Below are 57,671 nucleotides of genomic sequence, written 5' to 3'. Positions count from 1 at the left end.
GCGCTCAGGGTTCGCGGGGCGCTCAGGGTTCGCGGGGCGCTCAGGGTTCGCGGGGCGCGGTGGGGGCTCGGGGGGCTCCGGGCGTTCCGGGCGCTCACGGTTCACCGGACGCTCCTCACCGACCAGGAGGCTCGGTAGAGCCCTCGCGCCGCTCCGTCGCCACCCGGGCACCCGGCGCCAGGCACTGGTCGCGGCGGGTCTCGTCGCCCTGGTGCTCGCGCTGCTCGTCGCCTCGATCATGGTGGGCGAGTACGTGCTGCCCGCGGGCGACGTGGTCCGGACGCTGCTGGGGACGGGCGACCCCGCCGACAGGTTCGTCGTGCTGGGCCTGCGGGCACCGCGGGCCGTGACCGCGCTCGTCGTGGGCTTCGCGCTAGGTGCCGCAGGGGCCATCACGCAGTCGGTCGCCCGCAACCCGCTCGCGAGCCCCGACATCCTGGGGGTCACGGCCGGCGCGACGGCCGCGGCGGTCGCGGCGATCGTCGTGGCGGGCACGGGGGCCGGGGTCGTCGGCGGGTTCCTGGTCTCGGCCGGTCTGCCGATCGTCGCGGTCACGGGAGGGCTCCTCGCGACCGCGCTCGTGTGCGTGCTCGCGTGGCGGGGCGGGATCGAGGGATACCGCCTGGTGCTCGTCGGCCTGGGCGTCAACGCCGGCGCGTCCGCGATCACGTCGTGGCTGCTGGTCCGCGCCGAGCTGCCCGACCTCAATGCGGCCCTCATCTGGATGACGGGCAGCCTCAACCGGGCGAGCTTCGCGATCGTCGGCCCCGTCGCGGCCGTGGTGGTGGTGACGGTCGCGGTCAGCGCCCTGTCGTCCCGGTGGCTCGCGGTCCTACGGTTCGACGCGCGTGTGATCGTGGGACTGGGAGTGCGTCGGTCGTCGGCGCAGCTGCTGCAGATCGGGCTCGCCGTGGTCCTCGCGGCCGCGGCGACCGCGGCCGCAGGGCCCATCCCGTTCGTCGCGTTCGTCGCGCCGCAGATCGCGTGGCGGGCGCTCGCGGCCCAGGGGCCGTCGCCGCTCGGTGCGGGGCTCGTGGGGGCGTGCGTGGTCCTGGCCGCGGACCTGGGTGCGCGCTCGCTGCCCGTGGACCTGCCGGTCGGGGTCGTGACGTCGGCGGTCGGTGCACCGTTCCTGCTGTGGCTGCTGCTGCGCGAGAGCCGGGAGGTGCGCTGATGTCAGGGGTTCCCGAGCCCGTGCCGGGACAGCAGGGTCGGGCCGTCGGCGAGCTCGACGGTCGAGAACGCGACGGGTGCCCCGGGGGAGCAGAGCGCGACCGCGGCGAGGTGGGTCTCGCCCGCCGAGGGTGACGGCCGAGCCCCCGACGGCTCCGACGGAAGCTCCAGGTCCCGCAGCGCGAGCCGATCAGGAGCCGGGACCGCGCCCCTGCTGTGCACGACGGCCGCGATGCTGTCCGCGGGGGCCAGGAGCAGGTCGTCGCGCGGGGCGAGGAGCCCCGTGCCGACCGCCTTGAGCACGGCCTCGCGCCGCGCCCACGACCGGGTGAACGACTCGGCGTCCCAGCCCCCGGCCGGACGCTCGCCCGGGGGCACGGCATCGAGGAGGTCGGTGAGGTGGTCCCGTGCCGGGGCCGTGGACTCGACGTCCACACCGACGTCCACACCCGCTGCGAGGTCCAGTTCGCCGTCGTCCGTGGCGTCTGCCTCGAGCCCCGGGGAACAGGTCACCGCCCCCACGACCGCGACCAGCACCCAGCGGCCCGCGTGGGCGATCGAGAACGACGGCGCCCCCTCGACGAACGGCCTGCCAGGGGACGCGGCGTCCCGCGGGCCGACCCGGATCGCGACCTCGGTCGGCGAGACGCCCAGGCGTTCGCCCAGGGCGGCCCGGATCAGGGCGCGGCCCGTGACGAACCGTTCACGGTCCTCCGCGCGCCGGAAGGCGGTTGCCCTCCGGGCCTCGTCGGGGGAGAGCCACGCCGACGCCCGGACCCCGGCTGCACCGGGAGCGGCGCACCAGACGGTGACGCTCGCGGTCAGGAGAGGAGTCGGCACGTCGACACTCTAGGACCCCGGCAGGCATCGGCGGGGCGGGGTTCCCGTGCGCTTCAGTCGAGCACTGCGGTCGCCTCGACCTCGACGAGGACATGAGGTTCGAACAGGGACTCGACACCGATGAGCGAGGAGGGGGGCATGGGCTGCGGGATCTGGAGGCGGGCGGCGACGGTCTCGATGCCGGCCAGGAACGCACCCATCTTGTCGGGCGTCCACCGCGCGACGTAGAACGTGAGTCGGACGACGTCCTGGAACGTCGCTCCCGCTGCCTCGAGCCCGCTCGCCGTGCTCACGAGTGCCTGTGCGACCTGCCCGGCGAGATCGTCCGGGTCGACCGGGCGCCCGTCGAGGCCCGCGGCGACCTGGCCGGCGACGTGCACCTGGCGGGTGCCCGTTCCGATCGCGACGTGATGGTAGGGCGTGGGCCCGACCATGCTGGCGGGAGAGAAGAGATGGACGGTCATGGTGGGTCCCTTGGTCGAGGTCCGGTTGGGTACCCCAGTGATACCTGGTTTCCGAAGGACACTTCAACGAGACTAGGTGTCGTGACGGAAACCTCTCGCCCTGCCGCCCACCCTCTGGAGATCACTGCGTCGCACAGGGAACTGCTCGACCAGGTGCTGGACAAGTGGTCGGTCCACATCCTCGACGAGCTCTGTGAGCGACCCGCTCGTTTCAACGAGCTGCGCCGCGCGATACCTGCCGTGACGCAGAAGTCCCTCACGGCCACCCTGCGCCGCCTCGAACGCAACGGGATCGTCGAGCGGTCCGTGGTCCGCTCCCGGCCGGTGGCCGTCGAGTACCGCATCTCGCCCTTGGGCAAGACGCTCCGGGCGCCGATCGACGCGCTCCTGGAGTGGATCGCGACGCACGGGGCAGACGTCGACCGTGCTCGTGGCCGATTCGACGACGAGGCCGAGCACGACCTGGGCCGCCTCGGCAGGTAGGTTCACCCCACCCGGCTCACCCGGTTCTCGGACAGCTGGAGCTGGAGCAGCGCACCGTGGTAGCCCAGCATGCCCACGTTCGGGGCGCTCGCGCCGGTCCACAGCACCTCGCCCGTGGCGAGGTCGTACCCGACCGACCGGGCCGATCCGTCGTCGTCGTGCGCGAGGACGACCGCCTGGGAGCCGTCGGTCGCGGCCCCGAACGGGTAGACCGAGTCCTCGCCGGGCACGGTCCACAGCGTGCGGCCCGTGGTCGGGTCGAGCGCGGTCAAGCCGTTCGCGCCGTCGTCGACGACCATGACAGCGCTCGTGTGCACGAACAGCCTGCTCGCGTACGTCGAGGCGTCCCACAGCTCCGTGCCGTCGGGGCGGAACGCCGCCAGGCCGCTCAGGGTGTCGACGAGGACGGTGTCCTCGCCCGTCCCGTCGGTCGCGGACGGGCGGAGGAGAGGACCGGTGACCTCCCACAGCGAGGTCCCTGTGCGGTCGAGCACGGTCGTGTGCTGGGTCGTCTGGTCGAACCTGCTCACGGTCGTGGCGGTGAGCGGCTCGACCAGGTCGTCCTGCGAGGTCACGTCGTCAAGACGGGTCCCGTCGGCGTCGAACGCCGCGCTGATCCCGCATCCGTCGACCGTGACGACGTAGCCCGTCGTCATCGAGCTCACCCTGTCGAGCGCGAACGTGGCCATGTCGCCGAGGTCCTGGCACTCCCAGGCCTCGTCCGGCGCGACGAACGGCACCTCGTTCTCCCAGAGCACGTCGCCCGAGACCGCGTCCTCCAGGGTCACGACGACCGCTCGGCCACCGGGAACGTCGACGAAGGTCGGTTCCCCGCCCTCGTCGTAGAGCTCGCGCGGGCCGACCGGGGGCCCGACGGGCCCGTCGCGACGCACGTGGACGACCGTGGCTCCCGGCCCGACGGCGTAGCTCGCGCCCTCGACGACCGGCCCGAGGTTCCGGCTTCCCGTGACCTGTCCCTCCGTGTCCAGGACCGAGACGACCCTGGCGTCCGCGGTCCCCGACAGGCACAGCAGAGGTCCGGTCTCCTCGGCGAGGGTCTGCCAGATGCTGGGCCGACCGCAGTACGCGTCCGGCCCCACCGTCGCCTGCCACACCTCTTTCCCGGTCAGGACGTCGACGGCCGTGAGGCCCTCTTCGTCGACCTGGCTGAGGAGCAGACCCCCGAACGGCATCCAGAAGTGGTTGCTCAGGTCGAACGACCACAGCTCCTGCGGCGGTCCGGTGAACGGCAGCACACCCCCCACGCTCGCGACGAGACGCGCGGCGGTGCGGCGCTCCTCGATCTCGCCGCCGATCGCGAGCCCGCCGATCACGAGGGCCAGGACGCCTGCCACGGCGGCCCAGGGCTTCCAGCGGATCGTCCTGCTGCCCGACGACGTGTCCCCGGCCCCGGAGGGCGCCTCGCCGAAGCGTCCCTGGGTGCCGTCAGCGCCGTCACCAGCAGCGCTGCCGACGGAACCTGCGGCTCGCGCACCGTCGCCGACGTGCCCGGCAGGAGCGGAGCCGTCCGCCGCCGCAGCCCCTACCGAGGCTTCCGGGGACGCGAGCCCGTCGTCCAGGTCCTCGACGACCTCGAACGGCACGGCACGGGAGGCGGCGGACTGGCGGCGGCGCGGCATGGAGGGGAGCCTAGCGGCCGCCCACCCGTCAGCGCAGGAACAGCCTCGATGCCTGGGCCTCCGCGTCGGCGTACGTCTGCGCGGCCGAACCCAGGGCCGCGGTGATCGAGTCCAGCGCTGCCTCGACGTGCACCTGCGCCCCCTGCCACTCGGTCATGACCCCGGCGAAAGCGGTCGCCGCGCCACCCTGCCAGCTCGCCTGGAGGTCCTGGAGGTGGCGCATCATCGCTCCGACCTCGGCGCGGATGGCCGTGACCGAGCCTCCGACCGCGGCGCTCGCCTGCGCGACCCGTGCACTGTCGACCTCGTACCTGCTCATGACGTCCTGCCTCTCCAGCGTCCGCTGGGCACCGGTCGGCGCCCCGACCCGGCGCGGCGTGCGCGACCGGGTGAGCAGGACGCTAGAGGGGAGCGGCGTCGTCGGGCAGGGAGAGACCCGGCGACTGTGGACGGGGCCTCAGGAGGCCGGGCTGTGCACGGCTCGTCACCTGGACCGCGCCCGCGACGAGGAACGACTCAGGAGGGAGACGGCGCGATGAGCGCCGGGGGCGCCGAGGCCTGCAGCTTGGCCTGCTCCTTGCGCAGACGCTGGAGCTCGGCGTCCAGGTTCTGCCGTGCCGGTTCCTCCCACGCGGCCCCCATGGGGCTCGAGAAGAGGGTGCGTCGGTCGAGCAGCTTGGTGATGATCGCGATGCGCGCCCGCAGGTAGTCCGGGAGCGGGATGTGCGCGTACTCGTCGCGCACGTCCTTGAGGTACTCCTTGTACCGCTGCGGCTCGCCCGCGAGCATCGCGAGGTCCGCGTCGCACAGCACCGCGCAGTCGAAGTCCGCGGGGTCCGGGGCGTGGCGCACGAGCGCGTTCACGAGGAACGCGACCCGCCGGCAGGCCTTCTCCGGCACGCCCAACGACGAGAGCTGGTCGAACGCGAGCGCGGCGCTCGCCGTCTCGTCCTCACCGCCCTTGTTCGCGTACGCGGCCTTGCGGGCCGCGTCGAAGATCGCGCCGTGGTACCAGGCCGCGAGGCGGACCACGTCGGCGTCGTGCGTCTCCTGCGCGAGCTCGTCGACCCGGCCGAGGACGTCGGCGAGGTGCCTCAGGTTGTGGAAGTGACGGTCCGGCTGGCTCCAGCGCTCGAGGAGACCGTCGCCCACGGCGCGGATCTCGTCGTCGGACGCCGTCGCTCCGGCGCCTCGGCAGCTACGGGTCCAGGAGGTGAGCAACCACTGCGGTGCGTCAGAGGTGGTGACGCCCATGAGATCAGCCTTCTTCGATGCGGGAACGGGGTGCGCCGTCGGTCCACAGGTTCATCTCGAGCCTACGTCCGATCGGGCGACGACCCGTCATCGTAGCCCTGTGTCGGGAGTTCCACATGAACCGTGAGGCCACCGCCCTGCGTGGGGGCCACCGAGATGTGTCCCTGGTGCGCCCCGACGATCGCCGCGACGATCGCCATGCCCAGTCCCGAGCCCCCCGAGGCGCGGTTGCGCGACGAGTCCGCGCGGTAGAACCGTTCGAACACGTGGGCCGCCTGCTCGGGCGTGATGCCCGGTCCGTGGTCACGGACCTCGAGCACCGCGAGGGGGTCGTCGCCCGCGTCCTGCGGCTCCTGGGTCCCGAGCGCGATCTCGACCGGGGTGCCCGCGGGAGTGTGCTGCGAGACGTTGCCGATGAGGTTGGCGAGCACCTGCCGCAGCCGGTCCTCGTCCCCGATCACGGTGAGCTCCTCGGGGGCGTCTCCCGAGCCGCCCAGGCTCACGACGCGCACCGGCCGGGTGGGGTCGAGCGCGTGCAGGTCTCCCGCGGAGTCGCGGGCCAGGGCCGCGAGGTTCACGGGCTCGTGGCGGATGGGGCGCCCCTCGTCGAGGCGGGCGAGCGCGAGCAGGTCGTTGACGAGCGTGCCCATGCGCGTCGCGGAGTCCTCGATGCGACGCATGGTGTCGTCCATCTGCTCGGGCGTGGTCAGCGCCCCCATGCGGTACAGCTCGCCGTAGCCCTTGACGGTCGCGAGCGGGGTCCGGAGCTCGTGGCTCGCGTCCGACACGAAGCGGCGCATGCGGGCCTCGGAGGCCTCGGACGCCGCGAACGCGCGCTCGATGTGGTTGAGCATGGTGTTGAGCGACGCCGCGAGCGAGCCGACCTCGGTGCTCGGTGGGGCAGGCCGGATGCGCCGGGTCAGGTCGCCGCCCGCGATGTCGGCCGCGGTCTCCTCGATCTCGCGGAGCGGGCGCAGGGCGCGCTGCACCGCGAGGTACGCGACGGCGCCGCCGATCAGGGCGATCCCCAGGGCGCTGACCGCGAGCGTCCGGCCGAGCACCTTGACGGTCTCGTGGATCCCGGTGAGGGGGAGCGCCACGTAGGCGGTCCCGACGGTCTCGCCCGTGAGCTTGCTGATGACCGGGTAGGGCACGACGCGCCACTCGGCCGGCGTGGTCCCGCCCGCCGACGTGACCGTGAACGGCTTGCCCGTGCGGGTCGCCATCTCCTGGGCCATGAACGTCGGGATCTGCGGTGCGCCCGAGCGCTCGACGGCCTTGTCCCAGTATTTGGGGGTCTCGGCGCCGTTGTCCCAGCGGATCAGGACGTAGTACTCGCTGGGCAGGGTGGACCTCGAGGCGTTGCCCCGGAACGTCTCGTCGGCGACCGCGGAGGCCGTGAGGTCGAGCTGCTGGTCGACCTGTCCCACGAGGTACCGCGCCACCACGGTCGTCGTCGCGAGGGCCGCGATGCCCAGGCCCGCGGCGAGCAGCAGCGCGATGATCGCGACGAGACGTGCCCGCAGCGGCACCCGGGCGAACCAGCCCCAGTTCTCGGTGGGGACGGTCCGGCCGTAGGGGCGGGGCTCGTCGGGCGCGGGGACGGGGGGTGAGTCGGGTGCCGCGGGGCCGCGACCACCGGCACCGCTGGAACCACCGGAGCCTGCATCGGTGCCCGACGACGGAGCCTGCGTCCCAGGACGCGCCGCACCGGGGGTGCGGGGCGCCGAGGACGGGCGCGACGTCGTCGGGCCGGACGGCGGAGGCGGCGGGACCGGGGGCAGGGCGCCCCCGGAAGCCCCGACCGGGCGACCGGAAGAAGGCGTGCTCATGACCTGCGGGCGCTCCCCGACTCCGGGGGCGTGCGCAGCAGGTACCCGACCCCGCGCTTGGTGTGGATGAGCGGCTGGACCGGCTCCTCGGTGCCGTCGGGACCGGTCACCGTGAGGTTGTCGATCTTGCGGCGCAGGTAGGAGATGTAGGACTCGACGATGTTCGCGTCGCCGCCCCAGTCGTACTGCCAGACGTGGTCGAGGATCTGCGACTTCGAGAGCACGCGGCCGGCGTTGAGCATGAGGTAGCGCAGCAGCTTGAACTCGGTGGGGGACAGGTCCACGACCTGGCCCGCGCGGCGCACCTCGTGCGAGTCCTCGTCGAGCTCGAGGTCGGCGAAGCGCAGCACCGCGGTGTCCTCGGGCTCGGCGTGCGTGCGGCGCAGCACCGCACGGATGCGGGCCACGACCTCCTCGAGGCTGAACGGCTTGGTCACGTAGTCGTCGCCCCCGACCGTGAGGCCCGTGACCTTGTCCTGCGTGTCGTCGCGGGCCGTGAGGAAGAGCACGGGCGTGTGCTGGCCCGTGGCCCGCATGCGCCGCGTCACGGTGAAGCCGTCCATGTCGGGGAGCATGACGTCCAGGACCACGAGGTCCGGCTCGACGTCGCGCACGAGCTTGAGCGCGCTCGTGCCGTCCGCCGCGGCGAACACCTCGAACCCGGCGAAACGCAGGGACGTGGACAGCAGCTCGCGGATGTTGGGCTCGTCGTCGACGACGACCAGCCGCGCCTCGGGTTCGCTCATGGTTCCAGTGTGCGACCGAACCCTGGGAGTCGCCTGGGCGCGAGCGGTGGGCAAGGGGGCTGTGGGTGGGGTGCCGGACCATGGTGCGGCGGGCCGTCCAGGCACTGACAGCAGCCCGTCGAGACGGAAGGATGCAGGCATGCGGATCAGCGACGACCAGAGGAGGGCGCGGCTCGTCGCGCACCAGCTCGACCTCGGGGCTGCCGGTCCCGCGCCGGAGAGCACGGTCGAGGGGGTCGTCGACCGGCTCGTCGCCCTCCACGCGACCGACGCGCCCAGCGTCTACCTCTCGGTCCTCGCGCGCGTGCCCGAGCTGCGCATCGAGGACGTGCAGGCCGCGATGTACGACCGTCGCACCCTCGTGCGGGTCCTGGCCATGCGCCGGACCCTGTTCGTCGTCGCGCGCGACATGGTGCCGGTCGTCCACGCGGGGGCGAGCGCCGCCGTCGGGCGCAGGCTCAGGGCCCGCCTCCTGAAGGAGCTCGCAACCCTCCCCATGGACCCGCCCGTCGAGGACGCCGAGGCCTTCCTCGCCGCCGCCGAGGAGCAGGTGCACGACGCGCTGGCCCAGCACGGACCCCTCACCGGGGCGCAGCTCTCGGCGCGGGCCCCCGTGCTGCGGACGGCGTTCCTGCCCACCACGACCAAGTCCTGGGACGTGCGGCGCTCGCTGACCTCGCCCCTGCTGTCGCTGCTGTCGGCCGAGGGGCGGATCGTGCGCGGCGAGCCGACCGGCGGCTGGTCGTCCAACCGCTTCCTGTGGCGGCCCGTCGAGGACTGGCTGCCCGGCGGCATCCCGGAGGTCGACGAGGCCGAGGCGCGCGTGCGGCTCGCGCGGGCCTGGCTCGAGGCGTTCGGGCCCGCGATCCTGGCGGACCTCCAGTGGTGGACCGGGTGGAACCTGGGGCAGACGCGGGCAGCGGTCGCAGCCCTCGACGTCCGCGAGGTCGAGCTCGAGGGGCTCGGCGCCGGGGTCGTGCTGCGCTCGACCGAGCTGCCGACCGGGCCGGGCCTCGGTGCTGCGGCCGGGCACGTCGCGCTGCTGCCCTCGCTCGACCCCACCGCGATGGGCTGGAAGCACCGCGACTGGTACCTCGGTCCGCACCGCGAGCAGCTCTTCGACTCGGCGGGCAACATCGGCGCGACGGTCTGGTGGGAAGGGCGCATCGTGGGGGCATGGGCCGTGCGGGCCGACGGCGAGGTCGTGTCCCGTCTGCTCGAGGACGTCGGGACCGACGGCGCCGCGGCCGTCGAGGCCGAGGCGCAGCGGATCGGGTCGCTCCTGGGCGGGGGAGGCGTGACGGCGTCGTTCCCCACGCCCCTGTACCGCGAGCTGCGGGGCTGAGGCCGGGCGCGGCCTGACGCGTCGTGCGGACGGCGTGCGCCCTGCGTGCGTGCCGGCCCTGCTGATGACGCGAAGGGCGGGGCCGCGCGTGCTGCGCGGCCCCGCCCCTCGGTGGACTCAGAGGTAGCGCAGCGGGTCGAACTCCTCGAGCGGGATGATCCGGACGCGCGGCAGGATCGTCGTGAACGCCCCCACGTTGTCCTCGAGGTCGTAGAAGCTCAGGCCGCGCGAGGCCAGCTCGGAGAAGCGCGAGTTCACGAACTCGCGGAAGCACAGCAGCCCGACGCGGCGGTCGCTGTCCTCGAGCAGCTCCTCGACCTGCGGGATGAAGTCGCCGTCGTGGCTCGCCAGGAGCACGTCACCCGGGCGGTCCTTGAGCGCCTCGAGGGTGCGCTGGATACCGATGTCCACGACCTTCTCGGAGCTGGACCCGGCCAGCGGGATGGGCCGGTAGCCCATCGCGAGCAGCGCCTGGACGAACGCCATGGGCATCTGACCCGACGAGGCGTTCAGGAAGAACAGCGGCGTGACGTCCTGGGCCCACAGGTGGGCCGCGAAGTCGACGATGCGGTCCCAGCGTGGTCGCTCCTCGGGGTTGGGCCGGTGCCCCAGGACGCTCATGCCGAGCGTCGCGTCGATGTTCTCCCCGTCGACGATCAGGTAGGTGCGGCGCGGGGCCTCTCCCTGGATGTTGACGAGGCCGTTCGACGTGCTGGAGTCCGACATGGGGTCCAGCCTATCCGGCGGGGAGAGTCCCCGTTCCCGACACGGAACGGGTCGAGGCGTGGGCACGGTTTGCACCGGACCCCCCGGGGGCGAGTACCTTTCAGCGGTGAACCAGCAGCTTCTCGACCCGGTCCGGATCACGGTCGTCCAGAACTCCCCGGACGTCACCCTGGACGCCTTCGCCGACCGGCTCGGGCCCGACGTGCGCCTCGTCCGCCCCTTCGACGGGGACGCCCTGCCGGAGGCGACCGACCTGGGCGACGGGTTCGTCGTCCTGGGCGGGCAGATGTCCGCCTACGCCGACGACGTCGCCCCCTGGCTCCCCGCGCTGCGCGACCTGCTGGCCGCCGCGGTGTTCTCGGACGTCCCGACGCTCGGGATCTGCCTCGGCGCCCAGCTGCTCGCGGTCGCGGGCGGTGGCAAGGTGCAGGTCGCGGCCCCTCCCGGTCGCGAGGCGGGCCTGACCCGCGTGTTCTGGAAGGCGGGCGCCGAGGGCGACCCCGTCCTGGGGCCGATCGCACGCGCCGCGGCAGGTACGGGCAAGCGGGCCCGCTCGTTCACGGTCAGCATGCACGCCGACGCGATCATCGACCTCCCCGAGGGCGCGTCGTGGCTCGGCATGTCGGACATGTACCCGTACCAGGCGTTCCGCCACGGCTCGGCCCTGGGGGTCCAGTTCCACCCCGAGGCGACGCTCGCCACGATCCGGGGTTGGGCCGACCAGCACGACGACGTCGACACGACCAACATCCTTGCCGACGCCGCGCCGTTCGAGGGTGAGGTCCTCGAGACGGGCCGCCTCCTCGCGGAGTCGTTCCTGGCGGTCGTGCACGACGACGTCGCTCGCCGGGGCGTGCGGGCGTAGGTCGCGCAGGGCGCGTCGCGCCGCGACACGACGCGTGTCCGCCCGGGCTGACCGGTCGGTCGGTGGCAGGGTGTCGGGATGATCCGTCACACCGTCGCCTTCCGCCTGCGCCACCCCGAGGGGTCCGCCGCAGAGACCGCCTTCCTGACCGACGCCCGCGTCCTCGCGACGATCCCGGGGGTCGAGCGGTTCGAGCAGCTGCGCCAGACCAGCGCCAAGAACGACTTCACGTTCGGCTTCTCCATGGAGTTCGCGGACGCTGCGGCGTACGCGGCCTACGACCAGCACCCGGACCACCGGGCGTTCGTGGCCGATCGCTGGGTCCCCGAGGTCGAGGACTTCCTGGAGATCGACTACGAGCCGCTGCCTGCGGGCTGACGCGCGACCGCAGGCCCCTTCCGGCAGCCCCTGCTGACGGCGCGTGGCGCCCGGGCCGGACCCTCCGACCACCCTTCCGACGACGACGCGACGGCCGGTGACCACGAGGTCACCGGCCGTCGCCGCATCCTTGCGTGGGGCGCTCGCACCCCGGCCGCAGAGCTGTCTTGTCAGGGGACTACCACTCGCTGGGGGCGTCCTGGGTGCCGGCCTCGATCGACGTGACGGTCGTGGGCGAGATCTGCGGGGCGGGGGACGCGCCGCCGCTCTTGAGCGCTGCGAGCCGGGCCTCGATCTCGATGTTGGCGCCCGAGGTCTCGAGCTCCTCGAACTGCGCGTCGAGCGAGGACGCGGCGACCTCGGCCTGGCCGAGCGCCTTGGCCTCCTCGCGGCGGACCTTCTCCTCGAAGCGTGAGACCTCGCTCGTGGGGTCGAGGACGTTGATCGAGCTGATCGCGCCCTGGACGGTCTGCTGTGCCTCCGCGGACTTCTGACGGGCGACGAGCGAGTCGCGCTTGGACCTGAGCTCGCCCAGCTTGTCCTTCATCTGCGCGAGCCCGGTCTTGAGCTTCTCGACCGTCTCGCGCTGCGAGGTGATCAGGGGCTCGGCCTGACGGACCTCGCCTTCTGCGGAGATCTGCTTCTGGAGGGCGACCTTGGCAAGGTTGTCGAACTTGTCGGCGTTGGCCGGGTCGCCTGCGGACCGGTACTGGTCGGCGCGTGCGGAGGCTGCGGCGGCCTTGTCGCCCCACTCGCGGACCGCGGCGACGTCCTCGTTGTAGTCCTGCTCGGCGAGCCGGAGGTTCCCGATGGTCTGCGCGACGGCCTGCTCGGCGTCGGCGATGCTGTTCGTGTAGTCGCGGACGAGCTGGTCCAGCATCTTCTGCGGGTCCTCGGCGCCGTCGAGGAGCGCGTTGATGTTCGCCTTGGCCAGCTGGGTGATGCGTCCGAAGATGCTCTGCTTCTCTGCCATCGGTCGTGCCTTCCTGCTCGTGGATGCGTGTACGCGGTGCCGTCGTGGCGACGTGGCGCCCGGCCGTGCGACCTGCGGGGCCGGGCGAGGGGCCGACCCCTAGAACCGTCCTCCTCTGCTGGAGCGGCCGCCCGAGGAACGGCCACCGGACGAACCGCGGGAGGACCGGCCGGACGAACCGCCGCCGCCGAACCCCCCACCGCCGTAGCCGCCGCCGAACCCCCCGCTCGAGCGACGGCCTCCGCCGCCCCCTCCGCGCAGGATCTGGTCGAGCAGGATGCCGCCGAGGACCATGCCGCCAACGTTGTTCCCGCCTCCCGAGCCGCCGCCACCGAACATGCCGGGACCGTTCTGCTGCTGCTCCCACGCGGCCGCGTCGCGCTGGGCCAGCTGGGCCGCAGACTGTGCGAGGGAGTCGGCCTGCTGGGCCGTGGCGAGGGCGCGGACGGGGTCGGACGGCTGCAGGGCCTGCGCCTCGCCGAGGTAGCGGATGGCCTCGGAGAGCCGGGTCCGGGCCTCGGGGCCGACGGCGCCGCGCCGGGTCTCGATGAACGAGTTCGTCGCGCGGATCTGGGAGTCGACGCGGCCCAGGGTGTCGCGCAGGAGCGCAGCGGCGCGTGCGGCCTGCTCGGCGCTCTCGCGGAACGGTGCGAGGGCGGCGTCGATCGCGGCCTCGGCGTCGGTGAGCCGGCGCAGGGCGGCGAGCGGGTCTCCGCCGGTGCGTGCGCCCTGGGCGTCGGCCACGGCGGCCTGGGCCTCGGTGGAGCGCGCGGTCACGGCGGGGTCGCCCGGGGCGAGGCGCGCGGCATCGGCGATGTCCGCGGTGATCGAGGCGACGGCCACGTCGAGGCGCTTGCCGGCCTGGGCCAGGTCCTCGCCCGCCGAGTCGACCGCGTCGAGAAGCATGACGGCCTGGCCGACCGCGTTCTCGGCGGCGCGGGCGTGCGCGACGGCGGACGCGCGGTCCTTGCCCTCGAGCGCGGCGCGTCCTGCGGCGACGGCCTCGCGGGCGCCCGCGACGAGCTGCGTGGCCTGGTCGGGGTTGGCCGCGACCGACGCGAGCGCGGCCTCGGGGTAGGTCGCGAAGAGGCCCGCGAGCGTGCTGCGGGCCGGGGCGATGCGGGCCTCGACCTCACCGGCGCGCCGCTCCACGGTGTCGAGGACCTCGGGGGCGCGGGACTGGAGGTCGCGCAGCTCGTCGAACTGGGCGGACTCGGCGTCGAGCGCGGCCGCGACGTCGGCGCACAGCGTGATGATCTGGGCCATGATCGAGCGCGAGACCGGCTCGGTCTCGGGGGTCTGGTCGTCGAGCTGCTGACGCAGCGCGAACGCCTGGGAGACCTTCTGCTTGCCCGTCTCGAGCGCGACCTGGAACTCCTTGGTGGCCTCGAGCCCGAACTGTGCCTGGGCGAAGCCGAGCTCCTGCTCGGAGGTCTTGATGGCGTCGTCGATCGCGACGAGGGCCGAGCTGGCCCGACGGTTGAGCTCGTCGGTGGGGAGCTGGGAGAGCTCGTCGGCCTCGTCCGTGCCACCCTGCCGGGCGGCCGTGCCACGTCGCTTGCGCAGGATCGAGCGGACCACGAAGAAGCCCGCGATCGCGAGCAGGCCCACGACGAGCACGATCAGCCAGCCGGATCCGCCCGACGACGACGAACCGGTCGCCTCGGTGCGCAGCGTGTCCGCGGCGACGATCGCGGACTGCGCCCACTCCTCCTGGCTGAGCTCGTCCTCGACCGCGGCCTGGACCTTGTCGAGCGAGGCGTCCGAGAGCCCGATGTTGTTGTCGGCCGAGAGGTCGTAGCGACGGTCCTCGGTCGCGACGGCGAGCAGGACGTCGTCGCGGCCCAGCCCCGACAGGTTGGCCGTCGCGGTGGCCCAGGTCTGCGCGTCCTGGCCGTCGAACGTGTCGACGTACACGACGTAGAGCTGGTACGGGGTGTCGGCCTCGAGGCGGTCCATCGCGGCCTCGACCTCGTCGGTCTGGTTCCCCAGGACACCGTCCGGGTCGGTGATGCGGCCCGGGAGGTCCAGGGGCTGTGCAGCAGGGAGCCGGGTGTCGGCGGTGACCGATGAGGTGCCGGTGCTCGGCGCCTCGACCAGGACAGACGTGGTGGCCGCGCCGTCGCTCGGCCACGCGGTGTCGACCGCGCCGGCGGGCGCAGCGAAGGTCGCCAGGCCCAGAGCGCCGAGGACGGTGAGCGCGAGCCCGGTGCGCACCGTGGACCGGAGCATGCGGGCGGGGCGAGGGGGTGCGGCTGTATCGGACGACGAGGTCACCTCGTGATCCTTTCCCAGGGGGCGCCCCGCCGCAATCGCGATTCCGGACACCGATGGGCATTTCACCCGGACTGAGTCGTGCGCTGGATCAGGGCGATCTGGATCTTCCGGGCGTCGGGGGCGTGCCGTGTGAAGGGCGCCTGCCCGGGGGCGCTGCCCCTCCGAGGAAGGCGGAATATTCGTACGGCGTACAGTGTTCTTCGAGCGTCACGCTCCCGACGAGAGGCCTTCATGACTCCCCGCACGACGACGTCCTCGCCCGCAGCCCCAGCCGCGGCGTTGCCCGACGGTACGCCCCCGTCTCCGGACACTGCCGCGCCTGCCGTCTCGCCCCTGCCGTCGCTCGCCGACCAGGCCGAGCGCCTGATCGCGCTCGGTGTCCATGAGCTCGCCGGGCTGTCCGCTCGCGAGGTGCGCGACGCCGTCGGGCGCCTCGCCCTGAGCGCGCCCCAGGGCGGGCTGCTCGCCGTCCATCCGCGCCTCGCCCCGCCGTCCGTCCTCGCACCCCTGCTCCGGCTCGGGGACAAGGAGGGGTTCGTCGTGGTCGACATGGACGACGTGGACCGGTTCGAGCCTCTCGAAGGGCTCGCGCTGCCCGAGGAGGCGCTCTACGTCGTGACGGACGTCGACCGTGGCGACGACATGGCGAACTGGTCCCCTGACGAGGCGCTGCCGGAGATCGCTCGACGGGGCCGCACGCCCCTCGTGCTCAGCGAAGGGATCCACTGGGCCTTGCAGACGCCCGACGTCGTGGCGCGCAACCACTGCTTCATGACGATCGGGTCGCGGCTGCGCAAGGACGAGGGACGCCTCGACTCGCGGACGCCCGCGGTGTGGATCTCGAACGGCACCGGGCGCGACGGCAAGGCGCGCCGCGGCGCGCCCAAGGTCGGCTGGTGCTGGGCGGGCAACCGGCACACGTGGCTGGGTTTCGCGTCGGGGGACCGGCGGGTGGTCTAGGGGCTCGCTGCCCGACGGCGGCTCCCACCCTCTACTGCACGACGTCCAGGTCCTCCGCGTCGACGATGCGGTACGCGTACCCCTGCTCCGCCAGGAAGCGCTGCCGGTGCGCCGCGAAGTCCTGGTCCACGGTGTCGCGCGAGACCACGGCGTAGAAGTGTGCGGTGCGCCCGTCCTGCTTGGGCCGCATGATGCGTCCCAGGCGCTGCGCCTCCTCCTGGCGCGAGCCGAACGACCCCGACACCTGGATCGCGACCGACGCCTCGGGCAGGTCGATCGAGAAGTTCGCGACCTTCGACACGACGAGCCGGTTGATCTCCCCGGAGCGGAACGCCTCGAACAGGCGCTGACGCTCGCGCACGGTCGTTGCACCCGTGATGACGGGCGCGTCGAGGTGCTCGCCGAGCTCCTCGAGCTGGTCGAGGTACTGGCCGATCACGAGGACCTGGTCGTCTGGGTGCGCGGCCGCGATCTGCTCGACGACCCGGTTCTTGCCCGGTGCCGTCGCGGCGAGCCGGTACTTGTCCTCGGGCTCGGCGGTCGCGTACGCCATGCGGTCGCGGTCGGGGAGCGTGAGCCGCACCTCGACGCAGTCCGCGGGCGCGATGTACCCCTGGGCCTCGATGTCCTTCCAGGGTGCGTCGTACCGCTTGGGCCCGATCAGGCTGAAGACCTCGTCCTCGCGGCCGTCCTCGCGCACGAGCGTCGCGGTCAGGCCCAGGCGGCGGCGCGCCTGGAGGTCCGCGGTCATGCGGAAGATCGGGGCCGGCAGCAGGTGGACCTCGTCGTAGACCACGAGGCCCCAGTCGCGCGCGTCGAGCAGCTCGAGGTGCGTGTAGACGCCCTTCCGCTTGGTCGTGAGCACCTGGTAGGTCGCGATCGTGACGGGCTTGATCTCCTTGCGGGCGCCCGAGTACTCGCCGATCTCGTCCTCGGTCAGCGTGGTGCGCCGCACCAGCTCGTCGCGCCACTGGCGCGCGCTCACGGTGTTCGTGACGAGGATCAGCGTCGTCGTGCCGGACTTCGCCATGGCTCCGGCCCCGACGATCGTCTTGCCCGCACCGCACGGGAGCACGACGACGCCGCTGCCGCCGTGCCAGAACCCGTCGACGGCCTGCTGCTGGTAGGGCCGCATGGCCCAGGGCTTGTCCTCGTGCGCCGGGTCGGTGGGCGACAGGTCGATCGGGTGCTTCTCGCCGTCGACGTAGCCCGCGAGGTCCTCGGCGGGCCAGCCGAGCTTGAGCAGCACCTGCTTGAGGTGCCCGCGCTCCGAGGGGTGCACGACCACGGAGTCGTCACCCAGGCGGTCACCCACGAGGCCCGCCGTCCGCTTGGACTTGAGGACCTCGGCGAGCACCGCCTTGTCGGTCGCCTGGAGCACCAGGCCGTGCGTGGGGTGCGCGACGAGCTGGAGGCGCCCGTAGCGTGACATGGTCTCCGCGACGTCGACGAGCAGCGCGTGCGGCACGGGGTAGCGGCTGTACTGGAGCAGGACGTTGACGACCTGTTCGGCGTCGTGACCCGCAGCCCGCGCGTTCCACAGGCCCAGGGGCGTGAGCCGGTAGGTGTGGACGTGCTCGGGGGCTCGTTCGAGCTCGGCGAACGGGGCGATGGCCCGGCGGGCGTCGCCGGAGAGCGGGTGATCGACCTCGAGCAGCAGCGACTTGTCGCTCTGCACGATCAGGGGGCCGTCGGCCATGTGCGTCCTTCCGGGTGGTGCGTCGTGTCGTGGCGCGGTGGTGCGGGCTAGTCGTTCGGCGCCCCCGAGGAGGCGCCCGTGGGTGCGTCGTCCTGCGCGGGCGCAGGGGCGTCGGTGAAGACGCCGGCGATGCGGTGGACCGCGACGGTCAGCTCGGCGTCCCGGGCAGGGTCGAGAGCGCGCAAGCGCCCTCCTTCGAGGACCAGGGGCTTCACGCGGCGGCGGGTCGGCTGGCCCGTGGGGTCGATCGTCTCGAGCACCACGTGGTCGCCCGCGTCGATCGCGTCGCGCAGGAGTCCCAACGCGGCAGGGGGTTCGGTTGTTCCGCGCGGCTCGGGCGGGGCGTCCGCGCGGCTCGCCGACGCCGGGGGCGCGGCGAGCGCCGCGTCGTCGGCGGCGCGCAGCCGCGGGACGAGGTCGGCGTACCGTTCGCGCCGGGCTGCGGTGTCGAGCGCGGCGCCCTCCCGTGCCGGTACCCCGTGTCCGACGGCGGAGCGCCCCCGGGTGGCCGTGTCCAGCGGGCGTCGCCCGCCCACGCGAGAGCGGACCGTCGACCGGACGCGCTCGGTGCGCACGACCCGGCCGTCGGGCCCCTCGACCATGGACGCGAGGCCGCGGTCGCGCAGCGCCGCCTGGAGCGTCGCGGCCGGGACGAGCGCGGCCAGGACCGTGGGTGCGACGCGGAAGAGCGACAGGTGGCGCAGCGCCGGGTCCTCGACGAGACCCGTGAGGAGCGCGGGGTCCTCGGCGCGGACGTAGCTCGACGCGGTCCCGACGCGCAGCCGCCCGTGCCGCCGGGCCGTGTCGCGCACGAGGTAGTCGAGCGGCTGCGGGAGCGGCGTGCGCGAGTGTGAGGCGAGCTCGGTGAGCAGGTCCTCCGCGCTGCGGCCCGCGTCGAACGCCCGGGTCAGCGACTCGGGCGTGAACCGGACCGTGATCGCGGCGCCGCGGGACTCGACGTCCGCGGCGTCCTCGAGGAGCCGTTCGAGCGCGGCGCTCGGGCGTCCCGGCACGATCCCGGTGAGGTCGCCCTGGACGAGCAGCTCGTCGACCTCGGGCGGCAGGACCGACTCGAGGGCGTGCGCGAGCGCGGTCTCGGGTGAGCCCGTGTCGGCACCCCCGCTCGTTGCCCTGGGTGACCCGCCCGTCGCCCCCGGTGAGCCGACGCGCGGGCCGTGCGCGGCGCCGTCGGGCACGGGGAGCAGGAGTGCCCGACCCGTCGGGGCGAGCGCGCCGACCCCCGTGACGCCCAGGAGTGCGGCCTCGTGCACGAGGCCCTCGACGGCCTGGGCCGGGGGAGTGGCGCGCGGCGATCCCCAGCGCAGGACCTCGAGCAGGTCGGTCGGGGTCAGGGCCTGCCCGGGGCGGTCGGCGAGGGCCGAGAGGAGGTCGAACCGCAGGCGCGGGACCCACGGGCGGCTCAGGTCGGGTTCGAGGGCCGCGCGGAGCGTGCCGCGCTCGTCGCGGCTGCCGATGGTCCACGGGGTGCGTCCCGACGCGGCCCAGGCCGCGGCGAGCGCGGCCCAGCGGCTCGCGAGCGGCAGCTCGAGCCAGTCCTCGCCCGCGAGCGTCACCGTGAACGAGGGCGGGTCCTCGCCGTCGTCGACGACGAGGCCGGTCGCGAGCGCGAGCTCGGCCACGAACGCGGCGGTCGGCTCGTCGACCTCGAGGGTCGTCGCGAGGCGACGCAGGTCGCGCACGCCCAGCCCGCCCGCGCGCAGGACGTTCGGGGGCGAGGCCTGCCACAGGGCCAGGAGGTGCGCGACGAGCCGGACCACGTCCTGGGCCGCGCGGGCGGCCTCGGCCGTGATGGTGTCCTCGGTGAAGTGCGGGGCGTCGGGCTGGGGTGGGTGCGCGGCCGTGCTCGCGTGCGTGCGGCCGCCGCGCAGCGCGAGCGCGACCTCGCGCGGCAGGACGACGTGACGCTCGTCCGAGGCGAGGAGCAGGCGGTGGCGCAGGAGCCAGGTCGTGGCCTCGCGGCCCACGGGGTCGGCGCGGGGCGCGACCCCCACGGGCGGCCCCCAGGTCAGGGCGTCGAGGATGCTCCGCGCCCCTGGGGGAGCGTCGGCGAGGAGAGCGCCGAGGGCTACGGCCGCCTGGTCGGACGACGGGCCCGACGGCGCGTGGGCGAGCGGGGAGGACGGGTCCGCGGGGCCGAGCCCCGCCGGGTAGGGGCCGAGGACCTCGGACAGGCCCGGGGCGACGGCCAGGTCGGTCGCGGCCGACGGGTCCGTCGAGTCGGAGGTACCCCGGTCCCACAGCAGGGCCCCCTCGAGCAGGTGTGCGACCGCCGCGCGGACGAGCGGGGCGTCAGCGGGCTCGGTCGCCAGGGCTGCCAGGAGCCGGTCGATCGTGACGGGCGGGTGGGGGGCAGCGGGAGCGGAGGCCTGGTCCCCGAGGACCAGGACGGAGTCGAGCACCTGCAGCTCGAGGGCGTCGAGGCGGGCGACGGCCCGATCCAGGCTGGTACGGCTGGTGGAGCGGGCTGCGAGCGAACGCAGGGTCGACGGCGAAGGAGTGGCCAGGTCAGGGCGCTGCATCAGCAGCGCGACGAGGTGCTCGTCGCTGCGGGAGCGAAGAGCCTCGGGGAAGGTCCGGCGCGGAGCCGGAGGCGTTGAGGCCATTCGTCCGATGCTACGCGGGTCGGGGGTGCGCCTCACCCTGGTCCTCGAGGCGCGGATGGTCGTGGCGGTGCTGTGCCGCGGCGGTCACGCACCGACCTGGGGCCGTGCGGAGCGTCGCGTGTCGACCGGTGTCCGCGGGGCGTGCGGATCGAGCGCCCGCGCCCCGACCTCCGCGACGTCGAGGGAGTCGACCGCGTCGAGCCCGCCCGTGACGAACGCGGTCAGGGCGTCGAGGGCGAGGTCGGACGAGAGGACCTTGGTGTGGCCGAACCCGGACGTGAGGACCAGGCGAGACCTGTCGCCGTGGGCAGCGTGCAGCCGTCGCGCGTCCAGGTCCGGCATCCGTCGGTCGCCACGGTCGTGCACCACGAGGAGCTCGGTCGTCGCCGGCAACAGGTGGGTCACGGCGTCGTAGCGGGCTGAGGCGGAGGCCCGGTCCTCGCCGAGCCGGGCGAGGAAGCGGGCCCCGACGTGGGTCAGCGTGCGGGCGTCCAGGCCCAGGTCGCGCCCGAACTGCGTGAGATACGGATCGGGGCTGCCCACGCCCGAGACGACCGCGACGCGTCGCGTCGGGACGGTCGAACGGGCCGCGGTGAGTGCAGCCAGGGCGCCCAACGAGTGCCCGACGAGCGCGTGGAACGGGCCGTGGACGCGCTGCAGGGCCTCGGTCGCCGCGACCCAGTCGCGGATGTCGGCCGGGCCGCCCGGAGACGTGCCGTGCGCCGGGGCGTCGAACGACACGACGTGGAAGCCCTCGGCGACGAGCTCGCGAACCAGGGGAGAGAGCTGGGACGCGCGCCCGCGCCACCCGTGGACCAGCAGCACCGTGCGCCGGCCGGACCCCCACTCGTAGCTCGTGAGCGCCCGGCCGCGGACGATGAGCGTTGCTCGCCGCGCGGTGTGGTGCGTGGACGTGTCGGCATCGCGCACGGGGATGCGGGGAGCGGTGACGAAGAAGGTTCGCAGCGCGAAGCGGCCGGCGAGCCCCGGGGAGACGGTGGCGACGGCGCGCAGGCCGCGGCCGACCGCGCTGTTCAGGACGGGCATGTCTCCTCCAGATGAATGCGTACGATCGTTCGTTCTGTAGATTACGCGAACGATCGTTCGTACACTAGGGGGATGGCAGAACTCGCAGCCCTGGACGGTCGACGAGCCCGTGGTGACGCGTCACGGCGGGACGTGCTCGCACGCGCGACGGACCTCGCGTCGGTCGAGGGGCTCGACGGACTGACGATCGGTCGCCTGGCCGAGGCGTCGGGCCGCAGCAAGAGCAGCATCGCCACGCTCTTCCACGGCAAGGAGGGGTTGCAGCTCGCGACCGTCGTCGCGGCACGGGAGATCTTCGTCGCGACCATCGTCGAGCCGGCGCGCACGGAGCCGAGGGGCCTGCGCCGCCTGGTCGTGCTGCTGCGGAACGCTCTCGTGTACTCGAGGGACAGAGTCTTCACGGGCGGCTGCTTCTTCGCCGCGACCGCGGCCGACGTCGACTCCAAGCCGGGTCCCGTGAACGCCGCTGTGCGGTCGGCGCTCGCGGACTGGTACGGCTACGTCGAGGCGCAGACGAGGGCGGCGGTGGCAGCGGGCGAGCTCGCGATCGACCAGTCCGAGGCCGAGGTCCTCGCGTTCGAGCTGCTGGCCCTCGACGAGGCCGCCAACTCGCGGTCCTTGCTGCTGGGCGACGACCGCCCCTACGTGCTCGCGGCGGCCGCGATGCGCGCCCGGCTGCTCGCCGCCGGGGCGGACCCCGAGCTGCTCGGCGCGCTGGATCTCGCGGGCTGAGCCTCGCGACGAGCTGGCTGATCATGGGGCGGCCCGGCGGAGCTCGCGCTCGTCGACGCCGATCGACCCTGCGGGCCGAGCCAGGCCGGGAGCCCAGCCGAGCCTGGCGCGGGGGCCTTGTCGAAGAGGGTTCGCTGAGCGAATCCCTGTCCCGGTCAGCGAACGCGAGTTCCGCTCACCGGAAAGCGCTGCGCAGGCATCCCCTGTCCCGCGCTCGGTGCCCGGTGCTCGGTGCTCGGTGCTCGGTGCTCGGTGCTCGGTGCCCGGTGCCCGGTGCCCGGCCGGTCCGGCGAACCGCTGCACCCGCTCCAGGGCCGTGGCTGCGGTGGCCTTGCAGCCGATGCCGCCCGCGCTCCCAGGGATCGCCGTGGCCCTCGATCCGGGAGCACCGACGGCCGGCCACGAGAGTCCCGTGGCCGGCCGTTGATCTGTGTCGCGCGGTCGCGCTGTCGCGCTGTCGCGCTGTAGTGCGGCGCGCCCTCACGGGCCGCCGGCCCGGCGCGCGCCGGTCAGTCGAAGCTGAGGCGCACGCTCGACACTGCGTGCCCGCCGTCGACCCGGGTCGACACGCCGAACGCCTGGAGGGGCGCGACGTAGGAGATCCAGGAGTCGTCGCCGCCCAGCGCGTCGATGTTCGCTCGGGCGATCTTCTCGATCGCGTCGATGTCGACGAACATCGCCGAGCTGGCCGACTTCGCGTCGGGCACGACCGTCGTGAACGCGGGCTTGGTGCCCAGCTTGCCCTCGGCTGCGAGCTGGGCCGCGTAGTCGTCGTTCGACGCGATCACGAGGCCGTCCTCGGTCGTGGCGCTCGAGAGCTTGTCTGCCCCGGCGTCCACGAGGATCGCGTCGATCCGACCCAGGAGGTCCTCGAGCGCCGCCTTGTCACCGATCGTGCGTGCTCCGAAGCTCACGTCTCCCGGGCCCGTCACCGACGAGATGTCGTCGAGACCCGCGGAGTCGAGCGCGACGACGATCTGCTCGCCCAGGAGCGTCTTGAGGTCCTCGGGCAGCTTGATGTCGAACGACTTCTCGAGCTCGTCGACCGTCTCCTGGAAGCCGAGGCCGCTGGGCAGCAGGTCGTCGCCGTACGGGTCGTCCGTCAGGTAGTCGTCGCCGTAGAGGTCGTCGGTGCCGAGATCGGTGTCGAGGTCGTCGGCCCCCAGGCCCAGGTCGGTGCCGGTGCACGACGACATGAAGGCCTCGTCGTAGGTCCTCTTGTACTCGGCCTCCTCCTCGGCCGTGAGGCCGAGCCCGGAGAAGTCGGCGGCGTACTCGGGCTGCGCGAGCAGCGCGGCGCACTCGGCCTCGGTCACCGTGGGGAGCGTCGTCGTACCGACCGGGTTCGAGGACAGCGACCAGTCGTCGTCGAGCAGGTCGTCGCCGCCCAGGCTGCCGAGGTCCTCCAGGCCATCCAGCCCGCTGGACCCGAACGTGTCGGCGAGAGTGCTCAGCTGCTCCCACGCCTCGTCGATCGCCGCGGGGTCGACCGTGCCCGCCGACGCGAACAGCGTCGTGTCGGGGAGCCCGGTCAGGAGCGAGGTCCCCGAGCCCTCGAGCGGCGTGAGGGTCGCCTCGTCGGCGCCCACCGCGAACGCGAGCTCGAGGTGGTCGGAGCCTGCGCGCAGCGCGCCCGTGACCGAGGTGACGCCGTCGAGCTCGGCGAGCGCCGCCGTCGTCTCCTCGCTGTCGCCCTGACCGGCGAGGGAGTCCTCCAGCAGGCCCTTGGCGCCCTGGACGTCCACCCACACCGAGACCAGCCCGGCGTCGCCCAGGGCCTTCCTGTCCGCGCTGAACAGCGGGTCGTCGGCGAGCGGGGCCTTGTTCGCGGCGGACGCGACGTCCGCGGCAGCGAGCGTCTCGGACGTGATGAGCGCGTACCCGTCGGTGAACGCGACCTGTGCGGGCTCGATGCCGTCCCCGCAGCCCAGCTCGGACTCGATGGCCGTGCGGGCAGCGCCCTCGTCGGTCACCTGGAGGACCACGACGGGCTCGGGCTCGGCGCCGTCCTCGGTGGCCGGGAGGGACGCGAACCCCGCACGCTGACCCAGCCACGGCTCGACGTCGGCCGCGTAGTCGACCGTGCACTCGCCGCTCCCGGCGATCGCGTCGACCAGGAGCTCGCGCAGGTCCGCGGTCTCGCTCAGGTCGACGTCGAGGTCCTTCGCGAGGTCCGGGAAGCGGTTCGCGAGGCGCAGGAGGTTGACCTTCTGGGTGGCCGACGGGTCCAGGTCGACGCGCACGTAGGCGATCGTGGTGTCCGGGAGCGCGGCCTCGGGCTGCGCGCCGCCGCCGTCGAGCGTCGTGTACGCGAAGACCCCGCCGCCCACCAGGACGAGTGCGGCGGTCGCCGCACCGCCCAGGACCAGGCCCGTGCGCAGGCGCGAAGGCTTGACGGGGCCCGGGGCGGAAGGTGGGTAGCCGGCAGGCTGCTGCCACGCCCCGGAAGGGTCGGCGGGCGGGAAGGTGGGCGGCGTGGTCATGAAGAACCTCTGTGTCGGGGGCGGCGCGTCCGGCGCTGCGGGGCCGGCGGTCGCCTGAAGGCTAGTGGAGCCAGCGGGTCCGCCGCCGCCCCCTCTCATGGGGAGTTCTCCCCTCCGTGCCGGGCTGCCGCGGGGCCGTGCGGCTCGCGGCTCGTCGCGTCCCGTGTTTCTCACCCGGAGCCCGCTCCCGGACGCGGCCGGGCGGATGCGACGGTGGGGGCGCGCGCCCGGTAACCTGGGAGTTCTGATTCCCACGAGCACAAACGAGGTTCACGTGCCCACCGGCAAGGTCAAGTGGTTCGACACCGAACGAGGGTTCGGCTTCATCGCCAGCGATGAGGGAGACGAGGTCTTCCTGCACGCTTCCGCGCTGCCCGACGGCGCTGCTGCGCCCAAGCCCGGTGCCCGGGTGGAGTTCGGTGTGGCCGACGGCCGCCGCGGCCCGCAGGCGCTCGCGATCAAGCTGCTCGACCCGGCGCCTTCGGTCGCCAAGGCGCAGCGCCGCCCTGCCGAGGAGCTCGGGGTCGCGATCGAGGACCTCATCAAGGTGATGGACCAGGTGGGCGGTTCGCTGCGCCGTGGCCGCTACCCGGACGCCGCCAAGGGGGCCCAGATCGCCCGGGTCCTGCGCGCTGTCGCCGACGACCTGGAGGCATGACATGGCTGCCGTGGCCGCCGCTGAAGGACCGACCGTTCGTCGCGTGAGCGCGCGCGCCGCCAAGGACGCCGTGCTCACGGGTGCGGTGGACCTGGCGCGTGCCGCGGCGGAGCAGGTCGCCGAGCACCCCGGGGACGTCGGGGAGCACCTGGGGACCCTCGCCGTTGAGGACCGCCTGATCTCCCACCTGTTCGCCTGCACCATGCTCGGGTACCGGGGGTGGCGCTGGACGGTGACGCTCGCCCGCGTGCCGCGCGGTCGTGTCGCGACGGTCTGCGAGGTCGAGCTCCTGCCGGGCGACGGCGCCATCCTGGCCCCCGAGTGGCTGCCGTGGTCGGAGCGCCTGCGCCCCGGCGACATCGGCACGGGTGACGTGCTGCCGTTCCAGGCGGACGACCCGCGCCTCGAGCCGGGCTACGTGCCGACGGGCGACGAGGAGCAGGACGAGGTCGCGATCGAGGAGCTCGCGCTCGCCCGCGTGCGCGTGCTCTCGCCGCAGGGCCGTGACGAGGCCGCCGAGCGCTGGTACCGCGGCACGCGGGGACCCACGGCGCCGGGCGCGGTCGCGTCGAGCGCCGAGTGCGGCTCGTGCGGCTTCCTGGTCCCGCTCCAGGGGGCGCTCGGCCAGCTCTTCGCGGTCTGCGCCAACCCGTGGTCCCCGGACGACGGCAAGGTCGTGAGCCTCGACCACGGGTGCGGAGCGCACTCAGAGACGGACGTCGAGCCGCACCCGACGGACTGGCCCGCGCCGGACCCGTTGATCGACGAGATGGACGTCGAGATCGTGCAGCTCCTCGATGCCGCGCAGGCGTCGAGCGAGACGGCCGGTCCGGCGACGGACGGCGGCAGGGCGCACGTCGACGTGCCCGTCGACGTCGAGGTTCCCTCCGAGGCTGCCCCCGTGGAGCGTTCGGCCGAGGTCGAGGCGAGCATCCAGCTCGCGCTGTCGCGCATCACGCTGCCCGAGCCGGGCGCCTCGTCGGCCGACTCCACGGGTGACGGTCCGGGCGAGGAGCCGTCCGCCCCTGCCGAGGACGCCGCGCCGGACGAGCCCTCACGGTGACCGACGACGCCTTCGGGACAGCGGCCCTGCGCCGGGCTGTCTCGGAGGCGTGGCTCGCGTCGCCGACTCGCTTCCGGGAGGACGCGAACACCGAGGAGGACCACGCGCGCGGCTACTACCGCGACCGTGTGGTCGTCGAGCTCGCGCAGAACGCGGCCGACGCCGCGGCACACGCGGGCGTTCCTGGCCGCCTCGTCCTGCGCCTCGCGCCGGACGAGGCGGGTGCCTGGTGGCTCACGGCCGAGAACTCGGGCGCCCCGCTGGACGCGGCTGGTGTCGCGTCCTTGGCGTCCATGCGCGCCTCCGCGAAGCTCGCCCCGTCCGGGGCTCGCCCGGACGCCCCCGCTCCGGGGTCCGGCTCCGGCCCGACGGCGGAGCGCACCTCCGCGGTATCGGGACCCGGGCGCGTGGGCCGGTTCGGCGTGGGCTTCGCGGCCGTGCGGTCGGTGGCCGACGAGATCGTGGTCCGGTCGACGCTGGGCGGCGTCGAGTTCTCGCTCGAGCGCACGCGCGAGGCCCTGGACGGGCTGACGAGAGCTTCCGGGGCGGACCGGGCGGACGCTGACAGGCTCGCGGCCGCGGTCCGTGAGCGGGGAGCCGCGCTCCCGGTACTGCGGCTGCCGTTCCCCGCTGACCCGTTGCCAACGGTCCCGTCGCCCGCCGCGCCCGCGGACCAGGTCTCCGCTGACCCGGTGCCCACCGACCGGTCCGCCACCGACCGGGCACCCGCCGCGCCCGCGGACACCGTCGTGTCGCTGCGCCTGCGGGACGACGAGGCCGTCCAGGCCGTGCGCCGCCAGCTCGACGAGCTCGACGACGCCCTGCTCCTGGCCCTGCCCGCGCTCGACGAGGTCGTCGTGGACGTCGCGGGCGCCGGCGAGGTGCGCCGCCTCCAGGACGCCGACGCCCGGTGGACCGTGCTGCGGGACGCGGGGGAGACCCCTGCCGACCTGCTCGCGTCGCTCCCGGTCGAGCAGCGGCACGCGGGGTGGTCGCTCCTGTGGGCTCTGCCGCACGAGCCGACCGCGGTCCCGGGCCTGCTGCACGCCCCCACGCCGACCGACGAGCGGCTGACATTCCCCGCGCTCCTGATCGCGTCCTTCCCGCTCGACCCGAGCAGGCGCCACGTCCTGCCCGGTCCCGTGGCCGATGCTCTCGCGGCGAGGTCGGGCGAGGCCTACGCGCGCCTCCTCGCGCGTCTCGCGGCGCAGGGGGCGAACGGCCCGGGCTCTTCTGCGACCGGGCCGGACGCCCGGCCCGGCTCGGTCCTCGGCATCGGCCAAGGCACCGGCCACGTCCCGGCCCGCGGCGGGCACGTCCTCGGGCTCGTCCCCACCGGTCTGCCCGCGAGCGAGGTCGACGCGCGGATCCGAGACGTCGCCCTCGACGCCCTGCGGGGCACGCCGATGCTCGCCCCGGTCGGTGAGATCATGGCGGCGACGGCGCACCTGGACGGTCAGGACGAGCCGGACGCTTCACGGCACCTCGTCGCTCCACGAGACGCTCAGGTCCTTGCGGGCGAGGTGGGCCGCGATCCCGACGTGCTCCGGGTCCTCGGACGCTGGGTGCCCGGACTCGTGGACGTCCCGTCACCCTTCCTCGCGGTCGCGCGCTCGTTGGGCGTGCAGGCCCGTGACCTGGCCGACGTGCTCGACGAGCTTCCCGCGGGCATGGGCCCGCGCAGCTGGCGGGAGATCTACACGGTCCTCGCGCCGCACCGCGGCCAGCCGGGCGTGCTCGACGCTCTCGGTGCCGTCACCGTCCCGCTCGCGGACGGACGCACGGTGCGGGGGGCCCGCGGCACGCTCCTGCTCACGCCGGAAGACCAGGATCCGAGCACGGCCGACACAGCCGGCAAGGCTGGTTCCCCGCCGTTCCTCGCGCTCGCGCGCTCGCTCGGTCTGCGGCTCGTCCACCCGGAGGCCGCGCACCCGCTCCTCGAACGCCTCGGCGCCACGGTGTCCTCTGCGCGCACGCTCCTCGAGGAGCCCGCGGTCAAGGACCACGTCCTGCACCTCGCGGACGAGGCCGCGGACGGCGATCCGCTCCTGGGCGACCTCGAGGACCTCGCAGACGTCGAGCCCGCGCCGTGGACGACTCCTCCCTTGCCAGGTAGCGAGCCCGACGCCCCGCTTCCCGGCACCGAGGGGGACGTGCCCGCCCAGGTGCCCTCCGCCGTCGGGCAGGTGCTCGCCCTGGTGCGGGCCGCGCTCGACGAGGGCGCGCTGCCCACCGAGCTGCCCTTCTGGCTCGGCGAGCTCCCCCTGCCCACCGCTGACGGCGACCTGTCCCCGGCGCGCGAGTGCGTGCTGCCCGGGTCGTGGGCGGCCGAGCACCTCGACGGCCTGGTGCCGCTCGTCGCGCAGGCCGAGCCGTCGGGCGCGTGGAGCGAGGACGTGCTGCGCGCGGTCGGCGTCCAGGCGGACGTGTCGGTCTACCGGGTCGCGGACGTCCTGACCCCGTGGGCCAGGGGGACCGACCTGGCTGACGACGCGGCCGACCCGGCCGACCCGCAGTCCTGGCTCGCGGGCTGGACCGACTACCTGGACGCCCTCGCCGGCCTGCACGGCGGTGGGGCGTACGTGGGCGACCTCGACGGCGTCGCGGACCTCGACGCGGTGGCCGACGACGCCTGGCCCGCGTTCCTCGCGCGCCTCGCGCACGATCCCGACGCCCGCGCCGCGCTCCTCGCCCCCGTCCGGGGCCAGGGGAGCGCGCGGGTGGGGGACGCGCCGTCGTACACCGCGTGGTGGCTGCGCCGGCACCTCGGCGCGCCCTTCGCGGCCCAGCCCGGCACCGTCCCCTTCCTCGCCGACCCGCCCCCGGCCGTGCGCGGTCTGGACGCCGAGGTGGTGCGCGCGCTGGGCGGGGTCGTCCGGCTCGAGGACCTTGACCCGGCGGACTGGTCGGGGTACCTCGCCGCGCTGCCCGACGTCGGCACGCCCCTCCCGCTGTCCGCCTCGCTCGCGGTGTGGCGCGGGCTGGGCGCGCTCGCGGGTCGCGCCCCGGCCGCGGAGGTGCTCGACGAGCTGCCCGAGCGCCTGCCCGGCCTGCGCGCGGGCCGCGCGACGTGCGTCGCGGCCGACGACCTGGCCGTCGCGACGAGCGCCATGTGGGCGCAGGTGCGGACCGTGCTGCCCGTCGCGCCCGGCAGCGCGGGTGACGCGGTGCGCGTGGGCGAGACCCTCGCGGACCTGCTCGACCTCCCGCTGCTCGCGCCCCCGGGGAGCGTGGACGTCCCGCGGCCCGACGGCGAGGGCTCGCCTCAGGCCGTCGACGCCCGCGTCGTGGGGCTCGTCCCGGGCGTTCCGGTGCGCTGGTTCGAGCACGACGCCCTGAGCGTGGACGGCGTCGAGGTCGACTGGTGGGTGTGCGCGGGACGCGACGGGGCGCAGGTGCACGCCGCGACGACGTCGGGCCTCGCGCGGGGGCTCGCCGCCGCGGCCGGTCGCCCGGACGCGAGGCACCTGCTCGAGGTCGGGCTCCTGGACCCCGACGCGGCCGACGAGCTGCTCGCCGAGTCGGCGTGGGACCGATGACCCGCACGTCACGCACCGCATGAGCCGCACCGTTCGCCCGGGCCGCGCGACGCCGTCGGACGACGGGCCCTCGGGCATCTTCGACCGTCGGCTCGTGGGCGGCGTGTACGTCCCCACGTTCGTGTTCGAGGCCGGGGTCAGCGCGATCGTGCCCGTGATCGCGCTGACCGCACTCTCGATGGGCGCGGGGATCGCGCTCGCGGGGTTCGTCGTGGCGCTCCTGGGGATCGGGCAGATCGCCGGGGACGTGCCCGCGGGCGCGTTCGCCGCGAGGTTCGGCGACCGGCGCGCCATGATGACGGCCGCTGCGGCGTCGGTCGTGGGTCTCGTCGCGTGCGCGCTCGCGCCCAACCTGTGGGTCCTGGGCGCCGGGGTGTTCTGCGTCGGCATGACCAACGCGGTCTTCATGCTCGCGCGCCAGGCCTACCTGACCGAGGTCACTCCCGTGCTCAAGCGCGCCCGCGCGCTGTCGACCCTCGCGGGTACGCACCGGATCGGGGCGTTCGTCGGCCCGTTCGCCGCGGCGGCCGTGCTCGCGGTGTGGGACCTGCAGGCCGCGTACTGGCTGGCCGTGGGGACGAGCCTGCTCGCGGGGCTCGTGACCCTCGTGGTGCCCGACGTCGCGGCCCGGTCCACCGAGCACCGCCGGACCGTGACCCCCGTGAGCTTCCGGACCGTCCTGGTCGAGAACCGGCGGGTCTTCGCGACGCTCGGGCTCGCGGTCGTCATGGTCGGTGCGACGCGCGCGGCCCGCCAGGTCGTGCTGCCCCTGTGGTCGGAGCACCTGGGGTTCAGCCCCGCGACGACGAGCGTGATCTTCGGGCTGTCCGGCGCGGTCGACATGCTGCTCTTCTACCCGGCCGGCAAGGTCATGGACCGCATGGGCCGGCTGTGGGTCGCGATCCCCTGCATGGTCGTGCTGGGCGGGGCGATCGTCGTCCTGCCGCTCACGAGCACGGTCGCCGGGGTGGCGGTCGTCGCGATGGTCATGGGGTTCGGCAACGGGATCGGTTCGGGGATCCTCATGACCCTCGGGGCCGACGTCGCTCCACCGGACGTGCGCGCCCAGTTCCTCGGGATCTGGCGCCTCTTCCAGGACTCCGGGGCCGCACTGGGCCCGCTCGTGGTCTCGGCGGGGGCCGCGCTCGGCAGCCTCGCGGGCGGGATCGTCGCGTCCGGGACGGTCGGGCTGCTCGGGGCGGTCGCGCTCGCGAGGTGGGTGCCCCGGTGGTCCGTGCACGCGAACCGGACCACACGCCGTCGGGCCGGGATCGAGACCTCGTCCCGATCCTGACCCGACGGTGCGTCCGGCAGCGTGCTCAGCGTGCCGAGCGGAACTGCGCCGTGAGGGGGCACTGGAACGGGTCGCGCGAGGCGATGCCCACCCGGTTGAGGTACGCGATGACGATCCGGTAGGAGTCGATCAGCGTCGTCTCGGTGTACTTGATGCCCTTGGCCTGGCAGAACTCGATGACCATGGGGCGGACCTTGCGGAGCGCGGGGCTCGGCATGCTGGGGAAGAGGTGGTGCTCGACCTGGAAGTTGAGGCCGCCCATGAAGACGTCGACCGCGCGGCCTCCGCGGATGTTGCGGCTCATGAGGACCTGGCGGCGCAGGAAGTCGATCTTGACGTCGGGCGCGATGACCGGCATGCCCTTGTGGTTGGGGGCGAACGAGGCCCCCATGAGGAAGCCGAACACGGCGAGCTCGACACCGATGAAGGCGAAGCCGATGCCCACGGGCATGAGCAGGAAGACCGCCGCGGCGAACCCGACCAGGCGGATCGTGACGAACGTGATCTCGACCGCGCGGCGCTTGACCGGCTCCTTGCCGAAGATCGTCTTGAGTCCGTTGACGTGCAGGTTGAGGCCCTCGAGGAGCAGGAGCGGGAAGAACCAGTAGCCCTGGTGCGACGCGAGCCACCCGCGGACACCGGTCTTGGGCTTCTCGAGCGTCTCGGTCTCCCACACGAGGACGCCGTTGATCATGTCCGGGTCCGTGCCCAGGACGTTGGGCTTCTGGTGGTGCTTGGAGTGCTTGTGCAGCCACCAGCCGTAGCTCAGCCCGCCGAACAGGTTCGCGATGACCAGGCTCGCCCAGTCGTTCCACTGACCCGAGCGGAAGATCTGGCGGTGCGCCGCGTCGTGCCCCAGGAACGCCATCTGCGTGAACAGCACGCCCAGCGCGCCCGCGATCGCGAGCTGCCACCACGAGTCGCCCAGCAGCACCATGCCCACGCCGCACGCGGCGAGCAGTGCCACGATGCCCGCGAACCGCGCCCAGTAGTAGGCGTAGCGACGACGCATGAGCCCGGTCTCCTGGACCATGCGGGTCAGCTCCGAGAAGTCGCTGACCTGTCGCTGGCGAGCCGACGGCGCCTTCGCCTGAGGGGGGTCGAGCTCCAGTACCGCGCTGCTAGGCGTCATCATCGTCCACTCGTCGATCGGGGGGCGGACGCAGAACAAGACGCCGCGTGATCGACTCTACGAACGGGGTGGGCGAAGAACTATGGGGTTGTCCCCCCTATCGGGAGGGCGGTGCGGGAAGCGGGGCGACGAAGGCCCCCGGCGGGTGCGGCTCACTCGGGCGAGCGGTACTCCGCACGGTTCCTGCGCTCCCACGCGAGGCCGACGAGGCCCAGCAGGAGGCCCGCGCCGCACGTGGCCGGGGCCTGGTACGTCACGTGCCCGAGCGCGAGCAGGACCAGCGAGACAGCGAGGGCGATCGCCCAGAGGGACATCCCGGCGAGGGCGACGTGGCGCAGGTCGACGCGGAGCGCCGGCGGGTTGGGGCGGCGCCGCTCCGGGTGGATCAGGAGGGAGATCATCGAGGGCACGGGACGAGTCTAGTGCGGGCGGCGTGAGCCGGGGGAGCGGGTGAAATCTGCGGCGTGACGGGCCGGCGCGGCCTGCGCGCCGAGGCGCGCGGGCACGTGTCGGTGCATGCCGAAGCCTCCTGGGGTCGGCCGTTTGCCCTCTTCCGGCGCGATGCCCTTTTCACCCGGTGACCGGCGTCACAACCTGGGCGGCCGTTCATCCTTCCAGTATGAGACGAACGGTGGACGACGGTTCCGTCCTCGCCTCGACAGCCGCTAGTATCCGAAGGCTCGATGAACGCTCAGACCTGGACGCACGTCCAGGGTTCGGGGTGACGCACCGCAGCGTCCCCCCGGAGGTCGTCTCCTCGGGACCTTTACTTGGACGGTCGTCCGACTCCCATTCCTGCCCCAGCACGCTGCATGCGCTTCCTGCCGGGAGGCGCTGAATCTCAGGGCTGAGAGTCCGAGCGTCCGCAACCTTCTCACCCGGGTGAAAAGGCCTTCACAGCATTCTTATTACCTGGGGACGGCTCCTAGTATGAGTCGTTCCGCGCAGTCAAGAAGTCGGCTGCAGGACTTTATCGAGAGGTAGCCGGGCCATGGCCGGAAGCGTCATCCACGACACGCGTCGTGGACTCCGCCACATCTTCACCGCTTCGCCTGCCGCTCCTCTCCGGGCGGCCCGTGCGTCGTTCGCCGAGGTCTCCTGGGACAGGTCCTACCGGATCCGCCTCGTGGCGACCGACACGCTCGCCATCATGGTCGGTGTCGTCGCCGCGTACTTCCTACGCTGGGACAAGTTCATCAGCCAGCCGGTCCGTGAGGACGTCGGTGTCCCGTACCTGGTCCTGAGCGTGCTGATCGGCGTCGCCTGGGCCGGCTCGCTCGCGTTCTCCAAGACGCGGGACGTGCGGATCGTGGGCAGCGGGCCCACCGAGTACCAGCGGGTCTTCGACTCCTCGTGGCGACTGTTCGCCGTCCTGGCGATCCTCGCGTTCCTCTTCCGCTTCCCGGAGGGCCGTGGCTACCTCGTGGTCGCGTTCCCCCTGGGGCTGGGCGGTCTCCTCCTGGGGCGCTACCTCTGGCGCCAGTGGCTCCACCGCAAGCGGTCTGCCGGCTCGCACCGGACCGCGGTCCTGGCGATCGGTCACCGCGACCAGGCCGAGCGGCTGATCCGCGACCTCAACGAGCGCGACAGCTCGGGCTACCGCGTCGTGGCCGTGTGCATCCCCAGCGGCCAGGTGCGAGACGGCGACTCGATCCTGGGCGTCCCGATCCTCGGTGACCTGCGGTCCGCGGGGCAGGTCGCCGCGCGCGTCGAGGCGGGGTGTGTCGCGGTGAGCGGGTCGGACGCCGTGACCGCAGAGGTCGTGCGGCACCTGAGCTGGGAGCTCGAGCCCGTCGGCGTCGACCTCATGCTCACGACCGAGCTGGTCGACGTGGCCGGCCCGCGCATCACCATCACCCCCGCCGAGTCGGTGTCGCTCCTGCACGTCGACGCCCCGCGGTTCACGGGCCCCAAGTTCGTGTTCAAGTCGATCTCGGACTGGTTCGGCGCAGCGATCCTCACGATCCTGCTCCTGCCCGTGCTGATCACGGTCGGCCTCGCGGTGTGGCTCACGAGCAAGGGACCCGTCTTCTACTCGCAGCAGCGCGTGGGTCGTAACGGCGAGACGTTCTCCATGCTCAAGTTCCGTTCGATGCGCGTCGACGCGGAGCTGGACCTCACGGCGCTCGCCCAGGCGAACGAGGGGTCGGGGCTGCTGTTCAAGATCCGCGACGACCCGCGTGTGACTCCCGTGGGCCGGTTCATCCGCCGGTACTCGCTCGACGAGCTGCCCCAGATCTTCAACGTGCTGCGAGGCGACATGAGCCTCGTGGGCCCGCGCCCGCCGCTGCCGCGCGAGGTCAGCCAGTACGAGAAGAAGGTCCGTCGCCGCCTCCTGGTCAAGCCGGGCCTCACGGGCCTGTGGCAGGTCGGCGGCCGCTCGGACCTCTCCTGGGAGGAGAGCGTGCGCCTCGACGTGTACTACGTGGAGAACTGGACCATGTTCGGGGACTTCCTGATCCTGGCCCGCACGGCGCGTGCCGTGGTGTCGGGTCACGGGGCGTACTGAGCGTCGTTCACTAGCACGTAACGCCACCGATTCGGGGGCGCGACACGACATCTGGCACCATTCTCCCCATGACCACCACGACTGACGAGCGCGAAGCACCCCCGCGTTCCAGCGGCATCGACCGCTTCTTCAAGATCACCGAGCGCGGCTCGACCATCGGCGCCGAGATCCGTGGCGGTCTCGTCACGTTCTTCGCGATGTCCTACATCATCATCCTGAACCCGATCATCCTCTCGGGTGCGGACGGCACGGGCCGCTTCCTGGGCGGCGGCACCGACGGACCGAACATGGCCATGATCGCGGCCACCACGGCGCTCGTCGCCGGGATCATGACGATCGCGATGGGCGTCTTCGCGAACTACCCCATGGCTCTGGCCGCGGGCCTGGGCCTCAACGCGGTCGTCGCGTTCACGATCGCCACGATCCCTGACGTCACGTGGGCCGACGCGATGGGCATCGTGGTCATCGAGGGGCTCATCATCCTCGTGCTCGTCCTCACGGGCTTCCGCGAGGCCGTGTTCCGTGCCGTCCCGGTCGAGCTCAAGACGGCGATCAGCGTCGGCATCGGACTGTTCATCGCGCTCGTCGGTCTGGTCAACGCGGGCTTCGTCGCCTCGGGCGGCGGGACGCCGCTCCAGCTCGGCGCGACCGGGTCCCTCGCGGGCTGGCCCATCCTCGTCTTCGTGGTGGGCCTGGTCCTCATGATCGTCCTGTGGGTCCGCAAGGTCCGGGGCGCGATCCTCATCTCGATCCTCGCCGCGACGGTCCTCGCGGTGGTCATCCAGGCGATCGCGGGCGTCGGCACCAAGGGCGCCGGTGCGACGAACGGCTGGAGCCTGAACGCCCCGGCTCTCGACGGCAGCCCCGTCTCGGTCCCCGACTTCGGTCTGCTGGGTCAGTTCTCGCTGCTGGGCTCGATCGAGAAGGTCGGCGTCGTCACCGTCGTCCTGCTCGTCTTCTCGCTGCTCCTCGCGGACTTCTTCGACACCATGGGCACCATGGTCGCCGTCGGCGCAGAGGGCAAGCTGCTCGACGAGACGGGCAACCCGCCCAAGTCGCGCGCGATCCTCATCGTGGACTCGGTCGCTGCCGCGGCCGGTGGCGCCGCGAGCGTCTCGTCCAACACGAGCTACGTGGAGTCGACGACCGGCGTGGGCGAGGGCGCCCGTACGGGCCTCTCGGCTGTCGTGACCGGCATCGCCTTCCTCCTGGCGACCTTCCTGTCGCCGCTCGTCGCCCTGGTCCCGAGCGAGGCGGCCGCACCGGCGCTCGTCCTCGTCGGCTTCCTCATGATGACCCAGATCACGGGCATCAAGTGGAACAACGTCGAGGTCGCGATCCCCGCGTTCCTCACGATCGCGCTCATGCCGTTCACCTACTCGATCACGGCCGGCATCGGTGCGGGCTTCCTGGCGTTCGTGGTCATCAAGCTGGCGCTGGGCAAGGTCAAGGCGATCCACCCGCTCATGTGGGTGGCCGCGGCCGCGTTCGTCATCTACTTCACCCTCGACCCGATCAGCGACGCGCTGGGCGTCTGACGTACGCTCGCTGGCGATGACCTCGCCGATCCTGCACCTGACGCCCACGCTCCAGTCCTACGACTGGGGTTCGAGGAGTGCCCTGCACTCCTTGCTGGGCATGGAGCAGGACGGAGGCCCTCTCGCCGAGATGTGGATGGGCGCACACCCGAAGGGCCCGTCGTCGGCTTCGGCCGACGGCGGGCCTTCGTCGTCCCTGGCGGACCTGATCCGTGCGGACCCCGTCGCGATGCTCGGGCAGCGCGTGCTGGACGAGTACGGCCCGCGCCTGCCGTACCTGCTCAAGGTGCTCGCGGCGGATCGCGCGCTGTCGTTGCAGGTCCACCCGCAGCCGCACCGGGCGCGGGCGGGGTTCAACCGCGAGAACCGGGCGGGCATCCCACGAGGGTCGGCCGAGCGCAGCTTCCACGACGACCAGCACAAGCCGGAGATGGTCGTCGCGATCAGCAGGTTCGAGGGGCTCTCGGGGTTCCGGCGTCCGGCGCGGGTCCTGGAGCTGCTCGACGGGCTCCGGGGGGACCTGGTCGCCCGGATGCGGGCCGCGCTCGCGGCGCGCCCTTCTGCAGCCGGGTTGCAGGAGGCGTTCACGCTCGCGCTGCACGCGAGGACCCTGCCCGACGTCGCAGCGGACCTGGCCGTGACGGTCGCCGACGTCGCTGCTCGGCTGGGTGCGGGCACGACGTCGCCTCGCGCCGACGCCACCGTGGTGTCTCTCGCGGAGCAGCACCCGGGGGATCCCGGGGCGATCGTGTCGATGATGCTCAACCGTGTCACGCTCGAGCCGGGGGAGTCGATGTTCGTCCCGGCCGGGCACGTGCACGCCTACCTCTCGGGGTGCGCGGTCGAGGTCATGTCGAGCTCGGACAACGTGCTGCGTGCCGGGCTGACCACCAAGCGGGTGGACGTCGAGGCCCTGCTGGCGTGCGTCGCGTACGCTCCAGGGCCTGCGGCCCGCCCGCGGGTCCGGCGGCTCGGGGCGGGGACCGCGCCCGGACGTCGGGGCACGCTCGCGGCCGGCGGCGGGCTGCAGGAGTACCGGGCGGCGATCCCGGAGTTCGCGCTCGTCATGGGAGAGGTGACCGTCGGCGACGGGGCCGTGGCACTGCCGGCCGAGGGGCCCCGGATCGTGCTGGTCCTCGACGGGCAGATCGAGGTGGAGTGTCCTGCTGCCGGTAGTGGCACACCGGGTGAATCTCTGCAGGCAGTGGTGCGCGCGGGCGAGTCGGTCTTCGTCCCGCACGCTGCAGGAACGTTGGCGTTGCGCGGATCAGGGCGGACGGTCGTCGCGTACGTGCCGTGAGACGCCTGCTGCTGTGAATCGCCTGGGAGCGGTACTATAGTGCCGCACTCCGAGGCCTGCTCGTCCGAGCACTTCCCGCGTCCGCGCTGGATACGGGTGCTCCATTGCAACGAGCCAGGATGGCAGATGTGACGACTCGCAGGGGCGGGGGACTGGGCGCGGCGCGCCGGGCCCTCTGGCATCTTCGGCACGGTGGGGTGTCCCAGCTGCAGTCCTTCCTGCGTCGGCAGCGTGTCCCGTCCCCGGGGAGCGGGCGCGGCGGGTACTTCACCAAGGCCGGCCTGACGTTCGACCCGTGGGACCTCTCTGATCGTCTCCCTGCTCGGCCTGGCTTACGTGTGGGCGTCATCCTCGACGACTTCTCCCGGCTTGCGTTCGCATTCGAGTGGGACCAGGTGCTGCTCAAGCCCTCGTCATGGCGTCAGGTGCTGGCCGACGAGCCGATCGACCTGCTCTTCGTCGAGTCGGCATGGAACGGCAACAGCGGGGCCTGGCAGTACCACCTCACCGGGACGTCAGCCCCCCGGCCGGCGTTCGTCGAGCTGGTCGCGTACTGCCGTGAGCGGGGCATCCCGACGGTCTTCTGGAACAAGGAGGACCCGGTCCACTTCGAGGACTTCCTCGATGCGGCGGCGCTCTTCGACCACGTCTGCACGACCGACGTCGACCGGGTACCCGACTACGTCGCGCGGCTCGGCCACGACCGTGTGAGCGTTCTCCCCTTCGCGGCGCAGCCCGCGATCCACAACCCGGTCCGGTCGCACGGGCGCGGCCCGGAGCGGGACGTCGCGTTCGGTGGCATGTACTTCGCCCACAAGTACCCGGAACGTCGTGAGCAGATGGACCTGCTCCTGGGTGGGGCGTTCGACGTCTCGTCGCGCATGGAGCACGGGCTGGAGATCTTCTCCCGCTTCCAGGGCGGCGACAAGAACTACCAGTTCCCGGAGCCGTTGGCCGACCGCGTCGTCGGGTCCTTGGACTACGAGCGGATGCTCACCGCGTACCGCGAGTACAAGGTCTTCCTCAACGTGAACTCGATCGTGGACTCCCCGAGCATGTGCGCGCGCCGGGTCTTCGAGATCACGGCCTGCGGCACACCCGTCGTGACGACCCCGAGCCGCGCGATCGGTGAGTTCTTCCCCGCGGACGAGGTGTTCGTGGTCTCCGATCGCGCCGAGGCCGGGAACACCGTGCGGGCGCTCGTGCGTTCCGACGAGCTGCGCGATCGTGCGACGCACCTGGGGCAGCGCCGGATCTGGCGAGAGCACACGTACGGGGCGCGAGTGCAGAGCGTGCTGCACGGCGTCGGCCTGGCGGACTCGCCCGCGGTGCCGCGCGCGTCGGTGACAGCCCTGGTCTCGACCAACCGGCCGCACCAGCTCGACCACGTCCTGCGGACGGTGGGTGGGCAGGAAGACGTGGTGCTCCAGCTTGCACTGCTGACCCACGGTTTCGAGGTCGACGAGGCGGACCTGCGTCTGCGTGCCAAGGAGGCGGGCGTCGAGGACCTGGTGCTCCTGACGGCCGGCTCTGACGTCTCGCTCGGAAGCTGCCTCAACCGGCTGGTCGCTGCCGCGGACGGCGACGTCGTCGCCAAGATGGACGACGACGACCTCTACGGCGCGCAGTACCTCTCCGACCAGCTGTACGCCATGGCCTACAGCGGTGCGGATGTCGTCGGCAAGCAGGCGCACTACATGTACGTCGAGGGCATGGATGCCACGCTGCTGCGTTTCGCAGACCGTGAGCGCCGCTTCACCGACCGGGTGATGGGGCCGACGATCGTGACCCGGCGAGGCCTCGCGGTGACCACCCCGTTCCACGACGTGGGCCGGGGCGAGGACACCGCGTTCCTCCGGGATGCTGTGGACGCGGGGGCGCGCGTGTTCTCAGCGGACCGCTTCAACTTTGTGCAGGTACGTTCCGGTTCCGGGGCACACACCTGGACAGTTTCCGACGCCGAGCTGCTTGCGAGCGGCCGCGTCGAGTTCTACGGGCGTGCGGACTCGCACGTCCTCGTCTGAGCAGGGAGAACGGGAACACCATGGGCATCAGCTCTGTCGCGGTGATCGGACTGGGATACATCGGCCTTCCGACGGCCGCGATCCTGGCGTCGCAGGACGTCACGGTCCTGGGGGTCGACATCAGCCAGCGGACCGTCGATGCAGTGAACCGCGGCGACGTACCGTTCGTCGAGCCGGACCTCGCTACGTACGTGGCGGGGGCCGTGACTCAGGGGAAGCTGAGCGCAGCGCTGACGCCGTCCCCGGCAGACGCCTTCATCGTGGCTGTGCCCACGCCCTTCACGGACGGCATGAAGCCGGACCTGTCGTACATCCAGGCCGCTGCTCAGGCGATCGCGCCTCAGCTGCAGGGTGGTGAGCTCTTGATCCTTGAGTCGACGTCCCCTCCCGGAGCGACGCAGCGCATGGCGGACTGGATCCTCGAAGCTCGTCCGGATCTGAGCCTGGACGGCTCGGGAGACCGCCCGGTCATCCACGTCGCGCACTGCCCGGAGCGCGTGCTCCCTGGACGCGTCATGATCGAGCTCGTCACGAACGACCGTATTGTCGGTGGTCTCACGGCCGAGGCTGCTGAGCGTGCTCGCGACCTCTACCAGGTCTTCTGTCAGGGCGAGATCCTCCTGACGGACGCCGTGACGGCGGAGATGGCCAAGCTCGTCGAGAACTCGTTCCGCGACGTGAACATCGCGTTCGCGAACGAGCTCTCGGTCATCAGCGACAACCTGGGCATCGACGTCTGGGAGCTGATCCGCCTCGCCAACCACCACCCGCGCGTGAACATCCTCCAGCCGGGCCCGGGCGTGGGTGGACACTGCATCGCCGTCGACCCTTGGTTCATCGTCGACGCAGCCCCTGAGGATGCACGGCTCATCCGCACCGCCCGCGAGGTCAACGATGCGAAGCCCCAGTGGGTCATCGACAAGGTGGGCAAAGCCGCGAAGGGCGTTCCGAACCCGACCGTGGCAGCACTGGGCCTCGCCTTCAAGGCGAACATCGACGACCTCCGCGAGTCGCCGGCACGCAAGATCGTCGGGCAGCTCGCAGACGAGATGGCCGATGCGACGATCCTCGTCGTCGAGCCGCACATCGAGGAACTCCCCAAGGAGCTGGCAAACCGTCGCAACGTCGAACTGGTGTCACTCGAGGACGCGTTGGCTCAAGCCGATGTGGTGGTGCTGCTGGTTGACCACGACCAGTTTGAAGCAAACCCGCCGATCGGAAGCAGGAGCGTTGCGCGAATCGATACTCGAGGAATTTGGGAACCTCAGCGAAGAGGACAGTCCGACGCCAAGATAGTCCTTTGAACGGTGGAATTGATGAGTGACAAGCCGACCGTCAGCTCCAAAGCGATCTCCAAAGCGAATCTCAGGGAGAAGCTTGCGAGTCGACGTGGAAGAGTTCTACAGTTTGAGTATCAGAGCAGCACTGCAATCCGGGCAGCGAACTTTGCACTATCGCGACAAGGGGTAGTTCGTGAGAACCAGTACGTCGCGCTCGCCTGGCTGTTGGATCGAGATGGACGGGTCTTGGGAGAGCCACCCGTGACCTGGCATGCAAGTGCGGTATTTGCATTGCCCTTCTCGTATGTTTCACCGGGAGAAGCGCACGGCCGGTCGGTACTCAGGGAACTCCGCTCTGCAGAACCATTCTTTGGCCTGAGAGTTCAGCTCGTGAGGTTTGACCGCAAGGCCGCCTCCGTTATAGGCACTTTTGGTGCAATGGCAGTTTCGCTCACGCCGGACCCGATCATCGGCTCCGGTCTCGTGGAGACGCTTGGACTGATTGGAGACGTGAAGCAATATGGTTGACTCGGTCTCGGTGGTGATTGGATTTCGCAATTGGGGCCTAGGGCGCCTCGCCGCGTGCATTGACTCACTCATGATGAGCACGTATACAGGTCGAATCGAAATCATAGTTTCCGACTACGGCAGCGATAATGCTGACGAGGTTCAGGCGGTCGCGGTCGCCCACGGGGCGAAGTACGTCTGGTCGGAACCAGTGCACGGCTGGTCACGGTCTCGGGCGCTCAATGCTGGATATGCGATCGCAACCGGAGAAGTTCTTGCGGTCACCGACGCGGACATGATCTTCCTTCCAACGACGCTAGCAACCGTCGCTGACCATATTCGTGCGTTCCCGCTCGATACAGTGATTCTCCAATGCCGAGATCTTCCTGAGGGATATTCTGACGCCGAGATCGAGCTGAAGGAAGTCGATTGGCAGAATCTCTCGAGAGTCTCCAGCATTCGTCCCCGATGGGGAATGGGGGGATTTGTGGCACACTCGCGAGAAGTAGTGGCAGAAATCCGGGGCCTCGACGAGCGTCTCCACACCTACGGAGGTGAGGACATTGATTTCGGCAACCGCTGCAGGCGGGCGGGCTCTCGCATCCAGTGGCTTGACCACCCCATGGCGAAGATGTTTCACATGTGGCACGCGCCGACCGCGAACAATGCACAGACCGATCCATCTTTCGCCAAAGCGATCAAGAACAATCGCGAAATCTACACGAACGATCGAACGGCAGTCCGTAACGGCACCACCAACTGTCTTGTGGGACCTTCGGCGAACCCGGTGTGCTCGATCGTGTTCAAATACCTCGAATGGGACGCTACAGCCGAGTTGTCGATCGAATCGATCCTCACACAAAGTGTCTCGGCCATCGAAGTGATTCTCTGGGGCCCTGATCAGACAGAGATGGATTTGCGGGTTGAGGATATCGGGGACGATCGTGTCAGGGCGATACAGATGTCTGGCCAGTCGGAAAAGGACCGGATCGCAGCTGTGTTGCGCGAAACGCGCGGAACGTACTTCATGTGGGAAGCGGAGTCGGCGTACTACCATACTTCCCGAGTTGCCGATCTGCTGGCACATTGTATTGATGGAATTCGGGCATGTGAGGATCGGACTGCGGTCCTAAGCGATCTCTTGAACGTAAACTACGTTCAAAGAGAGCGCCCCAACATGTTCATTCATAGAAAGACTCTGCTGGGAATATTGACTTCCTGGGACTCTGAGGTCGCGGAGTTTGGTGCCATCGCGGATCTGGTCGCGTTGTCGGGAGCGCGTGTGGCCGAGTCCGAGACAGTGGGCCGATGGATGGTGGCGTCAAGGGCAAGGGGCGTAGCAGGTCGGGGCAATGTTCAGCTCGATTGGGAAGGGCTCGCCCTCGGCGTTATGGATGACCCCGTTCGGACAAGCTTGAGCGAAGACTCGGCCGAGCAGTTGAGGGTTCCCGCCGACCTGGCCGCGACGACGGTAGTCCTGGTCAGCGCGGATGTAAAATCCCTGCGCAGAGTCGTAAAGCGGGCAGCTTATTCGAAGATCACCTTTGGGGAGCAACTAGAAATTGGAACTCTGGGTGGAGGTGCAACGATACTCGCTTGGAAGATCGACGAGCTGACCAGCGGTGAAATCATGAGACTCCAGCGAATAGCCAAAAGCCAGGGAGTTAGCATCCATCCCGTTGAGTCGTCAATGCAGAACGAAGCTGCTGGCGGGGAGCGATGGTTGGAAAAGATGGTCGTCGATGTGAACGCCGCAATTCACGGGACGGGTAGGCCCGACGAGTTCTGGCTCAGCGCAATGGCGCTTTCGAGCACGGATTCTCGACGAATGAGCAAGTTGAGCGATGATTGGAAGCAATGGCTTCCCATCGCGTCGGTAGCGGTCAAGGAAGTTCGTTGGCGAGAGCAACAGTACCTGATCGCCCTCGGTGGCCCCCTCACACCAGGCGACGCTGCAGATGGACTCCTTGCGGCGACAATGCTGTCGGGATCTGTATCCGAAGTTCGACTGGTGGGAACCGCCGCCATTTCGCTCACGGCTTCTTGAGGAGAGTCCTAGATGCACGTAGTACAAGAACCGCTCGAGAAGAATCGTGGTACGCGGCTTCGAGTGTCACCGGGTGAGTTTGACGCATACCCTCCGATTCCACAGCTGGATCTCTTCGGGTTGGCGCCCGAAAGTCTCACACCGGAGAGGGCAGCGGTTGCGGCAGTGCTCGCCTTCCATCCTTGGACTTCCGATCGAATAGAGTTTGACTGGGAGATCTCGAGTCTTACCGCCCAGAGGATCAGTGAGTTCTTTCAGCCCGCATGGATCTCTGTCGCACCGATTACACGGCGAAACCTGCCAATTCCCCGAGGAACGCGAACGGTTAGCGTTCTCTGTGGATCGGCGAGCACCGAAGTGACGGGCCCTTCGGTGGGGCTCGGGCTACCGAATGCGACTCTCGCCATCAGCCGTCACGGAACGCATATTGAACTCCCAACGAATGCGCGTCCGCTCGGTGAAATGGCGCCTTCAGCACAGGACCGGCTCGGTGCTCCACTGGCCGCATGTGTCGCCTACGGCGAAATGCTCGACGTCAGCAGCTATATCCTGAGGGTCGGCAGTGGAATATCGACGACTGCAGTCTTGGCAATGGAGAGACTCCTAGAGGCTGTAAGTCTAGGCCTCGAGGTGATACATGACGGCGAGAATGCCGATGGCTAGAGAGGTCGTATTCGCCTACAACTTTGCTCCCTTCGTCGATGCTTCAGCGATCACTGCGGTCAAGCGGGTGGCGGCGCGTGGCGAGATGGTGGATGTCGTTTCCCAGGATCTCTCTGGTTTGCGCACTCGTGACGATTCTCTCTACAGCATGGTGGCATCCACTATTGATCGTCACTTCTTGTTGAAAGGTCGCGTTGCCTTCGATTCCTGGGAATCCGTTGCCGCCTTTGTTCAAGGCGGCCTCGAATCGATCGCGAGGACGGGTCGGCTCTACGATCGAGCGTACTCACGGTCGATGTGGCCACATTCCCACTTCCTGGGTGCCCTGGCGAAAATCAGACATCCTAGTACGTATTGGGTTGCGGAGTTCTCGGATCCGCTACGAAGGGATGTCTCAGGAGGGATGCGGTCGTCTGCGGGGGTGCCCAAGGACTTGATCTCAAGCGCCCTGAATGCGGGTGTTCCATCCGACTTTCAGGGGTTGCTGAGCGACAACCCTACAATTCTTAACTGGGCGGAGTTTCTGCCATACGCACTTGCAGACGAACTTGTCTTCACGAATGAGCAACAGCGAGACGTCATGATTGCCGAGGTCGAGGATCCGGGCCTACGGCGTCAGATCAGGGGTCGCGCGAGGGTGAGCTACCACCCGATACCGGACGAGAAGTTCTATCAGGGCTCGGTTTCGTCTGGCCTCACAACAGCGAGACGGCTCCGGCTGGCCTACTTTGGAACGTTCTACACGAACCGTGGCCTTGGTCAACTTCTTGAAGCGCTGTCGGCTATTAGATTCACGGGCGGATTGGCTGTTGAACTCGACGTCTACGGTGAGGCTCCCCCGAACCTGCAATCCGCGGCCACAATTCTGGGTATTGGTGACCTGATTCGGACTTTCAGCCCAGTTCCATATTTGGAGTCTCTTCGACTGCAGTCAACATACGACGGGCTCGTTCTAAATGATGCGCACGCCATTGGTTTTGAGGGACTGAATCCATTCCTTCCTTCGAAGTTGAGCGACTATCTTGGATCGGGCTCGAGGATCCTAGCGTTGCTCTCCCCGGGTAGCCCTGCCTCGTCATTCGGATTGGAGTATGCGGCAAAGCTGGGCGACGTCTCGTCGATACAGCAGGTTCTAAGCAGATTAAGCAACGACGTGATGCGAGCGCGTCCGAACTAGCCACGACGGTCGCCTAAGCGAGCAGTGGATTGCAGTGTTTTCGCGTTGGTAGCCCGTCCAAAGACTCCCACCACCTCACCGCCGCGACTTGACCGTCCGCAGCGGGCAGAGCATTCGAAAGGTTGAACGATGAGTTGGATCGGCCTGATTGATTCGCCTCAGGAACTGACCCAAGTTCCTTTGCGGCTGGATCTCCCTGCGTTCGAGGGCACCCTGCATCTTGGGCTCGCACTCAAAGCGGGTCCGGCCGTTGGAGCGCGCGATACCCTTGCATCGCTCGTCCTGCACGACTCGATGGGTCCGCTTGGAGAAAGGTCGGACTGGGACCAGCAGCTCCGGGCCTCGGATGTCCATAGATCTGCCAACCCGACCGTTGGACACTACCGCTACCTATGGACCGTGCCTGGCAAAAGTGAAGTTGAGATCTCTTTCAAGATCCCGGCAGGCCTATATTGCTCGGAACTGTCTGTGCGCAAGTATGGGGAAGACCGCGCGCCGATATCCATTATGGCGGCGGCATATCGGGCCCAGTAGGCGGTGTGAACGGATCCTGTCTGAACGGTGGATGATTGGAATGATGATATGAGAGATTCTCGAGCGAGCACTTTTGGAGATCGTGAGCACGAGGTCCTTACCTTCAGAGGGGTCGGAACTCGTTCGTACACTGGACTTCAGGGCAGTCCTGCCGAGTACCGGTCGATTTCACTGAGCGGGCAGATGTCTAGCCCCGGAATGCCTGCTGATTTGTCCTTCGGACAGACTTTCTCTGAAATTACCCTTGCGGCGACACTCGCATGGACGGGAGAATGGTACGGTGTTTTTCGCCTCAAGGGCGCGAATCAAATCGCTGTTGGCGCGGATCATTTCGGTTACGCGCAATTGTTCTATTCGGAATTTCCAGATCCGACGGCAACAGGAAGTCGCACCGTTCTTGTTTCGCCCTCATTCAGAGGCATACTTGCTGCGCGAAGACTCCAAGGCCAAACCAACAAGCTGCGGTTCGATATCGCATTGCCGAGCTTGATCTCCACAAATAATATCTTCAGGACCCGCGCCTCGGATGAGAGTTTTGCCGATGGTGTCTTCGTGCTCGGTAATAATGATCTCCTCGTGTTGGATGAGAACGGGTTCGGTGTAATTGAGCGCCCGGCTGCGGTCGAGTCGAATGACTATGATGCGCTTATTGGTGCAGGCATTGACCGCGCAGTGGGTGTTATTCAATCGTCGATTGAGTCAGGAAAGCCGGTCCAGTTTAGTCTCTCGGGGGGCAAAGACTCGCGCGCCGTGCTTGGCCTCCTCGTGGCTGCCGGGGCTGAGCGTGATGTTCATACCTGGACCCAGATTCCGAGTGGCCCCGTGAGCGCGAGTCAGGAGATCTTTTCGCGCGACTTTGTAACGGCGAGTCGACTCGTGCAGCGCTTTGATCTTCGATGGTGGGCGCCCGAGCCAAGCGACGCCTCGCGCGTTTCCTTCGAGGACGATCTTTCATATTGGCAGAATTACCGGAGCAATGGTTCCTTTGAGTTTGTCGCGCACGAGACAGTGGCAAGACCCGTTGAGCGGATTGGTTTCGTCGGTATCGGGGGAGAGCTCGTCCGAAGCTATCTCGGGGCTGGTTATCGAACCAGTCTGCCTGGCTGGTGGTCAAAAGCGGGAAAGGTCGATGATTCAGTCGAGCGTGATTTGCGCTCGCTGTTCCGAGCTATCTGTCCATCCTGGCTGATCGGTCGTGAACTTTACGAATCATCGGAAGCCTCGTTCGTGCGCGCCTTCTCATTGGAGGACGGGCAGGACGTCATCGCGCAGATTGACGCTTCTTACCTTGCGTATAGAAATAGATGTCATGCCGGGACGGCGGCGTTTCAGCGACCACTTGGTCCTTCGATCGTCTACCCCTTGGCGCAGCCCGAGTTCGTGGCGGCGAATCGCCTTCTCGAGCGCGTAGATCGGGAAGACGGGCGGGTTCTGTTCGATATTCTTGAGCGTACGATGCCAGATCTCAATGCGCTGCCGTTTGTTTCACCTCCATGGACCGATCGATTCGCGACAACTGGTTCAAAGAGCTCGTGGTCGGGGTATTCAGGTGCCCTGCGTCGGGACGAGCTGCGCGCATCGAAACTCGGTTCGAGTATTGCGCCCCCACGCGTGGTGACCGGGGCTCCTCGGCGTGCGTTTGTTCTTGACGGGGGCGAGCGAGCGTTTGAGAATCTGGGAATCATGGCCGATCATCTTCGAATGGACGATTGGGATGTCGACGGGTTCCTTTCGAGGGTTTCCCGCATTCTTCAGTACAATGAGAAGATGCTTCGGGTTGTCCTTGCGGCGAGCGAGACCGCTCGTGACGTACTCGAGACTCCTATCGTGAGGCTGCGCGTGAGGGATCTTGATTTCCGTACCTGGCGTGAGGATTTTTACTCCCTCAGCGGTGCCAGGGTGGGTGGGATTGCTGCCAGCGATTCGAGCACCGTTCTATTGCGGAAACACATAGATCAAGTCGATCTTAGTGGAGTGACTGCGACCGTGCAGGTAGTTGAGGGCGATGCGTGCAGGAATGTGATCGTTTCGACTGCGGGGCTACGGTTGGGCAGTGAGGCTGCATGCTATCTGCACGTCGATGGCCGGCGGATTGATACCCAGTGGTACAGCCAAAGCGGTGTTTTTGAGTTTGTGGTTGATGAGCAACTTAGTGGCACGGTTCGCGCTGAGGTTTTTGTGCGGTGGGTCGGTGATCCAGTTGTTCAGCGGGTATTCGACGTGCCAGGTATACTTCCAGCCGCAGGCCCCGTTTCGGAGGGTTGATTGACGGTAGGTCGATTCATTTCTGCATTGCGTTCGGTTAGTGGGATATTGGTTCTGCCTGGCCGGGGCCGACCGTTGGTGAGTTCTCCGGGCTCGCCAATGGACGGATCGATGTGTGGGGATGGTGCCAGACGGCGGTTCGTTGGCTGGGTGCGGATGTGCGTTCAGCTGACTAGTTGTTCTGGCGCACGAGGTTCGTGGCACCGGTCGGGAGTCGTGAGACTGGGGGTCGGTTGCCTGTGGCGGTGTCGTCGCGATGGTAGTTGTAGTGGATAGTCCAGGTCTTGACTGGTTCGGCTCGCTGGTGCTTCGGAGGTCCACGCGCGAGTAGGGGAGCTCCTCGGCCAGGATCCGGGCAGAGCGTTCAATCTTGCCGTTGTGACGGGGCCTGTGGCGCCGAATGTGTTGGTGGTTTGTGGCGGCGGCGGTGGTGGTCCGGTAGAACGGGGTGGCCTTGAACCCGTCGATCGCTGAAGGCAGGGTGACGTAGCAGGGGAACGCCCAGGGTTCGGATGACTGACCTGTGAGGACCGTCGTCGTTCCTGGAAGGACGTCCATCGTGCCTAAAACGTTCCCGAGAGAGTTCCGTTATGACTTGGTCGCGATTGCCGTGAGGGCGAGTCCCCGATCTGGCGGGTCGCGAAGGACTTCGGAATCTCCGGGTCGTGTCTGTAGCGCTGGTTGAAGATCGCTGACGGCGAAGACGGCAAGCGCGGCCCCGGCTTCACAGCGTTCGGGTCCGACGCGCTGCGTGAACTGACGAAGCGCAACCGGGCGCTGGAGCAGGAGAACGAGAACCTGCCCCGGCCGCTGCGCGCTTCGCCCGCGAGTTGTTCTCAATGACGCACCCGCTGGTCCTCGAGCGACAAGCATGCCCGGCTCACCCCGGGCCTCAGCAGGGCATTAGCGTGCGACACAAGGGGTAGGTCCTTCATCGGACCTACCCCTTGCTCACGCCCGAGCCCGTGTCACTATCCCCATGAACTGCAACAACTAGTTCGCGCTTGTGACGCCCGGGCCGAGGTCCGATTCGTTCTTCTACGCGTCCGTCGATGCGAACGATAGTGCGTCGAGCGTCCGTGATGCAGCGGACCCATCTCCATATGGATTGAGGGCGCGGGCCATGCTCTGATAGGTCGCTGTGTCTGTCAGGAGCTCGGTGACGCTCTCGACGATGCGCTCCTCATCCGTGCCGATGAGGCGGACGGTACCTGCGGTGACGGCCTCGGGTCGCTCCGTGTTGTCGCGCATCACCAGTACTGGCTTGCCCAGGCTGGGTGCTTCCTCCTGGACACCGCCCGAGTCCGTCAGGATGACGGTCGAGAGCGCGAGCATCCTGGTGAACTCGCCGTAGGCCAGGGGCTCCGTGACGGTGACGTTCGCGAGGCCGACGAGGTGGGGGAGCACAGCCTCGCGGACGATCGGGTTGCGGTGAGCGGGAAGGACGATCTCGAGCTCAGGGAATGCCAGCGCGATGCGAGCGAGCGCGCGGCCGACTCCCTCCATCGCACCTCCCCAGTTCTCCCGGCGGTGCGTGGTCACCAGAAGGATGCGGCGGCCTGAGGTCGCCAGGGATTCCAGCGCCGGGTCCGAGAAGGGAAGTTCCTTGCCGACCGTCATGAGGAGCGCATCGATGACTGTATTTCCGGTGACCACGATCGTCGATTCGTCGATCCCCTCGGCCAGCAGGTTCGCCCGGGAGACTTCCGTCGGCGCCAGGTGCAGTGCTGCGATCTGGGTCGTGATCTTGCGATTCGCCTCCTCGGGAAAGGGCGAGGAGATGTCACCGCTCCGCAGCCCGGCCTCGAGGTGGATCACCGGGATCTTGCGGTAGAACGCGGCGAGGGCGGCGGCCGTCGACGTCGACGTATCGCCCTGGACGATCACGGCCGCGGGCTCTTCCTTCTCGAGGATCGGATCGAGCCCTTCGATCACCCGTGCGAAGATCTGCGCGAGCGTCTGTCCGTGGCTCATGATGCTCAGGTCGTGGTCCGGCACGATCCCGAACAGCTCGTTGACCTGGTCCAGCATCTCGCGGTGCTGGCCCGTCACCACCGTGACGCTGTCGAACTCGTCGCTCGCCTCGAGCGCCTTGATCACGGGAGCCACCTTGATGGCCTCAGGACGGGTGCCGTACACGGTCATGATGCGGGGGCGCATCGCTACCTACTCTCTGCATTGTCGGCGCGGGTCTTCGGCCGCTGCCCTCGTACGTGGCGGGGGGTGTAGAGCTTCCCCGGGGGTTCTTCGATCTTGACGAACGTGTCCTCACGCTCGCTGAGCGCGTCCTCGATGATCGTCTTGGCTTCCTCGGGCTTCTCCTTGGCGATCGCCCAGGCCCACTTGCGGTAGCGCAAGGCCACATCCTCGGCGGGACCATCCAGGATGAGACGGCCGTGATTGAGCCAGATGGCCCGGGTGCAGGTTTCCTCGATGGTCTGGGCAGCGTGGCTCACGAGGAAGACGGTGCCCGCGTTCTCGCGGAGCTTCTCCATCCGGACCTCGCTGCGCTCCTTGAAAGCGGCATCCCCGGTCGCAAGAGCCTCGTCGATGAGGAGGATGTCGGGGTTCGCTGCCGTCGCGATGGCAAACCGAAGGCGAGAGCCCATGCCTGACGAATACGTCTTCATGGGGAGGTAGATGGACTTCCCGAGGCCGGCGAGCTTGATGACGTCCGGCACAGCCAGCGCGGTCTCGTCGGGGGTGAGTCCCATCGCGAGGCAGCCGAGGCGGACGTTCTGTTCCCCCGACAGGTCGGGGACGAGGGCTGCGTTGACACCGATCAGGACCGGGGTGCTTTCCGCGAGCACCTGTCCGCGGGCAGGTTTCTCGAGCCCGGCAATGATTCGCAAGAGCGTGCTCTTGCCCGAGCCGTTCTGACCGACGATCCCGATCTGCTCGCCTGAGCGGGCGACGAAGGAGATGCCGGCGAGGGCACGGACCAAGACCATGGGCTGCTGGCCCAGGAGCGTCTTGGCCGCGCGGGCCAGAGGGTTTGCTCGGCGCCTCTCGGACGCGTCGGTCGACGGGACGCGATAGCGGACGTGGACGTCCTGGACCGCCACGGTCGCCGAAGCGAAAGGGTCAGAGACGACCATACGACTCTTCCCCCTGCCAGAAGACGACGAACCCTACGAGAAGTGCGCCGAATGCCCAGGCGCTCAGTGACAGCCACATGGATCCCGCGGGCGTCTCGCCGTAGAGCAGACAGTCGCGGACCATGTCGAGCACCATGAACATCGGGTTGGCTTCCATGAGAGCCAGCATCGTGGGGTGGTCGATGAACTTCTCGTACGAGAAGAAGACCGCTGAGCCGTAGAGCCAGAGGCGCATCGCGAACGAGATGAGCTGATTGAGGTCGGGGACCTTGGCGGCGGCGCGGGCCAACAGTAGCGCCAGACCGGTGCAGAAGATCACCTGAAGAGCCAGCACGCCGGGGACGAGCACGACGCGCCAGGTGAGCACCTCAGAGGGTGGGAGAGCCAGGAGCAGGGCGATCATGGCCGCCAGGACCGGGATCATGTTGAGCATTTCACGCAGGACGACCGAGATAGGGAGCGCGGCACGAGGGAAGGCGAATGCGCGGATCAGGTTCCGTCCAGCGGTGATCGCCCTCGCCCCCCCGGTCACGCAGCGCGTGGTGAACGAGAAGAGGAAGGTGCCGACGATGAGGTAGCCCAGGAAGTTCGGAACGCCCTGCCCCGACTGCAGCAGCAGTCCGAAGATCAGGAAGTACGTCAGCCCGTCCAGGATCGGCTTGAGCACGAGCCACGCCGTGCCGAGCAGCGTCTCGCGCGTCCCGCTCGTGACCTTGGCCCGCGCGTCGGCCCACAGGAAGTAGCGCCGGTCCCAGAGCTGGGCGATGTACTCGCCCAACGGCGGCCGGGCTCCGACCCGCGTCAGGCGCCCCGCCGAGATGACCTCGACCTTGGTCTCGGGCCCCTCGAAGAGCATCGAGTAGAGGTCGACCGGGCTGGCCTTCCCCTCCGTCTGCCCCGTCGTGGGAGCCTTCGATGATGCGGTCATGCGGTGAATCCTAGGCAACGTCGGTAGATACCCCGGTACGCATCCGCGTTTTTCGCCCACGTGCGTTCGCTCGCAAGTACTCGACCTCGGGCAACGAGCTCGCCGGCGAGGGCCGGGTCGTGCTGCAGCGACTCGATCGCATCCGCCCACCCGGGCAGGTCGTCGGGGGCGACGAGCAGCCCCCCGTGCGGTGCGTCGAGCACCTCGGCCAGGGCCGGCAGGTCGCTCGCGATCACAGGACGCCCGATCGCCATGGCCTCGACCGGCTTGAGGGGCGTGACCAGGCGGGTCACGCGGTCGTCGCGGCGCGGCACGAGGAAGGCGTCGAGCGCCGCCATGTACAGCGCAGCCTGTTCGTGGGGCACCCGCCCGGGGAGGATCGCGTGCGGCCCCAGACCCAGCTCGTCGGCCAGGCGCAGCAGGCCTGGCCGGGCCACGCCGTCGCCCACGACGAGCGCCGTCACGTCCAGACCACGCTGACGGAGCAGCGCGACGGTGCGCAGGATCGTGTCGTGCCCCTCGTATCCGACGAGGCTGCTCACGGTGCCCACCACGAACGACGCCTCGGGCAGCCCCAGCGACGCGCGGGCAGCGGCAGGCGCAGGGTGCTCCGTCAGGAGCGAGGAGCGCACAGCGTTCGGCACGACCGAGATCCGCTCGGACGGAACCCCTCGGGAGACCAGTTCGTCACGCATGGTCGCGCTCAGGGTCACGACGGCGTCGGCGGCGACCGCGAGCTCGGTCTCCTTGGCGCGCAGCAGCGCGCGCCGTTCGGACCGCTCCGCGACCTCCCGGGCCTCGGGCGTGCTGTGCGACGCGACCCACGTCTCCTCGGGCAGCCCGCGCACCTCGTAGACCCACGGGATCCCCAACCGCTCCGCGGCGGCACGCGTGACCTCTCCGTTGGTCCCGGGCGTCGTGGTGTGCAGGACGTCGGGCTCGAATCTCTCCGCAGCCCGGACCAGCAGGTCCGTTGCGTCCGAGAAACGGCGCGCCGGATCGTTCGGCAGGCCGGTCGGGATGAGCCGTCGGTAGGGGATCCCGTCGACGACGTCGACCCCGCGCGCGCCCAACGACCCGATGGTCACGGGGTAGCCCGCACGCGTGGTCGCCTGGACCCGCATCCCCGCGTCGCGCTGCGCGGTGAGGACCGCGTGGCTGCGCAGGGTGTACCCGCTCTGGGTATGCGGCAACGAGTTGGTGAGGTGGTGCAGCACGGCGAGCGGCGCCGTCGGACCGGGGGAGGGCGCGGCAACCTCCCACAGCCGGACCTCCGCGCGCGGCGCGAGCGCGTCGACCTGACCCAGCAGGCTCGCCAGGACCCGCTTCTCGGCGCGACCCGACGCGTGCGCAGCACGCAGGGCCGTGACGTCCCCTCGCTGCCACAGCGCCCGCAGGCCCGCAGGGCCGGGGGAGGGCACGCCGTCGAGGAGGTCGGGGCGTCCGACGGCGACGGCGACCTCGGCGCCGATGCGCGAGCGTCCGCCCGACTTCTGGAGCAGTCGTGACGACTCGTCGGCAGCCCCGGACGAGTCACCTGCGAGGTAGTGCGAGAGAGCGCGAGAGGCCGAGGGGGACGGTGCGAGCCCCAGTGCGCGGACCACGACGGCTCTGACCCGGGACGGCGCGCGCCGTACGGCCTGGATCGCGAGCCACACCGGGTCGTCGAGGAGTGCACGCGTCGCGAAGGACGCGGCGAAGCGGACGTTGCGCGCGAGCTCGCGCGCGGAGGACAGGCGGCTCATCGGGTGAGGCCGTCGAGCAGCGCGAGATAGGTCTCGGCGAGGACGTCGTCGTTCGCGTGGGCCGCGACCCACGCGCTGGCCGCGTGGCTCGCGACGGGCGCGGTCCCGGACGTGGCGTAGCCCGCCCAGAGGTTCGCGAGGGCTTCGACGTCACCGGGCGGCACCACGTCGCCCGCCTCGAGCGACAGGACCAGCTCGGCAGACTCTCCCGCGACGCACGCCGTGACGTGGTGACCAGAGGCCATGACCTCGTAGAGCTTGGACGGCACGGTCCACTGGAACGGCTCCCAGTTGCGCAGGGAGACGACCAGGGTGTCGGCCCAGCCGTAGAGGGCCTCGATCTCGGCGTGCGGGATGGGCGGGCCGATCGTCACGGGCGCGCCCAACGACCGGGCGAGTGTGGCGAGTTGCGTCGCGTCGTTGCCGGCGCCGACGATCCGGACCTCGATCGGCAGCCCACGGGACTCGACCACGGCAGCCGCGCGCACCACGACCTCGAGCCCCTGGGACCTGCCGAGCGTCCCGGCGTAGACGACGCGGAACGGACGGGGTGCGAGGTCCGTGCCCGGAGCCACGGCAGGCTGGCTGACCACGGGGAAAGCCGTGCCGTTGCGCACGACGGCCACGTTGCGGGCGCCTCGGGAGCGGACGACGTCGGCGAACGTCTCCGTGGTGGTCACCACCAGGTCGGCGCGGGACTGCAGCCGCGTGATGGCCCGGTGCGCGAGCGTCGTCGCGAACGCCCGGCCAGGGCGTCGCTGGGCGAGCGAACCGGTCATGATCCCGCTCGGGCGGATGAGGTCCGGCCAGGCGTCGCGCATCTCGACGACCAGGGCGGCGCGGAAGATCCGTGCGAGCGCCCAGGCCGCGAACATGCTGGGGATCCCGGGCACGGTCCCGATCACGACCGTTGGGCGGACGGTACGGCGACGCAGGCGCCGCCAGCCGAGGTGGATCGAGCTCAGGGCGGCCACGAGATGGTCCAGCGTGCGCGAGACCAGGGAGGTCGTGTGCTCCCGGTAGCGCACGCGGATGATGCGCTCACCGTGCGCGCCACGCGAGACCGTCCCGGGCAGGTGCGCCTCGGACCCCGGGGCGAGGATGCCCGAGGGGTAGTGCGGAGGCGGAGTAAGGACGCTCACATCGACTCCGGCCGGGACGAACCGGGCGACGAGCGCTCCCCAACGGCGCTGCGGGGCCCCCGTCTCGGGCGCGTAGTGATGGGTCACGAGGAGGACGCGGTGCCCCGACGACGGCTTCCGCCGCGCGTGGAGCGCCCCCCTCGGTGCGCGACCGGCCATGTCCCCTGGTTTCTCTCAGCGATCCCGGTAGGTCGGCATCGACACTGCTCGTGGTCTGGGCCGGTTCGGCCCGAAATATTGCACGTGCGTCCCACGTGTTCGACGCGAAACCTCCACAGTCTATCTCCGTGCCAGGGGACCGTTGGTACGCCAAGAGATGGGTAGGTGGGGTGAACATCCGCGCGAGGGCGCCGATTCCGGGACCCGCAGCACTGCCGGTGTCCTAAGATCCTTGCCGTGTCAGACAACGAGCTGCTCCCCGTCGGGACCGAGTCCACCCCAGGTTCCGGCGACGTCGGGGCAGGTCGCCGTCATGTCCGCAAGCGCAGGCGAGGCGCCAGGACGGCGCTGATCGTCCTCGGAACGCTCGTCGCGGTGCTCTGCCTGGGCGGGGTCGCGGCCGTGGTCGCCTTCCGGAACAATCTCGACAGCAACATCGAGAAGCTGGCCGACCCGTTCGAGGGGATCCAGAACCGGCCGGAGGCCGCGCCGAGCGACCCCGAGGTGCCCGACGAGGCCGTCAACATCCTGGTGCTCGGGTCGGACAGCCGCATCTCGGCGGGGGACCCGTCGCAGTGGAAGGCAGGGGCGCAGCGCACCGACGCGATCATGCTCGTCCACCTGCCGGCTGACCGGAAGTCCGCCCAGGTGGTCTCGTTCCCGCGTGACAGCTGGGTGCCGATCCCGGGGCACGGTGAGGCGAAGATCAACGCGGCCTTCTCCTACGGCGGCCCGGCACTCATGATCGAGACCGTCGAGCAGCTCACGGGCGTGCGGATCGACCACTTCGCGCTCACCGACTTCACGTCCTTCACGTCGTTGACCGATGCGCTGGGCGGCGTGCAGATCCGCATCCCCGAGGACATCAACGACGGCAAGAAGGTCCAGTTCGCGGCCGGGGTGCACATCATGACCGGTGAGCAGGCCCTCGCCTACACACGTCAGCGTCACGGCCTGCCCAACGGGGACTTCGGTCGTGCGCAGCGTCAGCAGAACTGGATGCGCTCGATCCTTGCCAAGGTCAACAACAACCGTAACGACGTGCCTCTCATGACGTCGTTCTTCACGGCCTTCAGCCAGTCCGTGGCGGTCGACGAGCAGTTCACGATGGACCGTATCCAGAACCTGTACATGAGCGCGCGCGGGCTGTCGACCAACGACGTCACGTTCCTCACGGCTCCGCACAACGGCACGGGCCGCTCGGCGGACGGCCAGTCGATCGTGGTGCTCAACCGTGAGCTGCTCGACCCCCTCATGGCGTCGTTCGCGAGCGACACCGCCGCGCAGTTCGTCGAGGAGAACAAGGGAGTGCTCACGGTGCTCCCCGCGACGGTGAAGTGAAGGCTCCGAACGGCTCGACAGGTAGCGCTGCACGGTCCGTCCTGATCCACGGGAGCTGTGTCACGCGCGATGCGTTCGCGCTCCCTGGGGAGTCGGGTTTCCAGCTCGTGGACTACTACGCGCGCAGCTCGCTCGCGAGCGCGTTCGCCGACCACGGCCTTCAGGGGGTCGACACCTCGACCATCCCGTCCCCCTTCCAGCGGCGGATGGTCGATCGCGACCTGGGCAAGCACTTCTGGCGCGACCTCGCCGACCTGCAGGCGGACGTGATCGTCGTCGACCTCGTCGACGAGCGCTACGGGCTTCTGGTGGACGACCGCTCAGGCGTCGGGACCCCGTCGGCGGAGCTCCTGCGTGCGGACGGCATCTCGCCCGACCTCCACCGGGTCGTTCCCGGATCGATCGACTTCCTGATGGCCTGGGAGGCCGGTCGTCGTCGTTTCATGGCCGAGGCGAGGGCGGCCGGCGTGCTCGACCGCATCGTCGTGCATCGGGCCCGCTGGGCCGAACGATGTGCCGACGGGACACAGTTCGACTACCAGGCGTCGGCGGAGGCGAACCATCTGCTCGAGCACATGTACGGGCGGCTGCGGCAGGATCTCGCGCCGCACCAGTTCGTCCGGGTGCCGGCGCACCTCGTGGTCGGTGACCCCGACCACCGGTGGGGGCGCTCGCCCGTCCACTACGTCGAGGAGTACTACCGGACCTTCCTCGATCTGCTGGACCGCGCGACGGCGTCGCCCCGCCGCTGAGCGACGGCGTCGCCGGGCGCTGAGGGCGGCCTGCCCCGCCACTGAACAGTGGCTTGGTCCCGCCGCTGAGCGTCGCAGGGCGTCGCTGAGCGGCGGGACGGGTCGAGGGGACCCTGGGGAGGTCGGTCAGGCAGCGGTTCCGTCGAGCACGACGAGCCCGTCCCGGAACGACACGTCCGCGACGCTGGCGCCGGGGAGGCGGGCCTGGAGGAGACGCTGGACGTCGAGCGCGATCCTCGCGTCGGGCAGGACGCGTACCGAGCCGGCCGGCAGCCCCTTGGCGGTGACGACCGTCTCGATCCGGCTCGCGGCGAGGCCGAGGAGCTTGTGCGCGGGCAAGCCGCCCGCGTGCGCGTCCACGGAGAACGTCGCGACGCCGTCGGTCACCTCGACCACGCGCAGCGTGGCGCGGACCGTGGGCGCGAGGCGGGTCGC

Annotated in this window: 46 protein-coding genes (1 of these 46 only partly in view); 24 read left to right on the top strand and 22 right to left on the bottom strand. The window is 70.3% G+C overall.

What is annotated here, in order from left to right; genetic code table 11:
- Positions 1–211: 211 nt before the first annotated feature.
- Complete coding sequence (locus tag ASE15_RS00670; protein ID WP_056760545.1) at positions 212–1,174, top strand: iron chelate uptake ABC transporter family permease subunit; 963 nt, start codon at positions 212–214, stop codon at positions 1,172–1,174.
- Positions 1,175–1,176: 2 nt separating this feature from the next.
- On the opposite strand, the gene ASE15_RS00665 is transcribed toward ASE15_RS00670, so the two are convergent.
- Both ASE15_RS00665 and ASE15_RS00660 read right to left on the bottom strand, forming a co-directional pair.
- Positions 1,177–2,013, bottom strand: coding sequence for a 4'-phosphopantetheinyl transferase superfamily protein (locus tag ASE15_RS00665; protein WP_056760543.1), 837 nt, complete (start codon positions 2,011–2,013; stop codon positions 1,177–1,179).
- Positions 2,014–2,066: 53 nt separating this feature from the next.
- Positions 2,067–2,477 carry a RidA family protein gene (locus tag ASE15_RS00660; RefSeq protein ID WP_056760542.1) on the bottom strand — a complete coding sequence of 137 codons (411 nt, stop codon included), beginning with the start codon at positions 2,475–2,477 and terminating at the stop codon, positions 2,067–2,069.
- Between the two features lie 81 nt (positions 2,478–2,558).
- Between ASE15_RS00660 and ASE15_RS00655 the strand changes: the two genes are divergently transcribed.
- Positions 2,559–2,960 (top strand): helix-turn-helix domain-containing protein, encoded by a 402-nt coding sequence (locus ASE15_RS00655; RefSeq protein ID WP_056645352.1) that lies wholly within the window; start codon positions 2,559–2,561, stop codon positions 2,958–2,960.
- Between the two features lie 2 nt (positions 2,961–2,962).
- Here the strand turns inward: ASE15_RS00655 and ASE15_RS00650 are convergent, their stop codons facing one another.
- From ASE15_RS00650 to ASE15_RS00630, 5 genes are all read right to left on the bottom strand, one after another.
- Complete coding sequence (locus ASE15_RS00650; RefSeq protein WP_056760539.1) at positions 2,963–4,600, bottom strand: PQQ-binding-like beta-propeller repeat protein; 1,638 nt, start codon at positions 4,598–4,600, stop codon at positions 2,963–2,965.
- 28 nt (positions 4,601–4,628) lie between these two features.
- Entirely contained in the window at positions 4,629–4,919 is a 291-nt protein-coding gene (locus ASE15_RS00645) for a WXG100 family type VII secretion target (RefSeq protein ID WP_056645360.1), read from the bottom strand.
- Between the two features lie 197 nt (positions 4,920–5,116).
- Complete coding sequence (locus ASE15_RS00640; RefSeq protein ID WP_056760535.1) at positions 5,117–5,854, bottom strand: hypothetical protein; 738 nt, start codon at positions 5,852–5,854, stop codon at positions 5,117–5,119.
- 62 nt (positions 5,855–5,916) lie between these two features.
- Positions 5,917–7,686, bottom strand: a complete 1,770-nt coding sequence (locus tag ASE15_RS00635) for a cell wall metabolism sensor histidine kinase WalK (RefSeq protein WP_082618067.1) — start codon at positions 7,684–7,686, stop codon at positions 5,917–5,919.
- Positions 7,683–8,432, bottom strand: a complete 750-nt coding sequence (locus ASE15_RS00630; RefSeq protein ID WP_056645367.1) for a response regulator transcription factor — start codon at positions 8,430–8,432, stop codon at positions 7,683–7,685. Before ASE15_RS00630 ends, ASE15_RS00635 begins: the two co-directional genes overlap by 4 nt.
- 139 nt (positions 8,433–8,571) lie before the next feature.
- Here ASE15_RS00630 and ASE15_RS00625 point away from each other — a divergent pair, with 139 nt between their 5' ends.
- A complete protein-coding gene (locus ASE15_RS00625) occupies positions 8,572–9,777 on the top strand; it encodes a winged helix DNA-binding domain-containing protein (protein ID WP_056760529.1) in 1,206 nt (401 codons plus the stop codon).
- A gap of 117 nt (positions 9,778–9,894) precedes the next feature.
- Here the strand turns inward: ASE15_RS00625 and ASE15_RS00620 are convergent, their stop codons facing one another.
- The gene (locus ASE15_RS00620; protein WP_056645372.1) at positions 9,895–10,503 is read right to left on the bottom strand and encodes an NYN domain-containing protein; all 609 of its coding nucleotides are present in this window, start codon (positions 10,501–10,503) and stop codon (positions 9,895–9,897) included.
- 106 nt (positions 10,504–10,609) lie between these two features.
- Between ASE15_RS00620 and ASE15_RS00615 the strand changes: the two genes are divergently transcribed.
- On the top strand, positions 10,610–11,368 hold the full coding sequence (locus ASE15_RS00615; RefSeq protein WP_056760526.1) for a type 1 glutamine amidotransferase: 759 nt from the start codon (positions 10,610–10,612) through the stop codon (positions 11,366–11,368).
- A 78-nt stretch (positions 11,369–11,446) separates the two neighbouring features.
- On the top strand, positions 11,447–11,746 hold the full coding sequence (locus ASE15_RS00610; RefSeq protein ID WP_056645375.1) for a Dabb family protein: 300 nt from the start codon (positions 11,447–11,449) through the stop codon (positions 11,744–11,746).
- Between the two features lie 178 nt (positions 11,747–11,924).
- On the opposite strand, the gene ASE15_RS00605 is transcribed toward ASE15_RS00610, so the two are convergent.
- Together ASE15_RS00605 and ASE15_RS00600 are read right to left on the bottom strand one after the other, a co-directional pair.
- Positions 11,925–12,719 carry a PspA/IM30 family protein gene (locus tag ASE15_RS00605; RefSeq protein ID WP_056760524.1) on the bottom strand — a complete coding sequence of 265 codons (795 nt, stop codon included), beginning with the start codon at positions 12,717–12,719 and terminating at the stop codon, positions 11,925–11,927.
- A 99-nt stretch (positions 12,720–12,818) separates the two neighbouring features.
- The gene (locus ASE15_RS00600; protein ID WP_235534059.1) at positions 12,819–14,996 is read right to left on the bottom strand and encodes a TPM domain-containing protein; all 2,178 of its coding nucleotides are present in this window, start codon (positions 14,994–14,996) and stop codon (positions 12,819–12,821) included.
- A gap of 231 nt (positions 14,997–15,227) precedes the next feature.
- Here ASE15_RS00600 and ASE15_RS00595 point away from each other — a divergent pair, with 231 nt between their 5' ends.
- Positions 15,228–15,956 (top strand): DUF5701 family protein, encoded by a 729-nt coding sequence (locus ASE15_RS00595; protein ID WP_235534057.1) that lies wholly within the window; start codon positions 15,228–15,230, stop codon positions 15,954–15,956.
- A 31-nt stretch (positions 15,957–15,987) separates the two neighbouring features.
- Here ASE15_RS00595 and ASE15_RS00590 read toward each other — a convergent pair whose 3' ends face one another.
- The 3 genes from ASE15_RS00590 to ASE15_RS00580 all read right to left on the bottom strand — a co-directional run bounded on the left by ASE15_RS00590 (position 15,988) and on the right by ASE15_RS00580 (position 21,326).
- Positions 15,988–17,655 carry a DNA repair helicase XPB gene (locus ASE15_RS00590; RefSeq protein WP_056645383.1) on the bottom strand — a complete coding sequence of 556 codons (1,668 nt, stop codon included), beginning with the start codon at positions 17,653–17,655 and terminating at the stop codon, positions 15,988–15,990.
- A gap of 47 nt (positions 17,656–17,702) precedes the next feature.
- Entirely contained in the window at positions 17,703–20,279 is a 2,577-nt protein-coding gene (locus ASE15_RS00585) for a helicase-associated domain-containing protein (protein WP_056760521.1), read from the bottom strand.
- Between the two features lie 84 nt (positions 20,280–20,363).
- Positions 20,364–21,326 carry an alpha/beta hydrolase gene (locus ASE15_RS00580; protein ID WP_082618065.1) on the bottom strand — a complete coding sequence of 321 codons (963 nt, stop codon included), beginning with the start codon at positions 21,324–21,326 and terminating at the stop codon, positions 20,364–20,366.
- A gap of 72 nt (positions 21,327–21,398) precedes the next feature.
- On the opposite strand from ASE15_RS00580, the gene ASE15_RS00575 reads away from it, so the two are divergent.
- On the top strand, positions 21,399–22,058 hold the full coding sequence (locus tag ASE15_RS00575; RefSeq protein WP_056760518.1) for a TetR/AcrR family transcriptional regulator: 660 nt from the start codon (positions 21,399–21,401) through the stop codon (positions 22,056–22,058).
- Between the two features lie 509 nt (positions 22,059–22,567).
- On the opposite strand, the gene ASE15_RS00570 is transcribed toward ASE15_RS00575, so the two are convergent.
- Complete coding sequence (locus tag ASE15_RS00570) at positions 22,568–24,541, bottom strand: DUF3352 domain-containing protein (protein ID WP_056760515.1); 1,974 nt, start codon at positions 24,539–24,541, stop codon at positions 22,568–22,570.
- Positions 24,542–24,815: 274 nt separating this feature from the next.
- Between ASE15_RS00570 and ASE15_RS00565 the strand changes: the two genes are divergently transcribed.
- The 4 genes from ASE15_RS00565 to ASE15_RS00550 are packed head-to-tail and all read left to right on the top strand — an operon-like array spanning position 24,816 to position 31,095.
- Positions 24,816–25,199: a cold-shock protein gene (locus ASE15_RS00565; protein WP_056645398.1), complete on the top strand. Its 384-nt coding sequence runs from the start codon at positions 24,816–24,818 to the stop codon at positions 25,197–25,199.
- 1 nt (position 25,200) lies between these two features.
- Positions 25,201–26,262, top strand: a complete 1,062-nt coding sequence (locus ASE15_RS00560) for a DUF3027 domain-containing protein (protein WP_056760512.1) — start codon at positions 25,201–25,203, stop codon at positions 26,260–26,262.
- Positions 26,259–29,801, top strand: coding sequence for a hypothetical protein (locus tag ASE15_RS00555; protein ID WP_056760509.1), 3,543 nt, complete (start codon positions 26,259–26,261; stop codon positions 29,799–29,801). Before ASE15_RS00560 ends, ASE15_RS00555 begins: the two co-directional genes overlap by 4 nt.
- A gap of 19 nt (positions 29,802–29,820) precedes the next feature.
- Positions 29,821–31,095, top strand: a complete 1,275-nt coding sequence (locus tag ASE15_RS00550) for an MFS transporter (protein WP_082618063.1) — start codon at positions 29,821–29,823, stop codon at positions 31,093–31,095.
- Between the two features lie 25 nt (positions 31,096–31,120).
- Here the strand turns inward: ASE15_RS00550 and ASE15_RS00545 are convergent, their stop codons facing one another.
- Positions 31,121–32,230 carry an acyl-CoA desaturase gene (locus ASE15_RS00545; RefSeq protein WP_231907564.1) on the bottom strand — a complete coding sequence of 370 codons (1,110 nt, stop codon included), beginning with the start codon at positions 32,228–32,230 and terminating at the stop codon, positions 31,121–31,123.
- Between the two features lie 149 nt (positions 32,231–32,379).
- Entirely contained in the window at positions 32,380–32,628 is a 249-nt protein-coding gene (locus ASE15_RS00540; protein WP_235534132.1) for a DUF2530 domain-containing protein, read from the bottom strand.
- Positions 32,629–33,218: 590 nt separating this feature from the next.
- On the opposite strand from ASE15_RS00540, the gene ASE15_RS00535 reads away from it, so the two are divergent.
- From ASE15_RS00535 to ASE15_RS20585, 11 genes are all read left to right on the top strand, one after another.
- Positions 33,219–34,736, top strand: a complete 1,518-nt coding sequence (locus ASE15_RS00535; protein ID WP_082618062.1) for a sugar transferase — start codon at positions 33,219–33,221, stop codon at positions 34,734–34,736.
- Between the two features lie 68 nt (positions 34,737–34,804).
- A complete protein-coding gene (locus ASE15_RS00530) occupies positions 34,805–36,274 on the top strand; it encodes an NCS2 family permease (protein ID WP_056645409.1) in 1,470 nt (489 codons plus the stop codon).
- 16 nt (positions 36,275–36,290) lie between these two features.
- The gene (gene manA / locus ASE15_RS00525; protein WP_056760506.1) at positions 36,291–37,574 is read left to right on the top strand and encodes a mannose-6-phosphate isomerase, class I; all 1,284 of its coding nucleotides are present in this window, start codon (positions 36,291–36,293) and stop codon (positions 37,572–37,574) included.
- A gap of 128 nt (positions 37,575–37,702) precedes the next feature.
- On the top strand, positions 37,703–39,598 hold the full coding sequence (locus ASE15_RS00520) for a glycosyltransferase (protein ID WP_235534053.1): 1,896 nt from the start codon (positions 37,703–37,705) through the stop codon (positions 39,596–39,598).
- A 20-nt stretch (positions 39,599–39,618) separates the two neighbouring features.
- Positions 39,619–40,902 carry a UDP-N-acetyl-D-mannosamine dehydrogenase gene (gene wecC / locus ASE15_RS00515; protein WP_056760500.1) on the top strand — a complete coding sequence of 428 codons (1,284 nt, stop codon included), beginning with the start codon at positions 39,619–39,621 and terminating at the stop codon, positions 40,900–40,902.
- A 12-nt stretch (positions 40,903–40,914) separates the two neighbouring features.
- Entirely contained in the window at positions 40,915–41,406 is a 492-nt protein-coding gene (locus ASE15_RS20605) for a hypothetical protein (protein WP_157277085.1), read from the top strand.
- Positions 41,399–43,432 (top strand): glycosyltransferase family 2 protein, encoded by a 2,034-nt coding sequence (locus ASE15_RS20105; RefSeq protein WP_082618061.1) that lies wholly within the window; start codon positions 41,399–41,401, stop codon positions 43,430–43,432. The genes ASE15_RS20605 and ASE15_RS20105 overlap by 8 nt, the downstream gene beginning before the upstream one ends.
- Positions 43,433–44,069: 637 nt before the next feature.
- Entirely contained in the window at positions 44,070–45,272 is a 1,203-nt protein-coding gene (locus tag ASE15_RS20600) for a hypothetical protein (protein WP_157277084.1), read from the top strand.
- Between the two features lie 129 nt (positions 45,273–45,401).
- Complete coding sequence (locus ASE15_RS20595) at positions 45,402–45,806, top strand: hypothetical protein (RefSeq protein WP_157277083.1); 405 nt, start codon at positions 45,402–45,404, stop codon at positions 45,804–45,806.
- 183 nt (positions 45,807–45,989) lie between these two features.
- Entirely contained in the window at positions 45,990–48,071 is a 2,082-nt protein-coding gene (locus ASE15_RS20590) for a hypothetical protein (RefSeq protein ID WP_162259106.1), read from the top strand.
- Between the two features lie 681 nt (positions 48,072–48,752).
- A complete protein-coding gene (locus ASE15_RS20585; RefSeq protein WP_157277081.1) occupies positions 48,753–48,914 on the top strand; it encodes a hypothetical protein in 162 nt (53 codons plus the stop codon).
- Between the two features lie 195 nt (positions 48,915–49,109).
- On the opposite strand, the gene wecB is transcribed toward ASE15_RS20585, so the two are convergent.
- The 5 genes from wecB to ASE15_RS00490 are packed head-to-tail and all read right to left on the bottom strand — an operon-like array spanning position 49,110 to position 55,071.
- Entirely contained in the window at positions 49,110–50,231 is a 1,122-nt protein-coding gene (gene wecB, locus ASE15_RS00510; protein ID WP_056760496.1) for a non-hydrolyzing UDP-N-acetylglucosamine 2-epimerase, read from the bottom strand.
- 2 nt (positions 50,232–50,233) lie between these two features.
- On the bottom strand, positions 50,234–51,169 hold the full coding sequence (locus ASE15_RS00505; protein ID WP_082618060.1) for an ABC transporter ATP-binding protein: 936 nt from the start codon (positions 51,167–51,169) through the stop codon (positions 50,234–50,236).
- Entirely contained in the window at positions 51,156–52,097 is a 942-nt protein-coding gene (locus ASE15_RS00500; RefSeq protein WP_082618059.1) for an ABC transporter permease, read from the bottom strand. The genes ASE15_RS00505 and ASE15_RS00500 overlap by 14 nt, the downstream gene beginning before the upstream one ends.
- The gene (locus ASE15_RS00495) at positions 52,094–53,842 is read right to left on the bottom strand and encodes a glycosyltransferase family 4 protein (protein ID WP_056760494.1); all 1,749 of its coding nucleotides are present in this window, start codon (positions 53,840–53,842) and stop codon (positions 52,094–52,096) included. The genes ASE15_RS00500 and ASE15_RS00495 overlap by 4 nt, the downstream gene beginning before the upstream one ends.
- The gene (locus ASE15_RS00490; RefSeq protein WP_235534048.1) at positions 53,839–55,071 is read right to left on the bottom strand and encodes a glycosyltransferase family 4 protein; all 1,233 of its coding nucleotides are present in this window, start codon (positions 55,069–55,071) and stop codon (positions 53,839–53,841) included. Before ASE15_RS00490 ends, ASE15_RS00495 begins: the two co-directional genes overlap by 4 nt.
- A gap of 309 nt (positions 55,072–55,380) precedes the next feature.
- On the opposite strand from ASE15_RS00490, the gene ASE15_RS00485 reads away from it, so the two are divergent.
- Both ASE15_RS00485 and ASE15_RS00480 read left to right on the top strand, forming a co-directional pair.
- Positions 55,381–56,484 (top strand): LCP family protein, encoded by a 1,104-nt coding sequence (locus tag ASE15_RS00485; RefSeq protein ID WP_235534047.1) that lies wholly within the window; start codon positions 55,381–55,383, stop codon positions 56,482–56,484.
- On the top strand, positions 56,481–57,236 hold the full coding sequence (locus ASE15_RS00480; protein WP_157277080.1) for a DUF6270 domain-containing protein: 756 nt from the start codon (positions 56,481–56,483) through the stop codon (positions 57,234–57,236). Before ASE15_RS00485 ends, ASE15_RS00480 begins: the two co-directional genes overlap by 4 nt.
- Positions 57,237–57,362: 126 nt before the next feature.
- On the opposite strand, the gene ASE15_RS00475 is transcribed toward ASE15_RS00480, so the two are convergent.
- A protein-coding gene (locus tag ASE15_RS00475; RefSeq protein ID WP_235534045.1) for a hypothetical protein crosses the window boundary here: on the bottom strand, positions 57,363–57,671 show its 3' portion. The gene runs 159 nt beyond the window's last position; the window shows 309 of its 468 coding nt (coding positions 160–468); the start codon falls outside the window, past its right edge; it ends in the stop codon at positions 57,363–57,365.

Origin of the sequence: Oerskovia sp. Root22 (assembly GCF_001429135.1) — a bacterium.
Taxonomy (GTDB): domain Bacteria; phylum Actinomycetota; class Actinomycetes; order Actinomycetales; family Cellulomonadaceae; genus Oerskovia; species Oerskovia enterophila.
This window is presented reverse-complemented; position numbering and strand designations above follow the sequence as displayed.

Bases quoted from the DNA above. Each gene is read 5' to 3' on its own strand.
- ASE15_RS00660 (WP_056760542.1), bottom strand. From the start codon at position 2,477: ATGACCGTCCATCTCTTCTCTCCCGCCAGCATGGTCGGGCCCACGCCC.
- ASE15_RS00650 (WP_056760539.1), bottom strand. From the start codon at position 4,600: ATGCCGCGCCGCCGCCAGTCCGCCGCCTCCCGTGCCGTGCCGTTCGAG.
- ASE15_RS00645 (WP_056645360.1), bottom strand. From the start codon at position 4,919: ATGAGCAGGTACGAGGTCGACAGTGCACGGGTCGCGCAGGCGAGCGCC.
- ASE15_RS00640 (WP_056760535.1), bottom strand. From the start codon at position 5,854: ATGGGCGTCACCACCTCTGACGCACCGCAGTGGTTGCTCACCTCCTGG.
- ASE15_RS00635 (WP_082618067.1), bottom strand. From the start codon at position 7,686: ATGAGCACGCCTTCTTCCGGTCGCCCGGTCGGGGCTTCCGGGGGCGCC.
- ASE15_RS00630 (WP_056645367.1), bottom strand. From the start codon at position 8,432: ATGAGCGAACCCGAGGCGCGGCTGGTCGTCGTCGACGACGAGCCCAAC.
- ASE15_RS00625 (WP_056760529.1), top strand. From the start codon at position 8,572: ATGCGGATCAGCGACGACCAGAGGAGGGCGCGGCTCGTCGCGCACCAG.
- ASE15_RS00620 (WP_056645372.1), bottom strand. From the start codon at position 10,503: ATGTCGGACTCCAGCACGTCGAACGGCCTCGTCAACATCCAGGGAGAG.
- ASE15_RS00610 (WP_056645375.1), top strand. From the start codon at position 11,447: ATGATCCGTCACACCGTCGCCTTCCGCCTGCGCCACCCCGAGGGGTCC.
- ASE15_RS00605 (WP_056760524.1), bottom strand. From the start codon at position 12,719: ATGGCAGAGAAGCAGAGCATCTTCGGACGCATCACCCAGCTGGCCAAG.
- ASE15_RS00595 (WP_235534057.1), top strand. From the start codon at position 15,228: ATGACTCCCCGCACGACGACGTCCTCGCCCGCAGCCCCAGCCGCGGCG.
- ASE15_RS00590 (WP_056645383.1), bottom strand. From the start codon at position 17,655: ATGGCCGACGGCCCCCTGATCGTGCAGAGCGACAAGTCGCTGCTGCTC.
- ASE15_RS00585 (WP_056760521.1), bottom strand. From the start codon at position 20,279: ATGGCCTCAACGCCTCCGGCTCCGCGCCGGACCTTCCCCGAGGCTCTT.
- ASE15_RS00580 (WP_082618065.1), bottom strand. From the start codon at position 21,326: ATGCCCGTCCTGAACAGCGCGGTCGGCCGCGGCCTGCGCGCCGTCGCC.
- ASE15_RS00575 (WP_056760518.1), top strand. From the start codon at position 21,399: ATGGCAGAACTCGCAGCCCTGGACGGTCGACGAGCCCGTGGTGACGCG.
- ASE15_RS00570 (WP_056760515.1), bottom strand. From the start codon at position 24,541: ATGACCACGCCGCCCACCTTCCCGCCCGCCGACCCTTCCGGGGCGTGG.
- ASE15_RS00560 (WP_056760512.1), top strand. From the start codon at position 25,201: ATGGCTGCCGTGGCCGCCGCTGAAGGACCGACCGTTCGTCGCGTGAGC.
- ASE15_RS00550 (WP_082618063.1), top strand. From the start codon at position 29,821: ATGAGCCGCACCGTTCGCCCGGGCCGCGCGACGCCGTCGGACGACGGG.
- ASE15_RS00545 (WP_231907564.1), bottom strand. From the start codon at position 32,230: ATGATGACGCCTAGCAGCGCGGTACTGGAGCTCGACCCCCCTCAGGCG.
- ASE15_RS00540 (WP_235534132.1), bottom strand. From the start codon at position 32,628: ATGATCTCCCTCCTGATCCACCCGGAGCGGCGCCGCCCCAACCCGCCG.
- ASE15_RS00535 (WP_082618062.1), top strand. From the start codon at position 33,219: ATGGCCGGAAGCGTCATCCACGACACGCGTCGTGGACTCCGCCACATC.
- ASE15_RS00530 (WP_056645409.1), top strand. From the start codon at position 34,805: ATGACCACCACGACTGACGAGCGCGAAGCACCCCCGCGTTCCAGCGGC.
- manA (WP_056760506.1), top strand. From the start codon at position 36,291: ATGACCTCGCCGATCCTGCACCTGACGCCCACGCTCCAGTCCTACGAC.
- wecC (WP_056760500.1), top strand. From the start codon at position 39,619: ATGGGCATCAGCTCTGTCGCGGTGATCGGACTGGGATACATCGGCCTT.
- ASE15_RS20605 (WP_157277085.1), top strand. From the start codon at position 40,915: ATGAGTGACAAGCCGACCGTCAGCTCCAAAGCGATCTCCAAAGCGAAT.
- ASE15_RS20105 (WP_082618061.1), top strand. From the start codon at position 41,399: ATGGTTGACTCGGTCTCGGTGGTGATTGGATTTCGCAATTGGGGCCTA.
- ASE15_RS20600 (WP_157277084.1), top strand. From the start codon at position 44,070: ATGACGGCGAGAATGCCGATGGCTAGAGAGGTCGTATTCGCCTACAAC.
- ASE15_RS20595 (WP_157277083.1), top strand. From the start codon at position 45,402: ATGAGTTGGATCGGCCTGATTGATTCGCCTCAGGAACTGACCCAAGTT.
- ASE15_RS20590 (WP_162259106.1), top strand. From the start codon at position 45,990: ATGTCTAGCCCCGGAATGCCTGCTGATTTGTCCTTCGGACAGACTTTC.
- wecB (WP_056760496.1), bottom strand. From the start codon at position 50,231: ATGCGCCCCCGCATCATGACCGTGTACGGCACCCGTCCTGAGGCCATC.
- ASE15_RS00505 (WP_082618060.1), bottom strand. From the start codon at position 51,169: ATGGTCGTCTCTGACCCTTTCGCTTCGGCGACCGTGGCGGTCCAGGAC.
- ASE15_RS00500 (WP_082618059.1), bottom strand. From the start codon at position 52,097: ATGACCGCATCATCGAAGGCTCCCACGACGGGGCAGACGGAGGGGAAG.
- ASE15_RS00495 (WP_056760494.1), bottom strand. From the start codon at position 53,842: ATGAGCCGCCTGTCCTCCGCGCGCGAGCTCGCGCGCAACGTCCGCTTC.